The following is a 55334-nucleotide window of genomic DNA, read 5'->3' on the forward strand; positions in this document are numbered from 1 at the left end:
CCTGGTGACGCTCTCCGCCGCCGCGCCGGGCAGCGAACCGGTCACCGTGGAACGGCCGTTGGCCACCCTCAGGCGGCCCGGGATGCGGCTGCTGCCGCTCCCCGCGGCGACACCGCCCGACGGCACCCGCACCCCGGTCGCGCTGGCGCTCGGCACCGACACCCGGCCCGGCACCACCGTCTGGCTGGTGTACGCCGACGGCGGCGAGCCCCGGCAGGTCGCCGAGATCCCCGGCCTGCACGGCGGCGGCGTCTGGCTGGACCGCACCGGAGCCCTGCTGGCGCTCGACCGGGTCGACGCGGGCGTCGTGCGCACCGTCGTCCTGGACCTGCGCACCGGCACGGTCACCCCGCTGCTGGAGATCGGCGAGCGCAGCAACGACCGGCTGGTCCTGTACGACCCGGAGACCCGCTTCGCGATGGTGCGCAGCGACGCCCCCGGCACCGACCGGCTGGGCTGGGGCCTGCTCGGCGGCGGCGAGCCGCTGCGGTTCCCCGAATGCCTCTACGTGGCGGGCATGTTCCTGCGGCCGGTGGCACTGCGCACCACCCCGGACGGGGCCCGGGTGGTCGTCCAGATCGACCACGGCGCCGGCTCCGCGCTGGCCGTGTGGCGGCCCGCCGCCGGGCGGCTGGACCCGCTGCCGGTGCCGCCCGGGCGGCTCGGCGCGGTCGGGCACTGGTCGGACGCGGGGCTGCGCATGCCGTACTCCTCGCCCGAACACCCGGCCGCCCTGGCCACCCTGGACGTGGACACGCTGCTGGCGCACGGTCCGATCGCGGCGGCGCCCGGACCGGTGCCGCTGCCCCTGCAGTTGGCGCCACTCGGCTCCGGTCTGCCCGGCCCCTGGCGGGACGCCGCCCTGCCGTGGCAGCCCGGCGGATCGCGGGCCTCCCGCGGCTCACCCGCCGGCTGGCAGCTGGACGGCAGCACCCCGCCGGGCGACGGCGGGCGCTGGCACTCCGCGCAGAGCATCGAACTGGCCGGACCGGCCGGTCCGCTGGAGGCCGTGGTCTACGGCGGGGACGCCTGGCTGAGCAGCCCGCACCTGGTCCTCGCCCTGCACGGCGGCCCGGCCGACGCCTGGCGGCTGGAGTTCGACCCCGCCCTGCAGCGGATGGCGGCCGGCGGCCTGGCCGTGATCGCGCCGAACCAGCGCGGCTCCACCGGCTACGGGGTGGCGCACGCGCTGGCCATCCGAGGCGCCTGGGGCGGGCCGGACCTCGACGACGTCCTGTACCTGCTGGACGGCATCGCGGGCCAGCGCGCCGCCCTCGGCCTGGAGCCACCGGCCCTGTTCGGCGTCAGCTACGGCGCGTTCCTCGCCCTGCTGGCGGCCGCGCACGCGCCCGCCGAGCAGGTCGCGCGCTGCGCGGTGGTCGCACCGTTCCTGTCCGGCGCCCGACTGCTGGCCGAAGCGGCCACCCCGGTCAGGGCGTTGACCACCCGGCTGGGCGGCGGCGAGTCGATCGCCGACGCCCGCGGCCCGCGCGACGTCCTCCAGCTCGCGCACCGGCTCCGCGCACCCCTGCTGATGGTGCACGGCGACCGGGACGAGGTCGTCCCGGTGAGCCAGTCCCGCGCGCTGCGCCACGAGTTGCTGCGGATCGGACGTACCGAGGGCGCCGACTTCCGGTACGTCGAGGCGGCCGGGGCCGGACACGAGGTGCTGGCCGAGGAGGGCGCGGCCGTGCTGCACGAGCTGCTGGCCGGCTTCCTGCGCACCGGTCGGCCGGGCTAGCCGCCGGATCTCACAGACTCCCGGGCCGATGGCCCGGGGCGGTACCCGGGACGGCGGATGGAGGCCGTTCCGGGAACACACCGAGCGCCCGCGCCGCTCCCCGGGTGCCCCTCGTGATCTCGATAGGATCCCGCCCGTTCCGGCCGTTAGGGTGGCCGGGGCGCGGGCCGTGATCACCGGCCCTGGCGCGGTCCAGGCGCCCGGTCACGCGCCCGACCGCGTCCGCGGTGCCAGCCGGCGCCGAACCACCCGCCCCTCGCACGGAAGACGATTTTGATGTCCGACACCCTCACCGACACCACCGGACCCGCGATCACCGGGACCGACGCCGACGGGACCACGGCCGAGGACAGCGCGTCGCACGGTCGCCACCGGGGCCCCTCCGCCCCCGACGACAGGCCCGAGGCCGATCCGCACGGCCGGCACCGCCTCGGCCTGGGCACCGCGCGGGGCTGACGCAGCCCGCCGTCCTTCGTGACAGGGCCCGCCGCGTGCGCCGGCGGGCCCTGTCGCGTCACGGCGGCCTCCCGGGCGGCCCCGGCTCCACCGCCGACGCCCGCGCCGCTCAGTCCAGCGTGACGACCGTGCGCAGCGCCTCGCCGCCCCGCATCTGCGCGACGGCCTCGTTGACGTCCGCCAGCGGGACCCGGTGCGTGACCATGCCCGCGAGGTCGATCCGCCCGGCCCGCCACAGCTCCACCACCAGCGCCATGGTGCGCGGCACGGAGGCACCGCCGTACAGCGAGGGCAGCAGCCGCTTCTCGTTGAAGAAGAGCTCGCCCATGGTGAACTGCGCGCGGTCGTCCTGCGCGCCGGCGCCGATCACCACGACCGCGCCCCCGCGCCGCGCCGCGTCGTACCCGGCCCGGACGGTGGCCGAGCGGCCGACCGCCTCGAAGACGTAGTCGAACCCGCCGCCCGGCAGGGCCTTCGCGGCGGCCTTCAGCTCGTCGGGTGCCAGCGCCTCCGTGGCGCCGAAGGCCAGTGCCCGCTCCCGGCGCGAGGCGACCGGGTCCACCACGGCGATCCGGCCGGCGCCGCAGACCCGGGCGCCCTGCACGGTGGCGATCCCGACGCCGCCCGCGCCGATCACCGCGACGGAGGCCCCGGGCTCGACCCGGGCGGTGTGCACGGCGGCGCCGATGCCGGTGGTCACCCCGCAGCCGATCAGCGCGGCCAGCTCGTAGGGCAGGTCGGCGGGGACGGTGATGACGGCGTCGCGGTCGACCACCACCTCCTCGGCGAACGCGCCGGTGCCGTAGAAGCCGGAGGCCTCCACCGGCGCCCCCGAGACGCCGTCGCCGCCGAACCGGAAGCCCGGCGCGCCGAGCCGGCGCAGGCTCGCGACGCAGAGGTGGCCCCGCCCGCGCTCGCAGTGGGCGCAGCGGCCGCAGGGCGCCATCCAGCAGAGCACCACGCGGTCGCCGACCCGGACGTCGGCCACGCCCTCGCCGACCTCCACCACGTCGCCGGCGCCCTCGTGGCCGGGAACGAACGGCGCGGGCTGCGGCAGGACGCCGCTCATCGCCGACAGGTCCGAGTGGCAGAGGCTGGCGGCCCGCAGGCGGACCCTCACCTTGCCGGGGCCGAAGCCGGTCGCGACCACGTCGTCGCGGACGTCGAGCGTGTCCTGGCCGGTCTTGTGCAGGATGGCTGCGCGCATGGAGCTTGCTCCCGGTTCGCCTCGGTCGGTGGTCGGGGCCGATTCTGGCACGACGCACCCGGGCGGAGTAGAACACGTTCCATTCGCCCCTGGACTGCCGGCCCGTGACACGGTTGGCCTCCGGCGCCGCACCCCTGGCATGATCACCCGCCGTGTCCACACCCGTCAGACCCACGCCCACCGGGGCCGCGCCCGCCGCCACCGGCGCCGCACCGCAGGACTGCCCGCGCTGCGCCGCCCCCGTCGACGCCGACCCCCGGTTCGCCGTCTGGTGCCCGCAGTGCGAATGGAACCTGTCCCCCGAGCCGGCGGACGCGCCCGCCGCCACCCGCCGGGCCGTCGCGGCCGCCCGGCACGCGGCGGCCGCGACGGCCCGGACCGACCGGCTCTACGAGGACATCGCGGCCGGTCGGCCGGCCGCCGTCGGGCAGCGGGCCTGGCTGGCCGCCTCGGTCATCGCCGGCGTGGTCCACCTGACCACCGCGGCCCTGTGCGGCTGGGGCCTGTGGCTGCTCGTCACCGGCAACACCCCGCTCCGCTGTCTGGGCGCGGCAGTCCTCGCCCTGGCGGTCCTGCTCCGGCCCCGGCTCGGCCGGACCCCGCGCGGCGAAGGCGTACTGGACCGTGCCGAGGCGCCCGCCCTCTAAGGCCTGGCGGACCGCGTCGCCGCCGAGGTGGGCGCCGGGCCGGTCGGCGTGATCCGGGTCGACGGCGCGTTCAACGCGAGCATGGGGGCGGTCGGGCTGCGCCGACGGTCGGTGCTCACCCTGGGTCTGCCGCTCTGGGAGGTGCTCGGCGAGCAGGAGCGGATCGCCCTGCTGGGGCACGAGTTCGGCCACCGGGTCAACGGCGACCACCGGCAGGGCCTCTGGCTCGGTTCGGCGATCGACGCGCTCGCCCACTGGTACGACCTCACCCGTCCGCGCGGCCACTACCGGGACGCGGTGGGGCTGCAGTTGCTGTTCCAGCTCACCGACCTGCTCCTCGTCGTCCTGCTCGGCGGCGTCGCCCGGCTGCTGCTGGCGCTGCTCCGGCTGCTCGACCGGCTGACCTCGCGCGCCGGGCAGCAGGCCGAGTACCACGCGGACACGCTGGCCGCCCGCACCGCGTCCACCGGGGCGGCCCGGCGCCTGCTGCGGACCCTGCTGCTCGGCCAGGCGGTGGAGACGGCGGCGGCCCGGGCACGCGCGGAGCTGCAGAGCCGGCCCCGTGCGTCGCGCCGCGGTCCGCAGCACGCCCCGGCGGCGCCGTCCACGCGGACGGCGGCCGCCCCCGAGGCGTTCTGGGAGCGGCTGCGCGACCAGGCCGCCGACGTCCCTGCGCTGGAGCACGAGCGCCTGCTGCGCCGCTCCGCCCTGGAGCGGGGCGCGGTGGACCCCACCCACCCGCCGACCCACCTGCGGCTCGCCCTCCTCGACCGGGGCCCCGAGCTGCCGGCCGCCGTCACGACGACGCCCGCCGAGACCGCCGCCATCGCCGCCGAGCTGGCGCCGCACCGCGTCCGCATCGCGCGCACCCTGCTGGCCGGCTGAGGATCCGCCCGGGACGGGCGCCGCGGCCTACCGTCCAGTAGGGTCCGACGGCGAGCACGAGCACCGAATCACCCGGCAAGGGAGCTGCACCATGTCCGACCTCCTGGAGAACCCGCGCCCCGCACCCGAGGTGCTGGCGGCCTTCGAGGGCGCGACCGGGTTCATGCCGGTGGACGAGGGCCTCGCCCTGTACGCGGCGGCGCTGACGGCGGCCCGGCGGACCGGGCTGCCGGTGCTGGAGATCGGCACCTACTGCGGGCGGTCGGCGATCCTGCTGGCCGCCGCCGCCCGGGAGGCGGGCACGGTGGCACTGACCGTCGACCACCACCGGGGCTCCGAGGAGCAGCAGCCCGGCTGGGAGTACCACGACCCGACGCTGGTGGACCAGGAGGTGGGCCGGATGGACACGCTCCCCCGGTTCCGCCGCACCCTGCACGCGGCCGGGCTGGAGGACCACGTGGTCGCCCTGGTCGGCCGGTCGCCGCAGATCGCGGCGCTCTGGGGCGGTCGGCTCGGCCTGGTCTTCATCGACGGCGGCCACACCGACGAGCACGCCACCGGCGACTACGAGGGCTGGGCCCGCCACCTGGCCCCCGAGGGCCTGCTGGTGGTGCACGACGTCTTCCCCGACCCGGCGGACGGCGGCCAGGCGCCGTACCGGGTCTACCTGCGGGCGCTCGCCGAGGGCTTCGAGGAGGTCTCGGTGACCGGCTCGCTGCGGGTCCTGCGCCGCTCCCGCGGCTGAGCGACCGGGCCGCGGAGCCCCGCCCGGCCCGGCCCTTCGAGCGCCGCCGTCGAACGCCGCGCTCGAACACCGGGCCGGCCCGACGAGATCGTCGGACCGGCCCCCAGCCGATCACGGATGCTCTAACGTCGTGCCGGGGCTGTCGGGCGGGGGTTCGAACGGTACGGTGTCCGCGCGGCGCACGCGCGCCGACGACAGCGGCACAGCACCAGGCAGAGCGACCGGGCGGACGGTGGGGGCCAGCAATGACGGACCAGCAGAACACCGCTCCGGCGGTCTGGGATCCGACCGCGCGCGGCGGCGCCGGCGGCTGGGTGCGCGGACCGCAGCAGCCCGCCCCCGGCGCGGCCCAGCCCCCGGCCGCTCCGCCCGCCGCCGCCCGGCCGGTTCCTCCCGCGCCCGGCCGCCCCGGCGAGGCGCCGCAGCCGCCCGGCCCGTCGCCCTTCCCGCCGCAGCCGCCCACGGCGGGCGGCGTCGGCGACCAGGGCCCGCCGCTGGCCGCCCGCCCGTACCTGGCCGGTGGCCAGGGCCACCCCGCCCCGCCCACCGGAGCGCAGCCGCCCGCGTCCGGCTTCCCGGGCCACGCGGCCCCCCAGGGCCCCGCCGGCGGCGGCTACGGCTACCCGCCGCCGCCCCCGGCCCAGCCGCAGGCCCAGCCCCCGTACGACGCCGGCCCGTACCCCCAGCAGTACCCCGGGTACCCGGCCCAGCAGTATCCGCCGTACCAGCAGCCGGACTACGCCACGGACTACGAGGACCTCGACGCCGAGGACCGCCCGGCCAACCGGCGCGCCCCGCTGCTGATCGCCTTCGCGCTGCTGTTCGTCCTGGCCCTCGGCGGCGGCATCCTGTGGGCCGCGAAGGGCAAGGACGACCCGGCCGACCGGAGCGCCGCCCCGGCTCCCTCCGCGAGCGCCGGCCAGAGCACGGCCGGGAACCCGCCGCCCGCGCCGGGCCCCGACGGATCGTCCGGCGCGCCGAGCCCCGCCGCCAGCGACACCGCGTCCGCCTCCGCGAGCCCGACCGCCGGCGCCGCCGGGCCGGGCGCGCCGGAGCAGGCCAAGGCCCTGGACGAGCTGCTGACCCAGGGCGAGAGCGCGAAGGCGCCGATCGGCAGCGCGGTCGCCAAGGTGAGCAGCTGCCCCGCCAAGGCCGACATCGACAGTGCCGCGCAGGTCTTCGACAGCGGCGCCAAGCAGCGCGACCAGCTGCTCGCCAAGCTCGCCACGCTGACCGTCACCGACCTGCCCGGCGGCGCGGACGCGGTGCAGTCGCTGAAGTCCGCCTGGCAGCTGTCCGCCGACATCGACCGGGCGTACGCCAGCTGGGCCCGTGCCGTCTCCGCCCAGGGCTGCTCGGGCTCGGCCCCGAACACCGCCGACAAGAAGCACGCGGACGAGCTCAACCCGCAGGCCACCCAGGCGAAGCGGGACTTCGTGACGAAGTGGAAGGCGATCGCCGACCCGTACGGCCTGACCGCGCGCACCCAGGACAGGATCTGAACCACCCGTGACCCGCACCACCGCCGCTCCGCACGACGAACCGCCGCGCCGCTCCCGGCTGCTGCGCACCACGACCGTGGCCGCCGTCCTGGTGCCGCTCTGCCTGGCCGGCTGGCTGGGCTGGCAGGCCGTCGCCGACCGCGGCCGGGACGACACCGGGGCCGCCCACGCCGCCGGGGCCGCCGCCCCGCCGTCGGGGCCGTTCTCCGCGGCGCCGTTCTCCGCACCGGCGGACACCGCCCCGCCGGGGGCCCCCACCGCGTCGGCCGACCCGCCGACGGTCGCCCAGGCCACTCCGACAGCCGACCCGACGACCGCTCCGACGGCCTCGGAGAGCGCCGGGTCCGCCACCGCGCTGGCCGGGCGGACCGTCCTGCTCGATCCCGGTCACAACCCCGGCAACGCCGCGCACACCACCGAGATCAACCGTCAGGTCGACATCGGCAACGCCCGCAAGGAGTGCGACACCACCGGCACCTCCACCAACGCCGGGTACAGCGAGGCCGAGTACACCCTGGACGTCTCCCGCCGGGCCCGCGCGATCCTCACCGCCCGGGGCGCGACGGTCGTCCTGGTGCAGGACGGCGACCAGTCCTGGGGCCCGTGCATCGACGCGCGCGCGAAGGCGGGCGCCACCGCGCACGCCGACGCGGCGGTCTCGGTGCACGGGGACGGCGGCCCGCCCGGCGGCAGCGGGTTCCACGTGATCATGCCCGCCAAGGTGGTCGCGGGCACGGCGGACAACTCCGCGATCGTCGCGCCCTCGCACCGGCTCGGCCTGCTGCTGCGCGACAGCTTCCACGCGGCGACGGGCGAACCGTACGCCGACTACATCGCGAGCCAGGGTCTGGACACCCGCTCCGACCTCGGCGGGCTGAACCTCTCGACCGTGCCCAAGGTGTTCATCGAGTGCGGTAACATGCGCAATTCGACCGACGCCAGAAGGATGACGGACCCTCAGTGGCGCCAGCAGGCCGCCCAGGGGATCGCCGACGCACTGACGGCCTTTCTGACCACGCGGTAGTCGGCCCGGGCGGCCCGGCCCGCGCCGCCGGAAGGTGGACAGCAAGGGACCGGGCGCGCGCAGTTTGCAACGACTTCGCCCCATTCCCGAGCCCGCTGTGCACCCGCGAGGCGGTTGGCCCTAGGCTTCTGGTCCGTTCAGACTTTTCCGGACCGGTCAGCCGACCGCGAGATAACCGCCGTCCACGACACACCAACGAGGGGAACGTTAGTGAATCTGCGCGCTCTCACCAGGGGAGACGCCGCCGTCGCAGGTGCGGCCGTCCTGCTCTTCATCGCCTCCTTCCTGCCGTACTGGACCGTGGACTGCAGTGGCAGGTACTGCGGCGACACGTCGCAGAACGCCTGGGACAGCGTCCTGTTCCCCGTGCTGCCCTCGGTCTTCCTGCTCGGCATCCTCTCCGCCGTGCTGATCCTGGTGCAGCGCTTCCAGGGCGCCGCCGCCGCCACCCGCCAGGTGCTCGGCCTGCGGCTGGACCAGTGGGGCATCGCGTTCGCCGTCGCCGCGCTCTGGACCTCGATCTGGGCCCTGGGCGGTGGCCCGAAGGGTCTGGACCACGGTTTCGGCGCCTGGCTGGCCGTCATCTCGCTCCTGGTCCTCGCCGGTGCCGCCGCGGCCGGTCCGCTGGTGCCCGCGCTGAAGGCCCCGCTGGTCACCGACAAGCCGGCCGTCCCGCAGGGCTACCCCGGCGGCTACCCGGCCCCGCAGCCGGGCCAGCCCGGCCAGTACGGCTACCCGGCCCCGGGCCAGGACCCGCAGCAGGTGCAGTCGCCCGCGTTCGGCGGCCAGCCCGGCGGCTACGGCTACCCGGCCCCGCAGGCCGGCCAGCCGCAGGACGCCGCCCAGCAGCAGGCCGCGCAGCACGCCGCCGCCCAGCAGGCCGCGCACCAGGCCCCGGCGCCCACCCAGGCGCAGCCGGCCCAGGCCCAGCAGGCTCCGGCGCCCGACTTCGCGCCGTTCTGGTTCGCCGTCCCGGCGCCGCGCCAGCTGTCCCCGAAGGACAACCCGGCCGGCGCCCCGGTCGGTGAACTCGTCCCGGGCACCTGGTACCTGGCGGTCGAGCAGCGCGGTGCCGCGCTGGTCGCCCAGCTCCAGGACGGCTCCCAGGGCTTGCTGGCCGACACCACCGGCATCCAGCGCGGCTGACGCACCGCCACGCACGACGAAGGGGCGGGACCGGATCAACTCCGGTCCCGCCCCTTCGCCGTGCCTGTTCGTCGTGCGTGTTCGACGCGCGTGTTCGTCGTGCGTGCGCCGCGGCGTGCGGGCGGGTCAGCGGCGGTCGTTCAGCAGCAGTCCTGGACCACCAGCCCGGTGGGCAGCTGGTCACCGCCGAAGACCGTCACCGTGGCCGGGTCGCCGCCGAGCGCCGCGACGGCCAGCAGCAGCGCCCCCGCCGTCCAGGTGGTGCGCTCCTCGGGCCAGATGGCGTCGTCCTCGAAGACGTAGCCGGTCCAGTACGAGCCGTCGCTGTGCCGCAGGTGCTTCTGGATCCAGCGCAGGATCTCGACCGCGCGGTCGGACTCGCCGACCGCCCAGAGCGCCATGGCCAGTTCCGCGCTCTCCCCGCCGGTCACCCAGGGGCGGTCGCTGACGCAGCGCACCCCGAGGCCGGGGACGACGAAGCGGTCCCAGTCCCGTTCGATCCGCTCCAGCGCGGCCCGGCCGCGCAGCGCGGTGCCGAGCACGGGGTAGTACCAGTCCATCGAGAAGCGGTCCTTGTCCAGGAACCGCTCGGGGTGGTGCGCGATGGCGTGCCGCAGCCGGCCGGCCGCCAGCTCCCAGTCGGGCTGCGGCTCCTCCAGGTAGTCGGCGACGGCCAGACCGCAGCGCAGGGCGTGCAGGATGCTGGAGGAGCCGGTCAGCAGCGCCTCGTCGGGCGCCTCGCCGTGCTCGTCCACCCGCCAGGAGATCGGACCGCCCGGCAGCCGAAGGCCGACGATGAAGTCGAGCGCGCGACGCACGACCGGCCAGATCCAGTCCAGGAACGCGTCGTCCCCGGTGCTCAGGTGGTGGTGCCAGACGCCGACCGCCACGTAGGCGCAGAAGTTGGTCTCCTTGGCCGCGTCCGAGACCGTGCCGTCCGGGACGTCCTGCCCGTACGCGTAGGCGGCGTACCAGGAGCCGTCGGGGTTCTGGTGGGCCGCCAGCCAGCGGTAGGCGGCCTCGGCGGCGGCGTGCTCGCCGGCGGTGTCCAGGGCCATCGCGGCCTCGGTGTGGTCCCACGGGTCCAGGTGGTGGCCGGTGAACCACGGTATCGCGCCGTCGTCCTGCTGCTCGGCGAGGATGCTGCGGACGGTCCGGGCGGCCTGCTCGGCATCGAGCACCCCGTCCAGCAGCAGCGCCTCGGGGACGGCGGCGGTCACTCGCCCGCCCGCCCGGCGTCGGCGCGGTCCGCCGCCTCGTCGGCGCGGCCGGAGGCGGGCTCGACGAGGTCCGCCACGGGCTCGGCGCGGTTCGGCTTGGAGGCGTAGGCGACGAAGCTCTTGCCGATCACCGGGTTGAGGGCCTTCTCGGCGGCCTTGGTGAGCTTGCTGATCACCGGGGTGCCGACGATGTCCCAGACCAGCAGCTGGTGGTAGGCCTTGACGGGCAGCGCCTTGTCGTTGTCCACCCCCACCGCGCACTTGATCCACCAGTAGGGCGAGTGCAGCGCGTGCGCGTGGTGGGTGCCGTACGGCTCCAGACCGGCGTCCTTGAGCTTGTCGAGCAGCTCGTCGCCCCGGTAGATCCGGATGTGGCCCCCCTCCACCTCGTGGTACTCGTCGGAGAGCGCCCAGCAGATCTTCTCGGGCAGCCAGCGCGGCACGGTGACGGCCAGCAGCCCACCGGGCTTGAGCACCCGGAACATCTCGTTGAGCACGCCCTTGTCGTCGGGGATGTGCTCCATCACCTCAGAGATGATGATCTTGTCGAAGTACTCGTCCTCGAACGGCAGGGCCAGCGCGTTGCCCTCCATCGCGACCGCCGACGCGCCCTCCGGAGCCTCGCCGGCCTCCGCCATGGCGGCGAACCACTTCTTGACCTCGGCGATCTCCTCGGCGCTCTGGTCGAGGGCGGTCACCCGGGCCCCGCGCCGGTAGCACTCGAACGCGTGCCGCCCCCCGCCGCAGCCCAGGTCGAGCACCCGGTCGCCGGGGGCGAGCGGGAAGCGCGAGAAATCAACGGTCAGCACTGCGGGCTCCCATTCCTCTGGTACCAAACGTTTGTGACGCCCGGCCGGTCCCGGCCGGGCCGGCCGAGTCCGGCGGAGCGCCGGATCCGCCCGGGGCGGGTCCGACGCGGACGGGTCCGGCGACCCGTCAGGCCACGTACCGCCAACCCGGACCGGACCGGGCCCGCCGCCCGGCACCGGTGGCGATCGCCGCCCGGTAGCTGTCGGCGGTCAGCGCGGCGGCCCGCTCCCAGGTGAACCGGGCGAGCACCCGCTCGCGCCCGGCCTCACCGAGCGTGCGACGCAGCGCCGGATCGTCCAGCAGCCGGCCGAGCGCCGCCGCCAGCGCGCCCGCGTCGCCCGGCGGCACCGCGAGACAGGTCTCGCCGTCCGGCCCGGCCACCTCGGGGATCGCCCCGCCGGTGGTGGCGACCAGCGGCGTACCGGTGGCCATCGCCTCGGCGGCGGGCAGCGAGAAACCCTCGTACAGCGACGGCACGCAGGCCACCTCGGCCGAGCGGTACAGGTCGACCAGCTCCCCGTCGGTCAGGCCGTGCCGGAACTCGATGAACCGCTCCAGCCCGAAGCGGCGCACCGCCTCGGCGACCGGCCCCCGCTCCTTCTGCGGCTTGCCGACCACGACCAGGTGCGCGTCCCGCTCGGTGCGGACCTTGGCCAGCGCCTCGACCAGGTGGACCAGGCCCTTGAGCGGGACGTCGGCGCTGGAGGTGGTGACGATCCGGCCGGGCACCCGGGCGACCCGCTCGGACGGCGACCAGAGCCGGGTGTCGGCGCCGATCGGCACCACCGAGACGGCGCCCGGCGAGGCGCCCAGGTGCTCGGCGATCTCGCGCTTCGAGGTGCCGGAGACGGTGATGATGCTGTCCAGCCGGGCGGCCACCCGGCGCTGCATCCGGGTGAACGCGTACCAGCGGCGCAGCGACAGCCGGCGGGCCAGGCTCGGCGCCGCGTCCAGCTCCAGCTGCCGGTCCACGGTGATCGGGTGATGGATCGTGGTGACCAGTGGGAAGCCGTGCCGCGCGAGGCCGAGCAGCCCATACCCGAGGGTCTGGTTGTCGTGCACCACGTCGTAGCGGCCCTTGTGCAGCGCGAGGTACTGACGGGCGCGCAGCGAGAAGGTCAGCGGCTCGGGAAAGCCGCCGGTGCGCATGGTGGCGAACTCCAGCAGGTCCACCGGGCCCCGGTACTCGGCGAGCCCCGGGGTGCGGAACGGGTCGTCGGCGCGGTAGAGGTCCAGGCTGGGCAGCTCGACCAGGCGGACCGAGCCGGGGCCCTCGACCTCGTCCAGGACGGGGTAGGGCTGGGAGCCGATCACGTCCACGTGGTGGCCGAGGCGCGCCAGCTCGCGGGAGAGGTGCCGTACGTAGACGCCCTGGCCGCCGCAGAACGGGTCGCCGCGGTACGACAGCAGGGCAATCCGCAGCGGCTGCGCGGTCATCGTCGGCTCCCGTCCTTGCTGAAGTCTGTGCTGCCGGTCGCTAAAGTAGATCAGGTTTCAGTGCGGTGTGGAGTTCGCCCGTGACCATGTGAACAATGAGAGACCTCGAAGATACCGGCCCGTAGCTTCTCCTCAGATGCCAGGGCTGGTGATTCACGCCACGCCGGAGCACTGCCGGAGCGTCCGCCGGACCGGCCGGAGCACCCCCCGTCACTCTCGCGCCCCGGGAGCACCCTTGCCACCGCCCGTCACCTCCGTGCCCGCCGCCGCCCCCGGCCCCGCCGGGCCCGCCGGGCAGTCCGCCGACCCGCCGCTGACCGCCCGCCAGGCCGAACGGCGGCGGCGGATCCTGCGGGCCGCGACCGGGCTGGCCGCCCGCGGCGGGTACGAGGCGGTGCAGATGCGGGAGGTCGCGGAGGGCGCGCAGGTGGCGCTCGGCACCCTGTACCGGTACTTCCCGTCCAAGGTCCATCTGCTGGTCGCGGTCATGCTGGAGCAGTTGCAGGGCCTCCAGGAGCAGGTCCGACGGCACCCGCCGGCCGAGCAGGACGCGGCCTCGCGGGTCGCCGAGACGCTCACCCGGGCGTTCCACGCGCTCCAGCGCGAACCCCTGCTGGCCGAGGCGATGGTGCGGGCGCTGTCGTTCGCCGACCGCTCGGTGAGCGCCGAGGTGGACCAGGTGAGCTCGGCCACCGGGCAGCTGATCCTGGACGCGATCGGCCAGTCCGGGCCGCCGACCGAGAGCCAGCGTGCGGCCGTCCGGGTGATCGAGCACACCTGGCACTCGGCCCTGGTCTCCTGGCTCTCCGGGCGGGCCTCGATCGCCGAGGTCCGCGCCGATCTGCACACCGCCGCGCGGCTGCTCACGCTGCCCTGAGCACGCGCCCGCGGGCGGGGCAGCGAAGGGGCGGGGAAGTGGAACCTGTTCTCGGGGCGCGGGCGGGATCGGTCGGGGTGTGTCGGGGTGGGTCGGGGTTGGTGGTTCCGGGGCTCGGGTGGGTTCGGGGCTGGGGTGGCTCCGGGATCCGGGCGCGGTCGGCGCCCCGACTCCTCCGCGCGGCGACCGGAGGCACGGCGGTCACGGTCGCGGCGGCTAAAGTCGACGGGCACGACAACTCCATCCCGCTTCTCCTCCGGGGAAAGCCGGTGCGAATCCGGCACTGACCCGCAACCGTGAGCCCGGCGCTGGACGGCCGGGGCAGTCGGAGTGCCCGGAGAGAGGCGAGCGGCCATGCCGGGCACCCCCGTGCCCGGCACCGTCGAGGTCTACGGAACGGCCCACCCGGGCCACCCCACCGCTCATCGAAAGGCTCAACCCCACCATGCTCACCGCCGCCCGCCTGGGCGCCGCCGCCCTGTCCGCCGCCCTGCTGGCCGGCGCCGCCGCCGCACCGGCCCTCGCCGACAGCCCCTCGGCCGGCGCCACCGCGCCCGTCCCCGAGGGCCTCTACGGCAAGGGCGACCCGACGTACGACGGCGTGTGGCGCCAGTCCCTCGCCCTCACCGCGCTGGCGGGCGCCAAGGTGACCCCGGCCGACTCCGCCGTCTCCTGGCTCACCGGCCAGCAGTGCGCGGACGGCGGCTGGCCGTCCTACCGCGCGGACGCCTCCGCCGCGTGCGACCCCAAGACCGAGGACAGCAACGCCACCGCCGTCGCCGTCCAGGCCCTGGTCGCGCTCGGCGGCCACCAGGACTCCGTCGACAAGGGCGTCCAGTGGTTCAAGGCCAACCAGAACGCGGACGGCAGCTGGCCCTACAACCCCGGCAGCCCCGGTGACGCCAACTCCACCGGCCTGGCCGTGAACGCCCTGCTCGCCGCCAAGCTGGACCCGGCGGCCGTCGCCAAGGCGGGCCGGAGCGCCTACGACGGGCTGGCGCTCTTCCAGCTCGGCTGCGCCGCCCCCGCCGACCAGCACGGGGCCTTCGCCTACCAGCCCGACCCGGCCGGCGCGCTCGCCCCGAACGCCCTGGCCAGTGCCCAGGCCACGCTCGCCGCGGCGGGCGGGAAGCTGCCGGTCACCAACACCAACCGGACGGACGCCGCGCCCAAGGCCCTGTCCTGCGCGAACGGCTCCACGGAACCGCTCGTGGCGCGCGCGGACTCCGCCGAGGCGGCCGGGGCCTACCTCACCGCCCAGCTCGCGGCCGGTGACCAGCACCTGACGCTGACCCTTCCCGGGGCCGCCCCGACCCCCGACTACACCGCCACCGCCTGGGCCGCGCTCGGCCTGATCCAGAGCGGGCACCCGCAGCAGGCGACCGGCGCGGTGGACTGGCTGGCCAAGGAGGGCGGCACCTGGACCAAGGGCGGCAGCGACGCCTCGGCCACCGCCACCCTGCTGCTGGTCGCCCAGGCCGCCCAGCGGGACCCCGCCGCGTTCGGCGGCGACCTGGTCGCGCAGCTGACGGCGCTGGGCCCGGCGCCCAAGGCAACCGGCGCGGCCTCCGCCCCCGCCTCCTCGGCGCCGGCCGAGAAGAAGAAGGACGGCGGCTTCGGCCAGTGGTGGGTGATCGGCGTCGGCCTGCTGATCGGCATCGGCGGCGGGCTGCTGCTGAGCCTGCAGCGCAAGCGGGGCCAGAAGCTGTGACCACCCCCGGCACCCCCCGAGCCACCGCCCATGCCGCCGATGCCGACGATGCCGGTGTCGGTCGTGCCGGTGTCGGTCGTGCCGGTGCGGGTCGCATTGGTGCTGGTCGCGCCGGTGCTGTTCGTGCCGGGCGGGCCTGTGCCGACCCCCAGCGGCGTCGGCGGGTGGTGGCCGCGGTCGTCCGGTTCCTCGCCGGACTGATCGCCGGGGTGCTGATCCTGCTGGTCATCGGCGCGGCGCCCGCGCAGGCCGCCGGGTACCGGTACTGGTCGTTCTGGAAGTGGTCCGACGGCGGCTGGGGCTACCAGCAGCAGGGCCCGGCCGTGTACGTGCCGCAGGACGGGGGCGTGGACGGGTGGCGCTTCGCCGTCAGCCCCGACGGCGGCCGGCAGGCCGGCCGGCCCGGTGCCGCCGGGGACTTCGCCACCACCTGCGGCGGTACCGCCGAACAGCCGGGGCGCAAACGCGTCGCCGTGGTCCTGGACTTCGGCACCGCCGCCGACTCCCCCGGCGAGACCCCGCCCGGACTCCGCACGGCCTGTGCGGTCGTGCCCACCGGTGCCAACTCGGCCGAGGTCCTGGCGGCCGTCGCCCCACCACTGCGGTACGACACCAACGGCCTGCTCTGTGCCATCGCCGGCTATCCGAAGGCCGGCTGCGGCGACCAGCTCGGCGCGGCGAACAAACCGGCCGCGAACGGTGCGGGGGGCGGTTCCGGGGGCGGCTCGGCCGACGGTGACCACGGCAGCGGCCCCGACATCGGCCTGATCGCCGGGGCCGTCCTGGTCGCCGCCCTGGCCGCCGGTGCGGTCTGGCAGGCCCGCCGTCGCCGCTGAGTCGGGTCGAATATGTAGACCGGTCCACCTATGTAGACCGGTCTGCATAGAAGGGGTACCGGGCCGGGCGCGCACCACGCGCCCGGCCCGTCAGCCCAACCCGGCCCCCGGGTTGGGTCCGGGCCTAGCGGGCCCCCAGCCCCACCCCGAGCCGGACCGGGACCTTTATACCGACCGGTCTACATAGAGAACAGCCCATCTCTGTAGACCGGTCTACATATACCGACCGGTCTACAGAAACCCCGGGCCCCAAGCGAAAGCAGGACCCCGCCCGCAGAGACGTGGACAAGGCCGCAGGAAGCCCGCGGAGTAGGAAGTCGGCCCAGCCGACTTCCTACTCCGCCCCCACCCCCGCACCTGCACCCACACCTGCACCCGCACCCCCACCCTCCCCCCAACCGCCCCGACCTGGACCCCACCCCGTGACCACACCCCGCGCCCCCGGCCAGCCCCGCCCCCCGCGCCGCGCCCGCCTCCCCCGGCCTCCCCGCCGCACCCCGCGCGCCGCCCGCACCCCGCTCGGCCCGCGCCAACTGCACCCCGGCGCCTGGTGGCTGTGGGCACTCGGCCTCGGCGCGGCCGCCACCCGCACCACCAACCCGCTGCTGCTCCTCCTGCTCGCCGCCGTCGCCGGCTACGTCGTGGCCGCCCGCCGCGGGGACGCGCCGTGGTCCCGTTCCTACGGCGCGTTCCTCCGCCTCGGCCTGGTGGTCCTCGGCATCCGCCTGGTCTTCGCGGTCCTGCTCGGCTCCCCGATCCCCGGCACCCACGTCCTCCTCACCCTCCCCGAAGTACCGCTGCCCGCCTGGGCGCAGGGCGTCCGGATCGGCGGCCGGGTCACCGTCGAGGGCCTGCTCGCCGCGCTCTACGACGGGCTGCGGCTGGCCACCCTGCTGGTCTGCGTCGGCGCCGCGAACGCCCTCGCCAGTCCGACCCGCCTGCTGCGCACGCTGCCCGGCGCGCTCTACGAGGCGGGCGTGGCCGTCGTGGTCGCGATGACCTTCGCGCCCAACCTGGTCGCCGACGTGCAGCGGCTGCGCGCCGCCCGCCGTCTGCGCGGGCGCACCGACCGGGGCGTGGCCGCCGTGCTGAGCGTCGGACTGCCCGTCCTGGAGGGCGCGTTGGAGCGTTCGGTCGCACTGGCCGCCGCGATGGACACCCGCGGCTTCGGCCGCACCACCGACGTCCCGCCCCGCCTCGCCCGCACCACCGCCGCGCTCACCCTGTCCGGCCTGCTCGGGATCTGCCTCGCCGCCTACGGACTGCTCACCGCCGGCGGCGCCGGCTGGGCGGCGCCCGTCCTGCTGCTCGGCCTGGCCGCGGCCTTCGCCGGTCTGCTGCTCGGCGGCCGTCGCTCCCCCCGGACGCGCTACCGCCCCGACCCGTGGTCCCTCCCCGAGTGGCTGACCGCCGGATCGGGCGCCGCCGTGGCCGCGTTGACGATCTGGCTCTCCGCCCTCGATCCCGCCGCCTTCGCCCCGACCGTCGTCCCGCCGACCGCTCCCGCCCTGCCCCTGACCGCCGTGCTCGCCGTGCTGATCGGCCTGGTACCGGCGTTCGTCACCCCGCACCCGCCCCGGAGGGCCTCGTGATCACCTTCGAGCAGGTCTCCGTCCAGTACGCCGATGCCGAGGCTCCGGCGCTCAGCGGCGTCGACCTGACCGTCCCCGAAGGGGAGCTCTGCCTGCTGGTGGGCCCCTCCGGCTCCGGCAAGTCCACCCTGCTGGGCACCGTCAGCGGCCTCGTCCCGCACTTCACCGGCGGCGTGCTGCACGGCCGGGTGACCGTCGCCGGGCGCGACACCCGGGAGTACCGGCCGCGCGAACTCGCCGACCTGGTCGGCACGGTGGGCCAGGACCCGCTCGCCCACTTCGTCACCGACACGGTCGAGGGCGAACTCGCCTACGGCATGGAGTCGCTGGGCCTGGCGCCGGACGTGATGCGGCGCCGGGTCGAGGAGACGCTCGACCTGCTCGGCCTCGCCGATCTGCGCGACCGCGCACTCGGCTCGCTCTCCGGCGGCCAGCAACAGCGCGTCGCCATCGGCTCGGTGCTCACCGTCCACCCGCGCGTTCTGGTCCTGGACGAGCCCACCTCGGCCCTCGACCCGGGCGCCGCCGAGGAGGTGCTGGCGGTCCTGCAACGCCTGGTCCACGACCTGGGCACCACCGTCCTGATGGCGGAGCACCGGCTGGAGCGGGTCGTCCAGTACGCCGACCAGGTCCTGCTGCTGACCCCCGGCGCCCCGCCCGTCCTCGGCGAACCGGCCGAGGTGATGGCGCACTCCCCCGTCCACCCACCCGTGGTCGGCCTCGGCCGGCTCGCCGGATGGACCCCGCTGCCGCTCACGGTCCGCGACGCCCGCCGCAAGGCCGCCACCCTCCGTACCCGACTGGACGGCCTGCGCCCCGCCGCCGCACCCACCGACCCGGCCACCGCCCCGCTCGCCACCGCCGACCGCCTCGCCGTCAGGCGCGGCCCCGTCCCGGCTCTGCGCGGAGTGGACCTCGCCCTCCACCCCGGGGAGATCACGGCACTCATGGGCCGCAACGGCGCCGGCAAGTCCACCCTGCTCGGCGCCCTGGTCGGCCTGCACGCCCCCGCCGCCGGCAGCGTCCGGGTCGGCGGCCGGACCCCGCACCGCACCCGGCCCGCCGAGCTGATCCGCCAGGTCGGCCTCGTCCCGCAGGACCCGCGCGACCTGCTGTACGGGGAGAGCGTCGCCGCTGAGTGCGCCGCGGCGGACGGCGACGCGGGCGCCGACCCGGGCACCTGCCGCGCCCTAGTGGAGCGGCTACTGCCCGGCATCGCCGACGCCACCCACCCGCGCGACCTCTCCGAGGGCCAACGGCTCACTCTGGCACTGGCCGTGGTGCTCACCGCCCGGCCGCCGCTGATCCTGCTCGACGAGCCCACCCGGGGTCTCGACTACGCCGCCAAGGCCCGCCTGGTGGAGATCCTGCGGACGCTCGCCGCCGAGGGCCACGCCGTCCTGCTCGCCACCCACGACGTCGAACTCGCCGCCGAACTCGCCCACCGCACGGTGATCCTGGCCGACGGAGAGATCGTCGCGGACGGCCCGACCCCGGAGGTGGTGGTCTCCTCCCCCACCTTCGCCCCGCAGGTCTCCAAGATCCTCGCGCCCGGTCCCTGGCTCACCGTCCACCAGGTCGAACGGGCCCTCGCCGGGAGCGCCGAATGAACCGAAGCCGAATGCCCCGAAGCCGAACGAACCCAAGCCGGACGAACCCAAGCCGGACGAACCGCACCCCGCGCGCGGGTAACCGCCCCGTCCCCCTCGGCCACCGCTCGATCGCCACCCTGCTGCTCACCTCCTCGGTCGGCGTGGCCGCCTTCGGCTGGCCGCTGCTCGCCGCCACCGACTCCGCCCTGGTCGGCCACTCCACCGACGCCCCCTGGCTGTTCGCCCTCCTCCTGCCGCTCCTCCTCGCGGTGGTGATCGCCCAGATCTCCGAGGGCCGCGCGGCCGGCGGCGGCGCGCCGGGCCTGGACGCCAAGTCGGTCGCCCTGCTCGGTGTCCTGGCCGCGGCGGGCGCCGCGCTGCGCCCGCTCGGCGCGGGCACCGCCGGCCTGGAGCCGATGTTCTTCCTGATGGTGCTCGCCGGGCGGGTCCTCGGTCCCGGCTTCGGCTTCGTCCTCGGCTCGCTCTCGATGTTCGCCTCCGCGCTGCTGACCGGCGGCGTCGGCCCCTGGCTGCCGTTCCAGATGCTCGCCATGGGCTGGGTCTGTCTGGGCGCCGGCCTGCTCCCGGGCGCCGCCACCCTGCGCGGCCGCCGCGAACTCGCCCTGCTCGCCGGCTACGGCGCCGTCGCCTCACTGCTCTACGGCACGGTGATGAACCTCCAGGGCTGGCCTTATATCGCCGGCCTGTCCGGCTCGATCTCCTTCGTCCCGGGGGACGACGTGAGCGCCAACCTGGTCCGCTTCGCCGCCTACTGCCTCACCACCTCCCTCGGCTGGGACCTCCCCCGCGCCGTCCTCACCGTCGTCCTCTGCCTCACCCTCGGCACCACCGTCCTCCGCGCCCTCCGCCGAGCCACCCGCCGCGCCGCCTTCGCCGCCCCGGTCGAGTTCCGCCCACCGCCCACCCCCTGAACGGTGGTGCGCCCCGGCCGAATCCGGGGCGCACCACCTCGATGGGCAGGACGGCCGAGACCCGCGAGAAGCACCCGGGCGACTCGGCCGAGCTGTGGCCAGGTCCTGGTGGCCTGGAACGTGCCCCCCACGGCCCCGACGGCGGCCGGCTGTTGACCCGCTGTGGCCCACGGCCACCGGCTGATCATCGTTGTCGACGACAACTCATGACGCTCACCGGTGGCCGCCCTCGGAGGAGACTCGGCACGGTCGAGGCCGGCGCCGGGCCGGCCGTCCGCTGTCAGAGCGTGGCGGCGCGCAGCACGACCAGGGCGACGGAGGCGATGGTGAGGACCGCCGCCGGAAACGCGCCCCTGCGGTCGCCGACGCGCAGGTGGAAGGCGACCGCCCCGGCGAAGTAGAGCGAAAGGCCTATCGCGGCGGCGATCCCGACGGGTCCCCACCGGAGTCCGGCGATCGCACCGGCCGCGCCCGCGATCTGAGCGCCGATCAGGAAGGCCATCATGCTCTGCGACAGTCCGAGTGTGGACATCTGCTCGGTGATGTGCCGCGTCCGCAGAGCCTTGGCCCCGGCCGATGCCAGGAGAAGCGCCGACATGACCACGGTGACGACGGCGAGTGAGACGAACATGGCTGAACCTCAATCATGCGATGCGAGTGAGAGGCGTGCGCACCTCCACGACGATAGGCGGCCATCAGGTACCTCCAGGTAACCTTCGGGTCATGAGCCTGCGACCGGGAATCGCCTTCCTCGCCGACTGTCCCGCTCTCCTGGCCATGGAGATCATCGCCAGCAAGTGGTCCATGGTCACGCTCTTCGCGCTGACCGACGGCCCGTTGCGTCACGGCGAGTTGGTCGAGCTGAGCGGCGGCGTCTCGCGCAAGGTGCTGACCCAGACGTTGCGCCGGCTCCAGGCCAACGGGCTGGTCGAGCGGCACGCGTACGCCGAGGCGCCGCCGCGCGTGGAGTACTGCCTGACCGATCTCGGGCGAACCCTGGAGGAGCCCATCAGGATGCTCACCGCATGGGCGCGGGAGAACGGCGAGGCGGTCGTCACCTTCCGGGAAGCAGCCGAGGCGGCCGGGGCCATCCAGGCGGATCGGGCAACCCCGACGCAGACTCCTCCCGCTGATGAGGAGCCGAACCGCTTCTGATCAAGAGAACAAGAGAAGAGGCCGGACCTGGAGACCCTGGCGTCGCCTCGGGCAGCCTTCTCTCGGAACGGCGGCGAACGGCAAGGCGCTCCTCGACAGCCCGTCCCGGTCGGCCGCCGCCCACCTCGCGGCCATCGCGGGCGGCCGAGAACGCGGTTCGGGCCCTCCCCCGCGAAACCCGTGCGGGGAGAGGGCCCGAGGGAAGCGATCAGCCCTTCGGGCCGGCCGACTGGACGACCTCGAAGGACCAGAGGGTCGAGCCGGAGGCCGCCGGGCGCTGCGGCGCCTCGCCCTCGGCGGGCGGCGGGCCCTGGCGGTGGGCAGCCTGCATGGGGCCCTCCATCCAGGCCTTGAAGGACTCCTCGTCGGCCCATCGGGTGTAGACGAGGTAGCTGTCGGTGCCCTCGACCGGGCGGAGCAGTTCGAACCACTCGAAGCCGTCGGAGTTCTCCACGGAGCCCGCGCGGGAGGCGAAGCGCTTCTCCAGCACCTCGCGCTGCTCGGTGGGGACGGTCAGTACGTTGATCTTGACTACGCTCATGGCTCCATCCTGCCCCCACAAGCGGGTGGCGGCAGGCGCGGAACGTCTCCCCGACCGAGCGGTGGCGCGTCCCGAAGTCGCGGCAGCCTGACCCGGACCCGCGCAACGACGAGGCCTCCTGGGCATGGTCGACCAGCTGAACCGCGGCGGCCACCTCCGCCCGGCCCGGCCCCCGGCGGCCGCCGAACCTCCACCGGCCCCCGCACCGCTCCATCCGGAGCGGTGCGGGGGCCGATGCCCGTGGATCAGGCGATCCAGCCGGGGACGAAGGGCTCCTCCTCCGGCCGGCCGGCGACGGACACCCGGGCCCCGCCCGGCGCGGCGACCAGCGCGGTGACGGCTTCCCCGGCGGAGATCCGGCGCGCCACACCGGCGGGCAGCACGGCCGTGTCGCCGGCCGCCAGCGCGAAGGCGTCCTCGCCCAGTTCGACGGACAGGGCGCCGGTCAGGACGGTCCAGACCTGCTCGACGTCGAAGACGTGCAGCGGGCCCTGGCCTCCGGCGGCCATCTCCACGCGCCACATCGCGAGCGCGCTGCCGCCCTGGGTGGGCGAGGCGAGGGTGGTCATGGCGGCGTTGGGCGTCTCGGTACGACGGGCTTCGGTACGGCGGATGACGGACATGGGTGCGGCCCCCTAGAATGGTCAATAACGTTGTCTATATGGTCAATGAGGTTGTCTATCGTGTCAAGCGACTCCGCTCCCCCCGGCTTCGAGCTGCCGCTGCGGCTGCTGCTCGCCTTCCGCTTGATCATCGACGAGCTGCACGAGCGGATCGCCCGCGAGGGCCACCCCGACCTGCGGCCGATGCACGGCTTCGTGTTCCAGGCGATCGGGCCGGACGGCACCACCGCCGTCGAACTCGGCCGCCGCCTCGGCGTCTCCAAGCAGGCCGCCGGCAAGACCGTCGAACAGCTCGAACAGCTCGGCTACGTCGAGCGCGGCAGCGACCCCGCCGACGCCCGCCGCAAGGTGGTCCGGCTCACCGCCCGGGGCGTGGACTGCCTGGTCCGGTCCGCCCGGATCTTCGACGAACTGCGCGCCCAGTGGTCCGACACCCTCGGTGAGGAGCGACTGCGCGCCCTGGAGACGGACCTGCGCACCCTCGCCCCCGGCGACCCGTTCCGGCTCGACACGCCCCGGTGGTTCGGGACCCCCTGACGCACCACCCGGCACCGACGCCCCCGGCACGCCCGACCCACCACCAAGGCACCCGCCCCCTACCCCGACCGCCGCTCCGCGGGCTCCGCCCCGGCCCGGTCCGGCCGGTCACGCTCGTCCGCGCAGAGCGCGGCGGAGAGCTTGGTCAGCAGCGCCGCCAGGTCCGCGTACTGCTTCTCGTCCCAGTCCCCGAGCAGTTCGGAGAGCTGCTCACGGCGGGCCGCCACCAGCCGGACCGCCGCCGCCTCCCCCGGCTCGGTGAGCCGCAGCGGCAGGCCGCCGGTGCGCGCGGCCAGCCCCCTGTCCTCGACCTCCCGGGCGGCCTCCTCGACGACCGCGAGCGGCACGATCCGGCGCTCCGCCAGTTCGGCGGGCTCGGCCGACCCGTGGTGGTGCATCTGCAGCAGCAGCCAGCTGGAGGCCGGCTTGAGGTCGAGCCCGGCGCCCTCCGTGATCCGCCGGAACAGGTCGCGCCGGGCCTCCCGGGTGCTCAGCACCGACAGGGAGCGGGCGATCTCGTCCAGCGAGGAGCGCTCCACCGGATTGAGGCCGATCGACTCGCTCAGGTCGGGCGCGGTCACCGTCGAGCGCAGCTTCTGCTCGCGCAGGAAGAGCGACAGCACGAAGGCGACCAGCGCCACCGGTACCGCGTACAGGAAGACCCGGGTGATCGACTCGGAGTACGCGTGGTAGATCGCGTCCTGCGTGGCGGCCGGCAGGGCGGCGATCACCCGGGGGTCGGAGGTGATCGCGCCGGGGTCGAAGCCGGCCGGCACCGGGACCCCGGAGGCGAGCGCGTCGGAGAGCCGGCTGTTGAGCCCGGAGGCGAACACGGTGCCGAAGATGGAGACGCCGAACGACGCCCCGATGGACCGGAAGAAGGTGGCGCCGGCGGTGGCCACGCCCAGGTCCTGGTAGCCGACTGAGTTCTGCACGATCAGCACCAGCACCTGCATCACCAGGCCCAGGCCCAGGCCGAAGACCAGGAAGTAGCAGCTCATCTCGAAGGTGCTGCTGTGCTCGTCCAGGCCGGAGAGCAGTAACAGGCCCACCGTGGTGACGGCCGTTCCGGCGATCGGGAAGGCCCGGTAGTGGCCGGTCCGGGCGACGATCTGGCCGGAGCCGATCGAGGTGAACAGCATCCCCAGCACCATCGGCAGCATGTGGATGCCGGACATGGTCGGCGAGACCTGCATGACCACCTGGAGGAACGTCGGCAGGTAGGTGAGCGCGCCGAACATCGCGAAACCGACCACGAAGGAGATCACCGCGACCAGGCTGAACGTCCGGGAGCGGAACAGCCGCAGCGGCAGCACCGGCTCGGCCGCGGTCCGCTCGACCAGGACGAAGGCGACCAGCAGGACGACGCCCAGCACGCCGAGCCCGACGATCTGCCAGGAGCTCCAGGCCCAGGTCGTCCCGCCGAGCGAGGTCATCAGCACCAGGCAGGTGGCCACCGAGGCGATCAGGACCGTGCCCAGGTAGTCGATCCGGTGCCGGCGCTTCACCTCCGTCCCGTGCAGGACGGCGGCGATCACCACCAGGGCGACCACCCCGACCGGCAGGTTGATGTAGAAGACCCAGCGCCAGCTGAGGTTGTCCACGAAGAGTCCGCCGAGCAGCGGTCCGAGCACGCTGGTGACGCCGAAGACCGCGCCGAACAGGCCCTGGTACTTGCCGCGGTCCCGGGGTGAGACCAGGTCACCGACGATCGCCTGGGAGAGCACCATCAACCCGCCCCCGCCGAGGCCCTGGAGGGCCCGGAAGGCGATCAGCTCGCCCATGTTCTGGGCGATGCCGCAGAGCACCGAGCCCACCAGGAAGATCACGATCGAGGCCTGGAAGAAGCGCTTCCGGCCGTACATGTCGCCGAGCTTGCCCCAGAGCGGGGTGGCCGCCGTGGAGGCCAGCATGTAGGCGGTGACCACCCAGGAGAGGTGTTCCAGGCCGCCGAGGTCGCTGACGATGGTCGGCAGTGCGGTGGAGACGATGGTCTGGTCGAGCGCGGCCAGCAGCATCGCCAGCAGCAGCGCGCCGATCGGCACCCAGAGGTTGGGGGCGGTGACCTCCGGCGGCCCGGGCTCGCCGGCCGGGCTGCGGTCGGACGCGGCGATCGGATCCGTCATGGAGACTCCAGGGGTCGCGGATCCCGGTCGGCGGGGTCCGTGCGGATGATCACTCCCAGCCACCATGCTGTCAGAAATGCCCCGGTCTGCGCCGTTCAGTTGAGCCGAACGTAAGAACGGCGGCCATTCGGGGGACGTCGCCGACCGGCCGGCCGTTCATCGGGTCACAACCACCACCAACCGTCACAACACCCCCGCGGTGGCCCGGACGCCCCTGTCCACCCCTGGGACCGTCCTGCATAATCAGGCGCGTTCGCCCCCGGGGACACCCCTCCCGGGGCGGGCGGAAGACGATTCGAGACCGAGGAGGACCGGCGATGCCGGACCAGCACTGCCCGACGTGCGGCACCGCACGCTCCGCCGGGTGCCGGTGCCTCCCGGATCCGGGCCTGACCGAGACCGCCGTCCTCCCGCACCTCGAAGGCCCGCCGCTGGTCCGCCCGTACGTGCCGCAGGCCCTCGGCCCGATCGTGGACGCCCCGCCGGCCGGCGCCCCAGCGGACCCGTTCGCCACCACCGTGCTGCCGCCCGCCCAGGCCGCTGACGGCCCGCCGGCGCGACCGGCCGGACCGGACGCGGACGCCTACGCGACGACCGTGCTCCCGCCGGTGATGTCGGTGCCGCCGCCGGGCCCCGGGCCGACGGTGGGACAGCCCCCGGCCGACGGCGCCGAGATCGGCTACTTCCCGTTCCACCCGGCGGCGCCCGACGCCCCGGGGCCGACCGGCGGCCGGGCCGCCCGGCGCACGGCGGAGCAGGCCGAGGAGGGCATGCCCGCCCGGCGCAAGGGCCTGCTGGCCGCGGCCGGCGCCGGGCTGCTGGTGCTCACCGTCGGCCTGGCGTACGCGGTGACGCCCTCCGCCGAGCCGGGCGACCGGGCGCAGCCCGCCCCCTCCACGACGCTGGCGCCCGTCCCGGTCGACCCGACCACCCCGGCGCCGAGCCCGAGCGCGCCGCCGTCCACCAGCGAGGCCCCGAGCCCGTCCCCGAGCAGGACGGCCAGACCGACCACGAGCCGGCCGGCGGCGCCGAGCGCCACGGCCGTGACGAGCACTCCGGTCCCGGCGGCTCCCCCGGCGCCGGCCCCCACCTCCACCGCGCCGACCCCGACGGCCACCGCCACGCCGACTCCGACGGCGACCACTCCGGCCCCGACACCGACGGTGCGGGTGCTGGAGCGCGGGATGACCGGGGCGGACGTCAAGGACATGCAGCTGCGGCTCGCGGCCACCTCGTGCGGATTCGTCGACAAGTCGATCGCCACCAGCACCTTCGACTGGTGGACGGCGACGGTGCTCGGCGACTACCAGCGCAGCTTCAAGATCAAGGGCGAGACGGGGCCGAACGGCGCCTTCTACGGGCCGAAGACCCGGGCCGCCCTGGAGAGCGACCCGGGTACCTGCTGACCCCCGGTCAGCCGGTGATCGCCTGGAAGATGCTGAACCCGGCCATCAGCACCATGATCCCGGCCGCCACCCGGATGATCATCTTCATCGGGACGTGCTTCAGCAGCTTCTGACCGCCGAGGATGGCGATCCCGGCGACGGCGCAGAGCGCCAGCCAGGCGCCGAGGCCGACGGCGAGCGGGTCGGCGTACTTGGCCGCGAGGTTGGCGGTCATGATCTGGGTGAGGTCGCCGAACTCGGCGATCGCCACGACCACGAAGCTGGCCCCGGCGACCTTCCAGAAGCTGTTGGCGGACGGCTCCTTGGCGGCGTGGCCGTCCTCGTCGTCACCGCCGCCGTGGAAGAGCAGCATCGCGGCCCCGGCCAGGAACAGCAGGCCGGTGACGCCCTCCACCCAGCGGTGCGGGAGCAGCGCGAGCAGGTGCCCGGCGACCAGGGCGATGCCGACCTGGAGGGCGAAGGCGGCGGCGATGCCCGCGAAGACATAGCTCGCCCGGTACTTGGCGCCGAGCATCAGGCTGGCCAGGGCGGTCTTGTCCGGCAGTTCGGACAGGAAGACGATGCCGAAGGTGATCGCGGCTACGGTCAGGCTCATCGGGGGTTCGGTATCCCTCAGGGTCGGGCTGCCCGGCCTCGGCAGCTCCGTGAGGGGTCGCTCCGGCCCGACAGCGCTGGTCAGAACATCACAGCACTGCGGCCGAAGGTCTCGCCGGCATCCAGCTGACAGATGCCCCGGGCGCCGGGCCCCGAGGGGCCAGTATGTCGACGGTCCGGTGGAGGGCTACTCCCCTTCAACGCGCCAAGCCTACCCGACGGCGCCGGGCGGCGAGGCGCCCAGCAGCCCGCGGGCGACCAGCTCCAGCACCACGACGACCGCCACCGACTCCACCGCCAGCAGAGCGACCAGCACGAACAGCTGCACCGCGCCGGCCTGTACCGGGGAGGCGCCGCCGAGCAGCATGCCGACGAACGCCCCGGGCAGCGTGACCAGGCCCACCGTCCTGGTCTGGTCGAGGGCCGGGACGAGCGAGGTCGCGGCGGCCGTCCGGCAGATCTCCAGCCGGGCGTCGCGCTCCTCGAAGCCCAGCGCGAACGCCGCCTCCACCTCGCTGTGCCGCTGGCGCAGCTCGTCCAGGGCGCGCCGGCCGGCCAGCGAGGTCGCGGTGAGCGCTCCGCCGATCAGGATGCCCGCCACCGGGATGACCGAGAGGCCCTTCGGCGGCAGCAACCCGACCCCCAGCAGCAGCCCGAGCACCGGCAGCACCCCGGCGCCGATCGGCACGGCCGCCCGGACCCACTGCGGGCCGGCGGTCAGCCGCCGCCCGGCGGTGCGCACCGCGACCGCGAACATCAGCAGCACGAACAGCGCCGACCACCAGAGCGAGCCGACCACCCAGGTGATCACCAGCGCGACGGCGGCCAGCTGCGCCGCCGCGCGCAGCCCGGCCCGCAGCACCGCGTGGCCGTGCCCGAGCAGGCCCCACCCGGCCACCGCCACGGCGGCGGCCAGCAGCACGGCGGCGACCACCCCCAGCAGGGGGGTGACCGGCAGCAGCCGGTTCCCCGCGGCCGCCGCGAGCGCCATGCCTCAGATCCAGCTGGTGAACCACATCCGGTCCTGCCAGGACGTCATGGGGATCACCTCCGCCGTGTAGAGCGGATAGAAGAAGGCGAAGCAGGCCACGATCGCCAGCACGATCAGCCCGGCCCCGGCCGCACCCACCCGGCGCCGCTCGGGCGAGCACCCGGCCGGGCCGAGCATCGCCCCGAGCATCTGCGCCACGGCCAGGCAGAGGAAGGGCACCAGCACCACCATGTAGAACGAGAAGACCGTCCGCTCCTGGTACTGGAACCACGGCAGGTAGACGCCGGCGACGCCGCAGAGCACCGCGCCCGAGCGCCAGTCCCGGCGGAAGAACCAGCGCCAGAGCAGGTAGGCCAGGGCGAAGCAGGCCGTCCACCAGAGCAGCGGGGTGCCGAGGCCGAGGATCTGCGCGGCGCAGCCGCCGGAGGCCGTGCAGCCCTGCTGCCCGTTCGGCACCTGCTCCCAGTACATGGAGACCGGGCGGCCCTGGACCAGCCAGCTGAACGGGTTCGACTGGTAGGTGTGCGGGGTGCTCAGGCCGGTGTTGAAGTCGTACATCTGGGCGTGGTAGTGCCAGAGGCTGCGCAGCGGCGCCGGCACCCAGCTCAGCGGGACCTGCGGCAGCGGGACGCCGAGGAAGCTGTCGGCGGAGAGGCCGGCCCGGTCGTCGGCCCAGTGCCGGTCGTACCCGCCGCCGGTGCGGCCGCCGGCGGCGAGCCAGCCGGCCCAGGAGCCGACGTACACCACGAGGGCCGAGCCGACCATCGCGAGCAGGGCGGGCAGCGCGTCCCGGCGCAGCATCGAGCGCCAGGGGCGGCGGGCGCCGGCCCAGCGGCGGCCGGACTGGTCCCAGAGCACGGTGAGCAGGCCGAACGCGGCGAGCACCATGACGCCGTTCCACTTGACCGCGCAGGCGGCGCCGAGCGCGACCCCGGCGGCGATCCGCCAGGGGCGCGGGCCCAGGCGGATCCGGTCGCCGTCCGGCTGCGCGCCGTCGCGGGCGGACGCCAGCCGGGCCCGGGTGCGGTCGCGGTCGACCAGCAGGGAGCCGAAGGCGGCGAGCACGAAGAACATCTGGACGCCGTCCAGCAGGCCGACCCGGCTCATCACCAGCTGGAGCCCGTCGACGGCCATCAGCAGGGCGGCGGTGCAGCCGATCAGGGTGGAGCCGAACAGCCGGCGGCCGATCCGGGCCAGCATCAGCACGGTCACGGTGCCGAGCAGCGCGGTCATGAAACGCCAGCCGAAGGGGTGCAGGCCGAAGCCCCATTCGCCGAGCGAGATGACCCATTTGCCGAGCGGCGGGTGGGCGATGAACTCCGGCGCGGAGGTGAGCGGGATGCGCTGCGGCACCCCCAGGATGTCGGCGTTGGCGCTGTCCGGCCAGGTGCCCTCGTAGCCCTGTCGCAGCAGCGACCAGGCGTCCTTGGGGTAGTACGTCTCGTCGAAGACGAAGGCGTTGGGGTAGCCGAGGTTCCAGAACCTCAGCAGTCCGGCGAAGAGCGCCACGCCGATCGGCCCGAGCCAGCCGGCCCGTTCGGCCGCCCAGCGCGGCAGCCCCCGACGGGCCGGTACGGGGGCTGCGGGGGCCGCTGGTGCGGGTGGGTGCGTGAGCGCCGCTTGCGTCATAGCCTCGCCGATTTCGCCTGTCTCGCCTGTGCCGGTCGGAGCCGGACGGTCAACAGCCACTGACACTATGTGCCGGTGGTCACGAATCCAAGCGCGACGAGCGCCGTCCAGGTGACCCGGACGGCGCAGTCGTGGCATGTCAGGCCGGGCGTCACGCCGCGGTCTGGAGCTCCCGGACCGGGAGGGTCGTCCGGACGACGGCCGGGGCCGCGTTGTCCTGGACGGCGGTGAGGTACGGGCGCAGCCGCAGCGCCAGGACCACGATGAGCACGGTGGAGCCGGCCATCGCCGCCAGGTAGAGCGGCCAGGTGCCGGAGCCGACCAGCAGCACGCCGACGGCCGGGCCGACCGCGATCGCGACCTGCTTCACCAGGGCGTATCCGGAGTTGTAGGTGCCGAGCAGCCGGGCCGGGGCGAGATCGGCGACGATCGGGCCCAGGGTGGGGGCGAGCAGCGACTCGCCCACCCCGAACAGGGCGTAGATCGAGACGATCGCGACCGTGGCGGCCATGGTCTCGGTCCGGATCAGGCCGGCCACCATGGCCATCGCCCAGGCACCCAGCCAGACCACGCCGGCCGCGGCCATCGCGGTGGTGCGCCGGCGGCGGGCGGTGATCCGCACCACGAACATCTGCAGCACGACGATGGTCAGCGCGTTGGCGCCGATGGCGATGCCCAGGGTGGAGGGCGCGGTGCCGACGGTGTCGGTGGCGAACGCCGCGACACCGGACTCGAACTGGCCGTAGCAGGTGAAGAAGATCAGCCCGGCGAGCACGCAGAGCCGCAGCATCGCCTTGTCGGCGACCAGCGCGCGCAGGCCCTGGGGGCCCTTGGCCGCGCCCGGGACCAGGACCGGGGCCGCGTTCGGGATCCGGGCGCCGCCGGTGACCAGGGCCAGGCCCAGGAAGGTGACGGCCTCGATGGTGAACAGCCGGGTCAGGCTGGCCGGGTCGGCGACGTCCACGATCTGGCCGCCGACCAGCGCGCCGATGCCCATGCCCAGGTTGATCAGGGTGAACTGCAGCGCGAAGGCGTGCGACCTGGTCGCGGCGGTCGAGCAGCGGACGATCATGGTGGCGAGCGCCGGCTGGCAGGTGGTGACACCCGCGCCGAACAGGAAGGACGAGACCAGGAGGGCCGGGGTGCCGGCGGCGTGGCCGAAGGCGAACGCGCCGGTGGCGGCGAGCGCGGCACCGGCGAGCAGCACCGGGCGCGGGCCGTACCGGTCGATGCCGCGGCCGGTGAACGGGAGCACCGCGAGCGCGGCCAGCGCGAAGACGGTGAACACCATCCCGGCGGCCAGCGAGCCCAGCCCCCGCACCTGGTCCACGTACACGAACATGTACGGCATCGTGAATCCGCTGCCGAACGCACTGAGCGCGTTGCCGATCTGGACGCGGCGCAGCGGGCCGCCCGCCCCATGACGCCGCTGCCTCCGCTGCTTCACCGTGCCGGTCACCGTGCACACCCCTTCGCTGGTTTCAATGAATACTCTTAAGGGCAGAAGATTTAAGAGCTAAAGTCTGCCGAGATAAAGTCTTAGCACCGGAAGACTGCGGAGTCAAAGGCTTAAGGTCTGCACCCCCACGTGCGACACTGGTCCGCATGACAGCAGACAAGCCCGCGCCGGCCGCCCCCGACGAGCTGGGCATCGCCGAGCAGGTGGCCGTCTACCAGCGGGAATTCCCCACCGTGGACCCGCAGGTGGAGACCATCGTGCAGACCCTCTCCCGGGTCGCCCGGCGGATGGGCGTCTCCTACAGCCGGCAGCTGACTGTGCTGGGAATCACCTCCGCCGAGTGGGAGGTGCTCAAGGCCCTGGTGGTCGCCGGGAACCCGTACCGGCTGGGGCCGGGCGAGCTGGCCAAGCGGCTCGGGCTCACCCCGGCCGCGATGACCCACCGGATCGACCGGATGGTCGCCGAGGACCTCGTCACCCGGGAGCGGGACGAGACCAACCGGGTCCGGGTGATCATCGAGCTGACCGAGAACGGCCGCGACAAGTGGCTGGAGTCGATGCGGATGGCGGCCGTCTTCGAGGAGGAGCTGCTCCAGGACGTCGTCGGCGAGGACCGCACCGTGCTGTCCGCGATGCTGGCCCGGATGCTGCGCCGGATCGAGGAGAGCCAGCCCGACGCCCTCGGGCGCACCGACGACCTGGCCTGAGCCCGACGGGCCGGTGTCCCGGTGGCCCGGCCCGGCCCGAGCCCAGTGGGCCGGGCGGCCGGGTGCCGGGCGCCCGCCCCGGGCCCGGGAACGTGGAAAGTCCGGCCCGCCGGGGTGTCGTCCCCCGGCGGGCCGGACTCGTGGTGCGAGGGTCCGTCAGGGCCCTCAGATCTTCAGGTGCTGCTCAGGTGCGCGGGCCCGCGGACGGCCGGGCACCTGAACGGTGGAGCGGTACGGCCTCAGCAGGGGCCGTTGTCGGTCCAGACGCCCCACTGACCGGTGGTGGCGGGGTCCTCGCCCTTGGTCCACCACTTGTTGGTGTAGTAGTGGCCCTTCCAGGAGACCTTGGTCGAGGTGGCGTAGGTGGCCGCCGCGTCCCAGCTCGGGGCGGCGGAGCAGCCGGCCGGAGAGGTCGGGGTGGTGGTCGGCGTCGGGGTCGCGGTGGGGGTGGCCGTCGCGGTCGGGGTGGCCGTCGCGGTCGGGGTCGGCGTGGGGGTCACCGTCTTGGTCGGGGTCGGGGTGGGGCTCGGCGCGGCCGGGCAGGCGGCGGCGGACCCGTTGGTGGCCTCGACCATCTTGTCGAACAGCGCGGTCTTGGTCCCCAGGTCGTACAGCGAGAAGGCGAAGGAGCCGCCGAGGCCGTTGCAGTGGGCGTAGTCGACCTTGGCCTGGATCGACCGGGTGTCCTCACCGCTCCAGAACGTGGAGCCGTCGTAGAAGTACGTGGTCTTCGCCGTGTCGTCCCAGAAGGTCCGGGCCGGGTTGTCGACGAAGCCCGCGAGCTCCTTGTACATCTGGATGCCGGGGACGTTGCCGGACATCGCCGCGCCGGCGGCCGGGCCGGTGGCGGGCTGGAAGAGACCGTTCTTGCCGTTGTTCTGGACGCCGGTCCAGCCGCGGTAGTAGAACGGCACACCCACGTTGATCTTCTTGGCGGGGAAGCCGCCCGGGATGCCGTAGTCGGTGTCACCGGCGGTGTACGCCTTGATCGCGGCATCGACCGAGTACTTGCCGTTGCCCGGCGCGGCCGGGGTCATCGGGTCGTCCGGGCCGGAGTAGATCGGGGCCTGGTGGTTGGTCGGGCCCTTGGCGTCCCAGGCACCGTGCATGTCGTAGGTCATGATGTCCAGGAACGTGAGGTACTGACCGATCTTGTCGGTCTCCACGTTCCGGATCTTGTCCTGGCCGGCGCCGACCGCCGCCGCCGTGGCGTAGGTCTTGCCGTCGGTCTTGCCCTGGGCGTCCAGTTGCTCGCGCAGCTCCTTCAGCAGCAGGGTGAAGTTCTGCTTGTCGCTCGGGCTGGAGATGTTGCCGGTGTGGCCGCCACCGCCCGGGTACTCCCAGTCGATGTCGATGCCGTCGAAGATGCCGGCCGCCGAGCCCGGGCCGCCGTAGCCGGCGTCCGTCGGCAGGTTGCCCTTGATGAACATGTCGATGCAGGACGAGACCAGCTTCTTGCGGGAGGCGTCCGTGGCGGCCGCCGCCGAGAAGTACTTGGAGTACGTCCAACCGCCCAGCGAGATCAGGACCTTGAGGTTGGGGTTCTTCGCCTTCAGCTTCTTCAGCTGGTTGAAGTTGCCCGCGATCGGCTGGCCCCAGGCGTCGCCGACGCCGTCGACCGAGATGTCCGGGCCGAAGCTCTTCTGGTAGTCGGCGAACGCGTCGCCCGCACCGTCACCCGCGTTGGGGTTGTTGTCGTCCTGGCTCGCGGCCTTGGTGGCCTCGAAACAGTTCAGGTTGGTGGGGTGGATGTTCGCGAACGAGTAGATCAGGTAGTCCAGCTTCCCGGCGACGCCGGTGTCCTGGATCGTCTTCGGGTAGTACGCGTTCGCGTAGATCGACCACTGGTCGAAGTAGGCGACCTTGATGCCACCGCTGGTGGCGGGCGCGCCGGTGGAGTTGGTGACGGCCGCGCTGGCCGAGGCACCACCGGTGAGGGCGAGGCCCGCGCCGAGCAGCAGGGAGGCGGTCGTGCCGACCGCGAGGGCGGCCAGGCTCTTCGGGCGCCGCCGGCGGCCGCCCTCCTGAGCCGGGGTCCCGGCCCTTTCGATACGTGAACGGAGCATGGGTGCGTGACTCCTGGTTGTGGGGGATCCGCCGCGCCTGGCGGGCTCGTACGGGGTGGGGCCGTACGACCAGGGCATGACAGAACGGGGGAAAGGGAATCGAGCGGGTACATGCCTGACGGACACCGGGATATGCCGAACCGGCGCCCGCGGCCACAGACCGCTGACGCCGGTTCAGGGGCTCCCTGCACCTGTGGATTAAAATGGACTAGACCAACTCGCCCGTCAAGGGGTGATGTTGAGGCTTGAGTCGCGCTTAAGGTTGGCCCCCGCCGGGCCGGCCCCGCTGACCTGCGGATCAGTACCGGACGGCGTTGGCCACCACGACCTTCACCGAGCCGGAGAGGTCGCGGTTGCTCCGGGCGGTGGCCTGGGCGGTCTGCCCGGCGGCCACGTCCGGAACGGTCACCGCCGTCGCGTCCAGGACATTGCCGGAGTCGTCGGTGAAGTTGACCTGAATCACGTACCGGTTGGACTGCTGCTCGTGGTTGGCGACGGAGAGCGTCGCCTCGGCCTTGCCGTCCGAGCCGATCGTCACCCCGCTCACCGTGACGTCCCCCTTGGCGTCCAGCCCGCCCTTGACGTTCGAGACCGCCGAGGAGGCCGCCGCCTGCGCCGAGGCGGCCACCGACGCCACCGCGGAGGAGGCCGCCGAGGAGAGCCCGCTCGCGGCCGACTCCACCGCCGAGGCGGCGGCGGAGGCGGCGGCCGAGAGGCCCGACTGGACCGCGCCGGCGGCCGAGGAGACGGCCTTGCTCGGCTCGCTGTCCGAGGAGCAGCCGGCCAGCGCCGCCGTGCCCAGGGCGGCCGCGGCCAGGACACCGGCCACCGCCCGGCGGGGACGGCGCACCACCGCGGCGGTGACGTCCTGGGCGGTGGTGCGGGTCGGGTGGGTCGGGCCGGTCGGGCGGTTCGCCCGGGTCGGCGACTGGCGGTCCATGGGTCCTCGATTCTGCGCGTCGTCGTCCGCGCTGCTTCGTCTCCGCGCTGCGGCGGCTCTGCTCCGGCTCGGCGCCGGGCTGCCCGGCACACCTCACGCCCACCCTCCGAGGGCGCGACCGCGCCCGCCAACAGGGGTGGGCATCCGGGTGAGGGTCGCGGCGGGCCGCGACCGCGGGGTTCCGCGCACCGCCCCGGCGCGCGGAACTCCGGTGGGGCGGTTTCAGGACAGCCCCGAGCCCTCCTGCGTCTGCGCCTCCACGGCGGCCCGCTCCTCGCGCAGCCGCACCACGTGCCGGCGGCGGGCCACCACGCCGTACGCCGAGGCGGCGCTCGCGGCGAACGCCACCAGGCCCACCCAGGGCCGGTCGAAGGCGTGGCCGGTCAGGTGGTCGAGCGAGTACCGCCCCGGTCCCGCCAGGCCCAGCGCGAGCCCGGTCGCCCCCAGGAACGCCGGGTACTCGTAGCCGCCCGACATCACGAAGAAGCCGGACGGGGCGTGCACCGCGACCGCGCCCGCCATGGTGCCGGCCACCACCGCGCCGGCCGCCGGGGTGGCCAGCCCGGCCACCAGCAGCGCGCCGCCGCCGGCCTCGCCGAGGCCGGCCGCCAGGGCGCTCTGCCGGGCCGGGTGGAAGCCCATGTGCTCCATCGCCTGGGTGGTGCCCTCCAGGCCGCCGCCACCGAACCAGCCGAACAGCTTCTGGGTGCCGTGCGCGATCAGCACTCCGCCGACGGCGCCGCGCAGGGCCAGCAGGCCGAGATCCTTACGGTTCAGACACATGTCGAGTCCTCGTTCCAGCGGAGGTGATCCCCTCGTTCCAGCGGAGGTGATCCGGCTTCCATAGGAGCCGAAAGGGCGGGCCGGCTCGACCCGGGACCGCCATCCGGGCGAACATCGGAGCACCGAGGAATGGAGGAACGATGGCCACCGACCCGCCCGCGCCGCCGCCCGCCTACCAGCTGGACGGCGACGCGATCACCGACCGCGTCGCGTTCTACACCGCCCTGGGCGCCGCCCTGAACGGCCCCGGCGGCTACTACGGCAGCAACCTCGACGCACTGGCCGACTGCCTGCACGGCGGCTTCGGGCCCGCTCCCCCGTTCACCCTGGTCTGGCGGGACGCCGGCACCGCCCGGCGGCACCTCACGGGCACCGTGGTCATCGGCGGGCGGCGGCTGAGCTACTTCGACGCGATCCTCGACACCCTGCGCACCGAGGGCGTGGCGGTCGAACTGCGCTGAGCGTCCCGATCATGCTTGGCCCATGTTCGTCTTCAACCTGAGCAGCGCGTTCATCGCCTTCTTCGCCGTCGTGGGCCCGCCGAAGGTCCTGCTGTCCTTCGCCCGGCTGGCCGCCACCCGCAGCACCCACGAACTGCGGCGGCTGGCGGCCTGGAGTTCCCTGATCACCGCCCTGATCGGCCTGGTGCTCGCCTACAGCGCGGACTTCGTGACCTCGCTGTTCCACATCAGCGACCAGTCGCTGCAACTGGCCGGCGGGACGATCTTCTTCGTCTACGCCGTCGCCCTGGTCCTCGGCATCCACCTCGGCGCCGGCACCGGCGAGGACGACGACCACCTGCCGAACCCGATGGTGGACGGCATCCGCGAACTGATGCTCCCGTACGTGGCCAGCCCGCTGGCGGTCACCGCGGTGCTGGTGGGCTCGCTCAGCAAGGACGACTGGGGCTGGCGGACCACCGTCGTCGGTGCCTACCTCGCCGTGGTGGCGATCAACTACATCTGCGTGGCGGCGCTCGCCCCGCTGATGCGGCGCACCCACCGGACGTCGCTGGAGGTGCTCTCCCGGCTGCTCGGCCTGCTGCTGGCGGCGGTCGGCGTGGAGCTGTTCCTGAACGGCCTGGCGGGGCTGGGACTGCACCTGCCCGAGGCGCACTGAGGGCGGCGCGGCGCCGGCGCGGGCGTCAGGGCGCGACCACCGGCCGCCAGGGCACCGGGCTGGAGAGGATCATCGAGCTGGCCGGCTGCCCATAGCCGCCGAGGCGGTCGATCAGTGCCTCGAAGGCGGCCATCGCGGGGACCGCCACCAGCAGCACGCAGCAGGCCCCGCCGGTCACCCGGTGCAGTTGGAGGACCTCCGGCCACCGCGGCACCTCCGGGTCGCGCAGCACGCAGCGCGGGCCGTAGCACTGGAGCTGGACCAGCGCGGTGATCGGCAGCCCGGCCCGGGCGGGGTCGACGTGGGCGTGGTACCCGCTGATCACCCCCTCGGCCTCCAACCGGCGCACCCGTTCGGCGACGGCGGGTGCGGAGAGGCTCACCCGGCGGGAGAGTTCGTTGTACGAGAGCCGGGCATCGGCCTGCAGCTCGGCCAGCAGGCGGCGGTCGACGGCGTCCATGGCGGCTCCCGGAGAGGTTGATCGACTGGCTGGATCCCGCTCTTTTGCGATCGTAAAGGGAATCGGTGCGAAGACCTCTCGATCGGCAGGTCCGGCTGCGGTTGCCGTGCCCGGTGCCCATTCAAGTGGGGGCAGTGACCGCCGCACAATGGGGCCCCGGCCACTACGGACCAGCAGGCGGCCGCGTCACCGGTAGGGCGGCATCCGCCGGCCGGGTCATCAGGAGGGATCGGGATGGGGCACGACACGGTGGAGACACCCAACCTGTCGTTCGGTCGGGGCGGTGAGCCGGGTCGGGGCACCCCCTACGCCCGGTACGCGCGCCTGGAGGAGCTGCACAGCCTGCAGCAGCCGCGCAGCAAGGTCCCGGCCGAGCTGTCGTTCATCGTCACCACCCAGGTGATGGAGCTGCTCTTCGGCCTGCTCCGGCACGAGTGGACGCTGGCCCAGCAGGCCATGCGCGAGGACGACCTGCCGGCCGCGCTGGCCGCGCTGCGGCGCGGCACCCATGTGCAGGACGTCCTGGTGGAGTCCTGGGACCTGCTGGCGACCATGACCCCGCAGGAGTTCAACGCCTTCCGCTCGGTGTTCGGCGAGGCCTCCGGGTTCCAGTCCTCGGCCTTCCTGCACCTGGAGTTCCTGCTGGGCAACAAGAACGCCGGCCTGCTGCGGATGTACGACGAGATACCCGAGACGCGGGCCGAGCTGAGCGAGGCGCTGCGCGCCCCCGGTCTGTACGACGACGCCCTGGCGCTGCTCGCCCGGCGCGGACTGGCGGTGCCGCACGAGCCCTCCGAGCAGCGGCACCGGGCCGATCCGGCCGTGGAGGCCGCCTGGCGGCAGGTCTACGCCGACCCCGCGCACGCGGCGCTGCAGCCGCTCGCCGAAGCGCTGCTGGATGTCGCCGAGCGGGTCACCCGCTGGCGCCAGCGGCACCTGGCCGCGGTGAAGCGCGCGATGGGCGCCAAGCCCGGCTCGGGCGGCTCCAGCGGCCTCACCTGGCTGCGCAAGGCCGCCGAGCAGGACGTGTTCCCCGAGCTGTGGACCGTACGGGACGAGCTGTGAGCGAGAGAGTGGGCAGGACGTTGGGCATCATGACGCGCGAGGAGTGCGCGGCGCTGGACGCCGTCGACCCGCTGGCGGCGTTCCGCAAGGAGTTCGCCCTGCCCGAGGGCGTCGTCTACCTGGACGGGAACTCGCTCGGAGCGCTGCCGGCCCGCACCCCGGAGCGGGTGCGGCAGGTCGTCGAGGAGGAGTGGGGCCGCGAGCTGATCCGCAGCTGGAACGAGGCCGGCTGGTTCGAGCAGCCCTACCGGCTCGGCCGACGGATCGCGCCGCTGATCGGGGCCGGCCCCGAGGAGGTCGTGGTCTGCGACACCACCTCGGTCAACCTGTTCAAGGTGCTGACGGCCGCGCTGCGGCTGCGCCCCGGCCGGCACACGGTGCTCGGCGACGGCGCGGCCTTCCCCACCGACCTCTACATCGCCGAGGGCGTGACCGGGCTGTTCGAGGGCGCGCGCAGCGTGCTGACCACCCCCGGGGAGCTCGACCGGCAGCTGGACGCGGACGTCGCCGTCGTCGTCCTCTCGCATGTGGACTACCGCACCGGCGAGCTGCTGGACATGCCCGGGATCACCGCCCGGGTGCAGGCCGCGGGCGCCCTGATGATCTGGGACGTCTGCCACTCGGTGGGCGCCCTGCCGATCGAACTCGACGCGAGCAACGCGGACTTCGCGGTCGGCTGCACCTACAAGTACCTGAACGCCGGCCCCGGCGCGCCGGCCTTCCTGTACGTGGCCCGGCGCCACCTCGCGGCCGGCCCGCGGCAGCCGCTGAGCGGCTGGTTCGGCCACGCCCGCCCGTTCGCCTTCGAGCCCGGGTACGACCCGAGGGAGGGCATCGGGCGCTTCCTGACCAGCTCGCCCTCGCTGCTCGGCCAGGCCGCGCTGGGCACCAGCCTGGACATCTGGGAGCGCGCCGACCTGGACGCGGTACGGGCGAAGAGCCTGGCCCTGACCGACCTCTTCATCGCGCTGGTGGAGGGGCTGGAGGGGATCGAGGTGGCCACCCCGCGCGAGCACGCCCGGCGCGGCAGCCAGGTCGCCCTGCGGCACGCCGACGGCTACCCGGTGGTGCAGGCGCTGATCGAGCGCGGGGTGATCGGGGACTTCCGCGCACCTGACCTCATGCGCTTCGGCTTCACCCCGCTGTACCTGTCGTACGTGGACGTCTGGGACGCCGCGCGGCAGCTGGCCGAGGTGCTGGAGACCGGCGAGTGGCGGGCGGAGCGGTTCGGCCGGCGCGGCGAGGTGACCTGACCTGACCGGAGCGGACCGGGGCCGGCGCCGGAGCCGGGTCGGCGGTTCGGCCGCGGTTCGGCCGCGGTTCGGCGCCAACCAGGGCGGGCAGCACCTTCTATGACGGGACATCAGGTCGTAGGGGGAGCAGATGAACTTCGAGCTCGGTCCGCTGAAGCCCGAACCCGGCCAACTGATCGTCGGCCTGATCTGCTTCCTCCTGATGGTCCGGGTGCTGGGCCGCCGGGTGCTCCCGCGGATCGAGCGGCTCCAGGCCGATCGCCGGGACGCCACCGAGGGCGGCGTGGAGCGGGCGGAGGCGCTCCACGCCGAGGCGGACCGCGTCTACGAGGCCTACCGGAACGAACTGGCGGACGCGCGGCACGAGGCGGCGCGGATCCGGCAGGAGGCCGCCGAACAGGGCGCGGCCGCCATCGCGGCGGCCCGCGAGGAGGGGGTCCGGGAGCGCGACCGGCTGGTCGCCGAGGCCCACGCCCGGATCACCGTCGACCAGGCACTCGCGGCCGTCGCCCTCCGGCAGGACGTCGGCGAACTGGCGGTCGACCTGGCCGGCCGGATCGTCGGCGAGTCGCTGGCGGCCGTCGCCGCCGAGCGCGACACGGTGGAGCGCTTCTTCGCCGAGCACTGAGCCGGTGCGGCGCACGCCCGTTCGCACCGGCCGAACGGCCCCGCACCCGCCAGGGCGGGCCTGCCCGGGGCCGGTCGATCCGGTGGCCAGCTCAGATCACCGCAGGTCACCGCGGGGCAGCTCCCGGACCGGGGCCCCGGCCGACGGGGCCGGTCGCGGGTCGGGTCGCCCGGTCGGCCGACCGGGCGACCCGACGGAGCTCCGGCGCCTCGGCGGTCAGGCGCGTCGGTCCGGTGGGGCCTGCGGGTCTGGTGAGGCCTGCAGGCCCTGCGGGCTAGCTGTGGCGTCCGCGTCGGCGGGCGACCAGGACGGCGAGGCCGCCGAGGCCGAGCACGGCGACACCGGCCAGGCCGAGCACGACCGGGCCGTCACCCGCGCCGGTCGACGGCAGCTGCCCGCCCCCGCCGGTCGACGAGCCGGGAGCCGGCAGATGGCTGGTCGGCCGGTGGCTACTGGGCCGGTGGCTGGTCGGGTGCTCGCTCGGACCGGTCGGAGCGGGGCTGGACGACGTGGGGGCCGGGGTGCTGGAGGTGGAGGTCGGCGACGTCGGGGAGGGTGAGGTCGGGGACGGCGAGGTGGAGGTCGGCGTGGGGCTGGGGGAGGTCGGCGACGGGCTCGGCGAGGTCGGCGAGGGGCTGGGCGTCACGGCGCAGTCCGGCAGGTCCCCGTCGAACGGGTAACCGTGGATCTCGTAGCCGCCGTTGCCGGTCTGGATCAGATTGCCCGCCAGGTAGACCCGGCCGTTCATGCCGGGCTGGGCGAGGGTCGTGGTGCCCCCCGCGTTGCCCGCCATGACCGAGCCCTGGAACTGGGCGCCGCCGAGGATCCGCGCGTCGGTGGCCGTGGGGAAGTTCCACATGAGCCTGGAACGCATCTCGGTGGTCTGGTCCCCCGGGAGGCCGGTACCGGTGTAGGTGTTGATCACCGGGTCGGCCGCCAGCATGTTGACGACCACGGTGGCGCCGGCCGGGACGCCGGTGAAGACCAGGCCGATCTGCCGGGTGGTCGAGCCCAGGTTCCCGGTGACGTTGAAGACCTGCTTCATGCTGGTCCCGTCCCCCGCGAAGGTGGCCTCGCTGCCGGTCACCGTGACCGTGCCGGTGGCGGTCGCCCTGGCGACGCAGGCGGAGACCTCCTCGATCTGGTTCAGCACCGAACGGTAGGGCGCGGCGGCGTCCGGATCCGCGATCGACCGGCCGGTGGGGTCGATGTCGACGGTGCCGGTGACCGTGCCCGCGTGACGGAGGTTGCCGAAGGCCGCGCCCTTGGAGTCGCTGCCGCCGATGAGGATCCGGTTGCCGGCCTTGACGTCCACGGCGCCGCCGACGGTCACGAAGTCGCTGCCGTTGGGCGGCACCACCCGCGAACCGACCCCGACCACCCCCATGTTGAAGGCTCCGCCGCCCTGGCTCTTGTCGACGGTGAGGTCCCCCAGGGTGACGATCTTGCCCTCGACCTCGGCCGCCCGGCCGTTCACGGTGTAGTCGCCGCCGGTGAAGACGTTGATCGTGGCGTCCCGCCCGGCGAAGTCCCCGTTGTGCGGCGGCGTCGGCCAGACCGCCGGGCAGTCGGGCCCGGAGCACGCCCCCAGCGGCGGGGCCAGTGGTGCGGCCGAGCCCACCGTCAGCACCGCGGCCATCGGGAGCGCGGCGACGGCGGTCGCCACCGCCAGTCGGACCGCCCCGCGTCCGCGGACGGCCGACGGCCTCCGGTCGGCGGCCGTCCTGCGCTCCGGTGAACCCATGCCCTGATCCATCGACACATTCCTCCGCACAGAGAGAGCGGCGGGTCGCACAACCCACCACGTTTCAGTTGATCCCATCTGATACACGACAGATCCGGTACATCCAACACCAAATAGGACGAACCACACCCTACAGACCGTCAGGATCGATCCCAAGCAGTCCGGGCGGGCGCCGATCGCGCCCGCGGGCGGCCACGACCACGGGCGGCCCCGCTAGGTTGGGACCATGACTTCCGAGGACCAGGACCCGCAGGCTCCGCTCGCCGCCGTCTCGGCCAGCGCGGACGTCCTGCGGCACCCCGAAGCCGGCGACCACCTGCTCACCGCCCTCGAACACGAACGCGCCGCGCGCTTCCGGCACGAGTCGGGGCGGGTCGACTTCACCGCCGCGCACATCCTGGTCCGGCTCTGCGCCGCCCGGCTGCTCGGCGTACCGGCGACCGGGCTGACGCTGGCCCAGAACTGCCCCGACTGCGGCAAGGGCGACCACGGCCGGCCCTACCTGCCGGACCACCCGGACGTCCAGGTGAGCCTCTCGCACACCCGCGGCGTCGTCGCGGCCGCCGCCGGGTACCAGCCGGTCGGCGTCGACGTCGAGCTGACGGCACGGAGCGGCTCGCTCCTCGACGTCGCCGCACGGGTGCTCAGCCCGGCCGAACTGCGGCAGGTCGAGGCGCACCCGGAGCCCGGGCGGGCGTTCCTGCGCCTGTGGGTGCGCAAGGAGTCGCTGATCAAGCTCGGCCGGGCCAGCCTGGACACCCTGGCCGGCGTCGACCTCTCCGCACTGCCGCTCGACGTGCCGGCGGGCGAGCCGCTGCACAGCCGCTACCAGGACCTCCACCTGCTCGACTGGGCGGACGTCCGACAGGGAGCGGCCGTCTCGGTCGCCAGCACCGCCGCCCCCCGGGTCGTGGTGCTGACGCCGCCGGCCGGCTGACCCACGGGCCCGCCCGCCCCTGGAACCGTGGTCCCACCTGCGCGGCCGGGGCCCGGATAAGCGGTGTTAGCGTGCCTGCTCAGGGCTCGGAAACCGGACGCCCCGGCTGCCCGCGCCGCGTCCCCGGCGCGCAGCCCCCGTTGGATCAAAGGGTGTTCCCGCCATGGCCAAGTTCCTGCTGAGCCTGCACGTCCTCGCCTCGGTGCTGTTCATCGGCCCGGTGGCGGTGGCCGTCAGCATGTTCCCGCGCCGGGCCGCTGCCGCACTGGCCGGCGGACCGGAGCGGGCCGCCGAGGCCGGCACCCTGCGACTGCTGCACCGGATCACCCAGGTCTACGCGCTGCTGGGGATAGCCGTCCCGATCCTGGGCATCGGCGTCGCCCAGGTGATGGACGTGCTCGGGCAGTCCTGGCTGATCGTCTCCATGGTGCTCACCGCGCTTTCGGCGCTCGCGCTGCTGCTGTTCGTACTGCCCGCGCAGCAGGCCGCGGTGGACGCGCTCGACCTCGACGCCGGGGCACCGGAGCACGGCAAGGCCGTCCAGGGCCTGCGGCTGCTGCCGATGACCGCCGGGGTGTTCAACCTGCTCTGGGCCGTGGTCGTCGTCCTGATGGTCATCCGGCCCGGTTCGACCACCGGCGCCTGACCTGCGGCCGCCCCGCCGGGGGGATACCGGCGCGGGGGATACCGGCGCGGGGGGATACCGGCGCGGGGGATACCGGTGCGGGGGCGCTGCCGCGCGCCCGGTGCCGCGAGCCGGTTCAGGGCCGTGGTCGCGGACGCCGCACCGGGACGCCCGCCCGCTTCACCGCGCGGGCGACGATCGCCGTCTCGGCCCGGTCGACGCCGAGTGGGCCGAGCGTTCCGGTGAGGAAGCGGTAGAGACCGCCGTGGTCCGCGCAGAACAGGGTGGCCACCAGGTTCGCCGGACCGCTGGTCGCGAACACCCCGTGCACCTGGGGGTGGCGGGCCAGCGCCGTACCGACCTCGGCGAGCCGGCCCGGAGGCACGTCCAGCCAGAGGTTGGCGTCCACGGCCATGCCCAGCAGCCGTGGATCGACGGTGGCGTGGGTGCGCAGCAGACCGGCGCCGGCGAGCCGGTGCAGCCGGCGGCGGACGGTCGACTCGGGAGCGCCGACGGCCGCCGCCAGGGCGGCGTGGGACTGCCGGGCGTCCACGCCGAGGTGGGCGAGCAGCGCGTGGTCCAACGCGTCGAGCGGAGGCTTCTCCGGGGCGGTCGCGACGGGCGGCGGGGTCAGGGCGGCCACCTCGGCCTCGTCCAGGTAGCCGGCCCGCCACTGCCCCGCGTCGGAGAAGGCGTGCAGCACCGCGTGCGCGGTGGTCTCGGTGACCGCCGCGGTGGCGGGCAACCGCCCGTACAGCAGCCGGTCCCGCCCACCGGCGTCGCCCAGCATCACCGCACCGATCTCCTGGCCGCCGAGCACGACGTCGACGAAGGGAACGTCCGGGCGGTCGGCCAGGGCCTGGGCGATGGTGTCGGCCTTGCCGCGCAGCACCCGGACGCGCAGCAGCAGCGCACCGACGGCGGCGTCCTCGACGTCGGGCATCCGGACCACCCGCAGCAGCCCGGTCTGCTGCAGCCGGGCCAGCCGGCGGGTGACCGTCCGCGCGGAGACGCCGAGCACCTCGGCGATCCGGCCGGTCTCGGCCCGGCCGTCGACCTGCAGCGCGCAGACCAGGCGGCGGTCCAGCGCGTCCAGCACGCTGTCCGGATCAGCAGTCGAGAGGTCCATGAAGTCCGATCTCCGCCGGAACCACCCGGCCGTCCGTCCTGTTCGGCAGCACCGACGGTACCCCTGGTACCCGACGGCCGGGGGTTTTTCCTCCCGGCCCGCGACGGATCGGAGGACGGCCATGGACGAGGTACGGGCGCTCAGGGAGCTGCTGCCCGGGGTCGAGGCGGCGGTGCGCGAGGTCGGCGCGGAGCTGGCGGCGGCGCGGCCGGGCCCACCCCCGGGCGGACGCTCGGGGAACTGACCGCGCGCTTCGCCGAGTTGGACGACCCGGCCGCCGCCCGCCTGCGGGCCCGGCTGGGCGCGCTGCGTCCGCAGGCCGGCTGGGTGAGCGACGAACCGGCGGGCACGCTACCGGCCGAGGGTGAGTGGTGGCTCTGCGACGCGACCGACGGCGCCGTGCAGTACCTGCTCGGCCAGCAGCAGTGGGCGGTCACCGCCACGCTGGTCCGGGACGGCGTCGCGGTGCTGGCCGTGGTGCACACCCCCGAGCTCGGCGGGCGGACGTACCGCGCGGTCCGCGGCGGCGGCGCCGAACTGGACGGGCGGCCCGTCGCACCGCTGGAGCGCGACCCGGCGGTGGCCGTCGCCGGGACGGCGCAGCCGCCGCCGGTGGCCGCGGACCCGGTGGCGCTGCGCCGCGCGGGCGAGTCGCTCACGGCGGTGCTGGGCTCGGTCCTGGCGGTCCGCTGCCTCGGCCCGACCTCCTTGCAGGTCGCCCAGGTCGGCTCCGGACACCTGACGCTGTTCTGGGAGTACGGGGCGGACGCGGGCAACCTGCTGCCGGGCGCCCTGATCGCGGCCGAGGCGGGCGCGACGGTGACGGACGCCGCCGGGGCGGCCTGGACGCCCGGCGCGGACAGCTTCCTCGCCGCCGCGCCCGGGCTGCACCCGGCCCTGGTGGAGGTGCTGCGGACCGTGCGGTGACCGGGGCGTGGTGGGTGCCCGGCCGGGCCGGCCGGGCACCGGGCGGGGTGGGCCAGGGCCGGCCTGCCGCCAGTCAGCCCGCCACCGGTCGGCCCGCCGGGGTCAGCCCTTCGGGGTGAGCCCTTCGGGGTGAGCCCGAAGAGTGCGGCCGCGTTGTCGTGGCAGACCGCCCGCAGCCACTCCTCCCCCAGTCCCAGCCCGGCCAGCGCCTCCAGCTGGTGGACGTACCGGTACGGGATGTTGGGGAAGTCGCTGCCGAGCAGGACGCGGTCCTGGAGCGCGCGCAGGCGGGGCAGTTCGCTGCGCGGGAACGGGTCGTCGGCCTCGACGAAGTCGGTGAACGCCATGGTGGTGTCCAGCCGGACGGACGGGTGGCGCTCGGCGAGGTCGAGGAAGTCCCGGTACTCGGACATGCCGAGGTGGGCGACCACCAGGACCAGCCCCGGGTGCCGGTCCAGGACCTCGCCGATCGGGCCGGGGCCGGTGAACTTGCCCGCCACCGGCCCGGATCCGCAGTGGGTGACCACCGGCGTACCGGTCTCGGCCAGCAGCCCCCAGACCGCGTCCAGCCGGCGGTCCGTCGGGTCGTAGCCGCCGACCTGGAGGTGCGCCTTGAACACCCGGGCGCCGTCCTCGACCGCCCGCGCCACGTAGCCGGGCGCCTCGGGTTCGGCGAAGAAGGTCGCGGTGTGCAGGCAGTCCGGGGTGCGGGCGGCGAAGTCGGCGGCCCAGGCGTTCAGCCAGGCCGCCATCCCGGGCTTGTGCGGGTACAGCATGGAGGTGAACGCCCGGACGCCGAACTCCCGCAGCCGCTCGACCCGTTCGGCCTCGGCGACGCGGTAGGTGATCGGCCAGGGCCGGTTGACGAGCGGGCCTGCCAGGTCGAAGTACGCCCACACCTTGTCGAGGACGTTCTTCGGCATGAAGTGGGTGTGCACGTCGATCAGGCCGGGGAGGCCGAGCGCCTGCCAGAAGCCGCGGACCGCAGCGGCCTCGTCCGCTTTGGTTGCCTTGTCTACCTCGTTCGCCTCGATTACCTCGTTCGCCTCGATTACCTCGTTCGCCTCGATTACCTCGTTCGCCTCGATTACCTCGTTCGCCTCGTTCACCTCGTTTACCTCGTTCGCCTCGATTGCCTGGATGGCCTCGGTCGCCGTGTCCGCCTCGGCCACCTCGGCGGTCTCGGCGGTCTCAGCCGCGTCGTCCGCGCTCATGCGGGCACCGGGCGGGCGCGGTCGATGATCGCCCCGGCGTCGAGGCCGGCGGGCAGGGTGCCGAAGGCCGCGCCGTGGTCGCCGCCGAGGCGGGAGGCGCAGAAGGCGTCGGCCACCGCCGGGTCGCCGTGGCGGACCAGCAGCGCTCCCTGGAAGGCCAGCGCCATCGCCTCGACCAGTCGGCGCGTCCGGTACTCCAGATCGCTCGGATCGGTGAGCTGCTTGCGGAGTTCGGCGACGGCGGCGTCCAGCCGGCGGTCCGCGCCGGCGGCGGCGTCCAGCTCGCCGAGGAAGGCCTCGACGGTCTCCGGGTGCTTGGCCATGGCGCGCAGCGCGTCCAGGGCGGCGACGTTGCCGGAGCCCTCCCAGATCGAGACCAGCGGCGCCTCGCGATAGAGCCGGGGCATCCCGGACTCCTCGACGTAGCCGTTGCCGCCCAGGCACTCCAGTGCCTCGGCGGCGTGCGCCGGGCCGCGCTTGCAGACCCAGTACTTGGCGACGGCCAGCCCCAGCCGGCGCACCAGCGCCTCGGTCCCGTCCCCCGCCAGCGCCCGGTCGGTGGTCTCGGCGAGGCGCATCGCCACGACGGTGGCCGCCTCGGACTCCACCACCAGGTCGGCGAGCACGTTGCGCATCAGCGGCTGGTCGACCAGCGCCTTGCCGAACGCCCGCCGGTGCAGGGCGTGCTGGACCGCCCGGGTGGCCCCCAGACGCATGCCGGAGGCGGCGCCTACGGTGCAGTCGAGACGGGTCATGTTGACCATCTCGATGATGGTCCGGACCCCCCGGCCCTCCTCTCCCACCAGCCAGCCGACCGCGCCGTCGTACTCGAGCTCGGCGGAGGCGTTGGACTTGTTGCCCAGCTTGTCCTTGAGCCGCTGGAGGTGGAGGCGGTTGCGGGTGCCGTCCGGCAGGACACGGGGCAGCATGAAGCAGCTCAGCCCGCCCGGAGCCTGGGCGAGCGTCAGGAAGAGGTCCGACATCGGCGCCGAGGTGAACCACTTGTGGCCGGTCAGCCGGTAGGTGCCGTCCGCCTGCGGAGCGGCGGTGGTGGTGTTGGTGCGGACGTCCGAGCCGCCCTGCTTCTCGGTCATCGACATGCCGGCGATCAGTCCCCGTTTGCCGTGCGGCTCGCGCAGCCCGAAGTCGTACTCGGTCGCGGCCAGCAGCGGCTCCAACTCGGCAGCCAGCGCCGGGTTCGCGCGCAGGGCGGGGACGGCGGCGTAGGTCATCGAGATCGGGCAGGTGTGACCGGCCTCGACCTGGCCCCAGACGAAGAACTTGGCGGCGCGGGCGGAGTGCGCGCCCGGCCGGCCGTCCCGCCAGGGCGTGGCGTGCAGACCGTGGCCGACGGCGGTGCGCATCAGCTCGTGCCAGTACGGGTGGAACTCGACCTCGTCGATCCGGTGACCGAACCGGTCGTGGGTGCGCAGCACGGGCGGGTGCTCATTGGCCAACCGCCCCCATTCGGCGGCCTGTTCGGAGCCGGCCAGCCGGCCGAGCTCGTGCAGCTCGGCCTCGGCCCAGCCCGCGCCGGCCCGGTGCAGGCCTGCGAGCAGGGTCGGGTCGGCGGCGGTGTCGTGCCCGTACGGCAGCGGCACCTGGTTGGTGACCTCGTGCGTCCGGGAGGGCGCGTACACCGGAGCGGGGGCCACCGGAGTGGGTGCGGTCACGTCGGGTGCGGTCGTGTCGGGCGTGGTCGTGTCAGGCGTGGTCGTGTCGGGCGTGGTCGTGTCGGGCGTGGTCGTGTCAGGCGTCGCTGTCATCGCGTCCTCCCAGGGCACGCAGGGTGAAGGAGACCAGGGCGGGGACCACCTCGGGCGGGGTGTCCCCGGAAACGGGTGCGTGGGCAGCGGCGAGCGGACCGGCCAGCGCCTCGCCCACGGCGCCGACCAGGGCGGCCGCGGTCAGCTCCGGGTCCTGCCGGGGCAGTTGGCCGGCCGCCACGGCGGCGGCGATCTCGGTGGCGATCACATCGCGGAACGCACGCCGGAACACCAGCCGTTCGGCGTCCACGACGGCGTCGGCCGGCTCGACCAGCAGTACGTGGGCGAGCCTCGGCGCCCGAAGGGCGCGGGCGGCGAAGGTCTCGACCACGGCGGCGATCCGCCGCTTCGGGGTCTCGTGGCGGGCTACGGCCGAGGCCACCGCGGCGATCTCGCGGTTGACCACCCGGCGGAACAGCTCGACCGAAAGCTCGGCCTTGTTGGCGAAGTGCTGGTAGAGGCTGCCGGTGGCGATCCCGGCACGGTCCGCGACGGCGGCCATCGAGCAGCCGCCGTAGCCGCGCTCGGCGAGCAACCCGACCGCAGCCTGCAGGACCGCCTCGCGCTGGGCGTCCAGTCGGGCTTGTACGGCGGGGGTGCGTCGATAGGCCATGAAAGTATTGAAGCACCGATTCATTGCTTCGGGGAGGGGGCGCGCGGCGTTCTTCGCGTCCGGCGGGGGGCCTGCGTCCGGCGGAGGTTCCGGGCCGGGCAGACGTTCCGCAGCGGCGGGGACGCCGAAGGGCCACCCGTCGCGATGGCGACGGGTGGCCCCGGTGGGTCGGTCGGCTCACGCGTGACACTCGGTGATGCGTGACGGCCGGCGACGCGTGACGGCCGGCGACGCGTGACAGCCGTGGCGCGTGACAGCCGTGGCGCGTTACAGCCGAGGCGCGTTACAGCCGGTGGTGCTCCAGCTTGAGGCCTTCCTCGTCCAGCGGCCCGAACGGCGGGATCTGGTGGGACTGCGCGAGGGACTTGGCGGCGGCCGGGTCGGCCAGGCCAGCCCACTCCAGCACCTTGGCGGTGGCCTGGACCGACTCGTCGGCCTTCAGCTTGCCGATGTTGGACCCGTGGTTGCCGCCGGCCACGGTGTAGACGTAGCTGTCCTCACTGCCCCGGCCCAGCCGGAACGGCTCGGCGCCCCACGGGTCGTTCTGGCCGTAGACGAAGATCATCCGCTCGGCGGAGTGCTTCACCCAGCGGTCGATGTCGCGCATCGCGGACGCGTCGAAGCGCATCGGGATGTTCTTCGGCACGTACGTGCGTGGCGAGTACAGCTCCTTGTAGTCGTAGTGCTGCAGGCCCTTCAGGTGCGAGACGTCGAAGGACGGCGAACCCAGCTGGGTGCCCGCCTGGTAGTAGTACGCGGTGTACTGGGCGAGCGACTGGTCGCTGTTGCCGGTGATGCCGGACTGGGTGTCGAACCACGCGTACAGCTCGTCGTCCGTGGCGGTGGCCGCCACCGGGACGGCGGCGCAGTCCGCCTCGGTGCTGTACTGCCAGAACGCCCAGACGACGTCGAGCACGCCCGCCTCGTAGGCCCGGTCGGCGCTGCCCGTGGTGGCGAAGGTGGAGCCGGCCGCCGCGTTGTCGGCCGCGTACCGGGCCTCCAGGCGGTCGCGGCGGACGAGCAGCTCGCGCTGCGCGGCGGCGAGCGTGGCCCGGCACTCCGGGGTGCCCACGGTCCGGAAGAACTCGGTGTAGGCGGAGTCCTCGCGGTTGTCGACGTCGTTCGGCGCGACGTACGCGATGGTGCCGTCCACGTCGTCCGGGAAGAAGCGGCGGTGGTAGGTCGAGGACATACCGCCCTTGCTGGCCCCGGTCGACAGCCACGCGCGGTGGTAGACGCGCTTCAGCGCGGTGATGATCCGGTGCGAGTCGGTGGCGGCCTGCTCGATGCCGGCCTTGGTCCAGTCGGCCGGCTCCGGGCGGGACGGCGAGAAGTAGCGGTACTCGATCGAGACCTGGTTGCCGTCGGTCAGCCGGGTCGGCTCGGTGCGCGAGGGGTTGGTGCCGAGCGTGTAGCCGTTGGTGTAGAAGACGGTCGGGCGGTCGTACCCCCGGTGCAGCACGCTCAGCCGCTGCTGGAAGGTGCCCAGCCAGGGGCGGAGGTGGTCGATCGGCTGGGTGTAGGTGAGCAGGAAGTAGCGGTGACCGGTGGTGGTCGGCTTCTCCTCGGTGACCGTCATCCCCGGGATCGCGGCCAGGCGGTCCTTGATGTCGGCCGCGGGGTTGTCCGCGGCCGACACCGGGCCGGCCGACGCGTCGGCGCCGGCCGCCAGGGCGGGCGTCGCCAGACCGAGGCCGAGCAGCGGCATCAGCAGAACGGCGACCAGCAGCCTTCTGAGCTTGGTGGACATCAACTCTCCATCGGGTCAACGGAACTGTTCGACACTCTCCGGCAATCGGCGCCCGACTGCCGGACGATCGGCCGTCCGGTAGACGGCCGAGTGGGCCACCCGCGGGATCGCGGATGGCCCACCGGGGAAAGATGTGCTGATCAGGGGCGCGGCAGGGTGCAGCCGGCCCGGGTGAGGTCGAGGCGGTTCCCGGCGGCGAAGCAGGCCGGGATGCCGTAGGTCTCCTGGGCGTAGTTGATGCCCTGGCGGACGGTCACCACACCGTTCTGGTCGACCTCGCACGGGTTGTTGTCCGTGCAGCGCTCGCCGTCCTCGTTACCCGTGTTGTTCACGGCGACGACCTGGCCGGTGCTGGTGTCGATCACCGGGGAGCCGGAGGTACCGCCGATCGTGTTGCAGCTGGAGGTGTAACGGACCGAGTCCTTCCAGGTCCAGGAGCCCTCCTTGAGCCGGTAGACGAAGCCGTCGACCGAGCACGAGTAGGTCTTCTTCCAGTACCCGGAGACGACCTTGATGGAGGTGCCCTGCACCGGGTGGCTCGCGGAGATGGTCAGCGGGGCGATGCCGTAGCTCGACTGGATCGCGGCATAGGTGGTGTTCAGCTGGTAGATCGACACGTCGGTGTCGGTCATCGTGCCGTAGACCACCTTGTTCGCGCGCAGCGTGGCGACCTTGGAGCCGGTGCCGTTGAGCAGCGAGAACGTGCGGCTGGAGGACTGGTTGACGACCACCTGGCCGGGGCCGGGGAACCCGGTCTCCAGGCAGTGGCCGTTGGAGAGGATGAGCGCCGGATCCGTCGCGGCGGAGGCCGGGAGCCGGACGAGCGAACCGGAACAGTTGCTGAGCGCCACCGTCCCGGCGAAGTTCACGGCAGCCCGGGCCTGCTGGTCCTGGGACGAGGCCTGGAGCTGGGGGTCGGCCAGGGTCTGGGCCGCGACCTGTGCCTCGGTCGCGGCCGCGGGGGCGGTCCGCGCGTCCGCGGGCGACGAGGCGACGGCGGCGGGGGCGCCGGCCAGGGCGGTCGCCCCGGCGAACAGGAGCACGGCGAACGTGCCTATGAGCGGCTTCTTCATGAGAGACCTCTCGTTGTGGGGGTGCACCAAAACTGGCGCGGACATGACGAGTTGTCAAGGGTCCACGACGAGGGGAGGTCAGACGGAGGAAGGCCTCGGGAGCTGGGGAGCGGGGCGGGGACCGGGGCGCGGAGCGGGGCGCGGAGCGGCGGAAGTGGGGCGCGGCAGTGGGGCGCGGCAGTGGGGCGCGGCAGTGGGGCGCGGCAGTGGGGCGCGGGACCGAGCCCGGCGCGCGGGCGGTGCCCGGCGGCGCCCCCGGGTGGGGCCGGCACCGCCGGGCAGGGCTACCGTCAGCCGCCCTGCCAGTGGCGGCGACCGAGGCTGATCAGGCGCAGCTGCAGTCGGGCGGTGGCGGCGATGTGCCGTTCGCGCGCCGGGTCGCCCTCCTGCGCCTCCAGGAGGGCGGCAGCCGTGGAGACCATGTGGTCGACGTACAGCTCGGCGAGCATCCGCAGATCCTCCTCACTCCACCCCTGCGACACCGGTTGGAGCGCGAGCGCCGCACCCACCTCCATGGCGAAGCGCCCGAGTTCGACGTCGATCGCCTCCCGTACCTGCCGCACTCCCCCGTGCCGCTCGCGTGCCAGGAAGCGGACGTGCGGCCGGTGGTCCCGCACATGCTGCTCGATGACGTCCACCGTCCGGTCGATCAGCTCGTCGGACCCACCCGCACCGGCGAGTACGGAACGGATCATCACATGGAGGCTGGCGAGCGACTCCTCGACCAGGGCCACCCCGAGGGCGGCGAGGTCCGGGAAGTGCCGGTAGAAGGCGGCCGGCGAGAGCCCCGCCTCCCGGGTGACCTCGCGGACGCCGACGCTCGCGAGGTTCTGATCGGCCAGCAGGTGCAGCCCCGCGTCCAGCAACGCGCGCCGACTCTGCTGCTTCTGGGCCTGTCTGGCCCCAACGGTGTGACTCACGCCATTCAGTAAACAATCGTTTGCCGAAAATGGCCAGCCCGCGTAGAGTGACAGAGGATTCAGCGAACACTTGTAAACCCAAGGCGGTGGAAGCCGCCGGAAGGGACCGCCATGATCCTGCTCACCGCCCTGGTCGCCATGGGCGTCCTCATCGGCGCCGCCGCGCACACCACGCTCCCGGTCTTCCTCACCGCCGCCGCTGCCATCGCCGCCTGGCTGCTCGCGTTCGGCGCCCGCGAGGGCATCGCCCGCCTGCGTCAGCGCTGACCCTCTCGCCACACCACCGTCCCGGAAGGACACCCGCCGTCATGAACACCGCCACCGCCACCAGCACCGGCGCCGCTGTTCGGCGCCACCGCACCGCCGAGGCCGACAACCTGGCCGTCGCCTCCTTCCTGCTCGGCCTGCCGGGCCTGCTGCTCTTCAACATCGTTCTCGGTCCCCTGGCCATCACCCTTGGCACGCTCGCCCTCGTCCGGGGCACCCACCGCCGCGGGCGCGCCCTGCTCGGCATCGTCCTCGGCGTCGCCGCGCTGGTCGTCCTCGCCGTCACCACCGCCACCAGCCACGGCGTGCTCTGGCAGATCGGCGACTGACCTCAGCGCCGGTCACGCCGCCCTGACGGCCCAGCGGCTCCGGCGCCCTGGCGGCCCCCTCGGCCCTCGAACGCCCTGGACGCCCTGGACGCCCTGGACGCCCTGGACGCCCTGGTCGCCCTGGACGCCCTGGTCGCCCTGGCCGCTCCGGTCACCCTGGTCGCCCTGGTCACCCTCGTCCCAACGGCGGAACCGAGCCGCTCGAACGACTGATCCAGCCAACCTGCGGCGCGAAGCCCGTCCGTCCCCGTACTGTGGCGGTATCGGCCGGGTGACGACATGGGGGCTGGAGTGACGACCGAGTACCAGAGTGACGCGCAGTCGGGGCGGACGGGAGGCCCCGGACGGGCCGGCCGGCTGCTCGCCGTCAGCGATCTGCACGTCTCCTACCAGGAGAACCGCGACCTGGTGGCGAAGCTGCAACCCGACTCGCCCGACGACTGGCTGATCGTCGCCGGTGACATCGCCGAGATCAGCACCACCATCGAGTGGTCCCTGAGCCTGCTCGCCGAGCGCTTCGCCCGGGTCATCTGGGCCCCCGGCAACCATGAGCTCTGGACCCACCCCGACGACCCGGTGCAGTTGCGGGGTGTCGCCCGCTACGAGTACCTGGTGGACCTCTGCCGCCGACTCGGTGTCGTCACTCCCGAGGACCCGTACCCGGTCTGGGAGGGCGCCGGCGGACCGGTCGCCATCGCGCCGCTGTTCCTGCTGTACGACTACACCTTCCGGGCTCCCGGTACGACCACCAAGAAGGAGTCCCTGGAAGCCGCGTACAACAGCGGTGTGGTCTGCTCGGACGAGCGGATGCTCCACCCGGACCCGTTCCCCGACCGCGACTCCTGGTGCCGTGAGCGCGTCCGGCTCACCGAGAAGCGCCTGGCGGCCTGCGACCCGGAGCTGCCGCTGGTCCTGGTCAACCACTACCCGCTGGTCCGCCAGCCCACCGAGATCCTCTGGTACCCGGAGTTCGCCCAGTGGTGCGGCACCGAGCTGACGGCGGACTGGCACCGGCGCTTCAACACCGCCGCGATGATCTACGGGCACCTGCACATCCCTCGGGTGACCAACTACGACGGCGTCCGCTTCGAGGAGGTCTCGCTGGGCTACCCCCGCGAGTGGCGCCGCCGCGGCCTGCCGGACCCGCTGCTGCGTCAGGTGTTCCCCTAGCTCGATCGAGCGCCGGACCCGGCCGGGTTGGATCCGCCCGGCCGGGCACCGGGGCGACCCCGGTGCCCGGCTGGACGGAACGTCGGTCGGGCCGAGGTGACCGAGCCGGCGCCGGCTCGGACCAGTGGCCGGGGGCCAGGTGGGCCGAGTGGGCCAGGTGGGCCCACGGCGCGTGACGGCCCGCCGGCTCACCCACCCTGCGCTCACCCGGCCGCCGCCCCGACGGCCGTCACCTCGTCGTCCTGTCACCCCGCGCCTCCTCATGCCGCACCTCCTCATTCCGTCGCGATCGCCCTGAGGATGTCGAGCCGCGCCGCCCGGCCTGCCGGGCGCAGGCCCGCGACCGCGCCCGCCGCCAGTCCGGCCACCAGCACCACCGTGAGCTGTCCCGGCGGGATCGCGAACGAGGCCGTCCCGGCACTGTCCGA

General features: G+C 74.2%; 53 protein-coding genes and 1 pseudogene (2 of these 54 cut by a window edge). 29 read left to right on the forward strand and 25 right to left on the reverse strand.

The annotated features are described in order from the left end of the window. Both ACZ34W_RS01500 and ACZ34W_RS01505 read left to right on the forward strand, forming a co-directional pair. On the forward strand, positions 1-1741 hold the 3' portion of the coding sequence (locus ACZ34W_RS01500) for a S9 family peptidase (protein WP_465600638.1). It extends 263 nt beyond the left edge of the window; the window shows 1741 of its 2004 coding nt (coding positions 264-2004); its start codon lies off the left edge, out of view; its stop codon occupies positions 1739-1741. Between the two features lie 276 nt (positions 1742-2017). Continuing rightward, positions 2018-2197, forward strand: a complete 180-nt coding sequence (locus tag ACZ34W_RS01505) for a hypothetical protein (protein ID WP_465600641.1) — start codon at positions 2018-2020, stop codon at positions 2195-2197. A gap of 109 nt (positions 2198-2306) precedes the next feature. Here the strand turns inward: ACZ34W_RS01505 and ACZ34W_RS01510 are convergent, their stop codons facing one another. After that, positions 2307-3404, reverse strand: a complete 1098-nt coding sequence (locus tag ACZ34W_RS01510) for an alcohol dehydrogenase catalytic domain-containing protein (RefSeq protein ID WP_329487408.1) — start codon at positions 3402-3404, stop codon at positions 2307-2309. 152 nt (positions 3405-3556) lie between these two features. Between ACZ34W_RS01510 and ACZ34W_RS01515 the strand changes: the two genes are divergently transcribed. The 6 genes from ACZ34W_RS01515 (at position 3557) to ACZ34W_RS01540 (ending at position 9353) form a co-directional block, all read left to right on the forward strand. Next, positions 3557-4051 carry a hypothetical protein gene (locus tag ACZ34W_RS01515; protein ID WP_465600645.1) on the forward strand — a complete coding sequence of 165 codons (495 nt, stop codon included), beginning with the start codon at positions 3557-3559 and terminating at the stop codon, positions 4049-4051. 27 nt (positions 4052-4078) lie between these two features. Beyond that, positions 4079-4936 (forward strand): M48 family metallopeptidase, encoded by an 858-nt coding sequence (locus ACZ34W_RS01520; RefSeq protein ID WP_465600648.1) that lies wholly within the window; start codon positions 4079-4081, stop codon positions 4934-4936. A gap of 91 nt (positions 4937-5027) precedes the next feature. After that, complete coding sequence (locus ACZ34W_RS01525) at positions 5028-5681, forward strand: class I SAM-dependent methyltransferase (protein ID WP_329487410.1); 654 nt, start codon at positions 5028-5030, stop codon at positions 5679-5681. Between the two features lie 245 nt (positions 5682-5926). Beyond that, positions 5927-7183 (forward strand): hypothetical protein, encoded by a 1257-nt coding sequence (locus ACZ34W_RS01530; protein ID WP_465600652.1) that lies wholly within the window; start codon positions 5927-5929, stop codon positions 7181-7183. 7 nt (positions 7184-7190) lie between these two features. Then, positions 7191-8207: an N-acetylmuramoyl-L-alanine amidase gene (locus tag ACZ34W_RS01535; RefSeq protein ID WP_465600655.1), complete on the forward strand. Its 1017-nt coding sequence runs from the start codon at positions 7191-7193 to the stop codon at positions 8205-8207. Positions 8208-8417: 210 nt separating this feature from the next. After that, positions 8418-9353, forward strand: a complete 936-nt coding sequence (locus tag ACZ34W_RS01540; protein ID WP_329487413.1) for a hypothetical protein — start codon at positions 8418-8420, stop codon at positions 9351-9353. 140 nt (positions 9354-9493) lie between these two features. Here ACZ34W_RS01540 and ACZ34W_RS01545 read toward each other — a convergent pair whose 3' ends face one another. The 3 genes from ACZ34W_RS01545 to ACZ34W_RS01555 form a co-directional block, all read right to left on the reverse strand. Then, positions 9494-10573: a prenyltransferase gene (locus tag ACZ34W_RS01545; RefSeq protein WP_329487414.1), complete on the reverse strand. Its 1080-nt coding sequence runs from the start codon at positions 10571-10573 to the stop codon at positions 9494-9496. After that, a complete protein-coding gene (locus ACZ34W_RS01550) occupies positions 10570-11382 on the reverse strand; it encodes a class I SAM-dependent methyltransferase (RefSeq protein ID WP_465600659.1) in 813 nt (270 codons plus the stop codon). Before ACZ34W_RS01550 ends, ACZ34W_RS01545 begins: the two co-directional genes overlap by 4 nt. A gap of 127 nt (positions 11383-11509) precedes the next feature. Further along, positions 11510-12820, reverse strand: coding sequence for a glycosyltransferase family 4 protein (locus tag ACZ34W_RS01555; protein ID WP_352289552.1), 1311 nt, complete (start codon positions 12818-12820; stop codon positions 11510-11512). A gap of 235 nt (positions 12821-13055) precedes the next feature. Between ACZ34W_RS01555 and ACZ34W_RS01560 the strand changes: the two genes are divergently transcribed. The 6 genes from ACZ34W_RS01560 to ACZ34W_RS01585 all read left to right on the forward strand — a co-directional run bounded on the left by ACZ34W_RS01560 (position 13056) and on the right by ACZ34W_RS01585 (position 20360). Next, on the forward strand, positions 13056-13697 hold the full coding sequence (locus ACZ34W_RS01560) for a TetR family transcriptional regulator (protein ID WP_396486952.1): 642 nt from the start codon (positions 13056-13058) through the stop codon (positions 13695-13697). 445 nt (positions 13698-14142) lie between these two features. Next, the gene (locus tag ACZ34W_RS01565; protein WP_465600664.1) at positions 14143-15408 is read left to right on the forward strand and encodes a prenyltransferase/squalene oxidase repeat-containing protein; all 1266 of its coding nucleotides are present in this window, start codon (positions 14143-14145) and stop codon (positions 15406-15408) included. 164 nt (positions 15409-15572) lie between these two features. After that, on the forward strand, positions 15573-16244 hold the full coding sequence (locus ACZ34W_RS01570; RefSeq protein WP_465600667.1) for an SCO2322 family protein: 672 nt from the start codon (positions 15573-15575) through the stop codon (positions 16242-16244). A 422-nt stretch (positions 16245-16666) separates the two neighbouring features. Then, entirely contained in the window at positions 16667-17836 is a 1170-nt protein-coding gene (locus ACZ34W_RS01575) for a CbiQ family ECF transporter T component (protein ID WP_442906787.1), read from the forward strand. After that, entirely contained in the window at positions 17833-19446 is a 1614-nt protein-coding gene (locus ACZ34W_RS01580; protein ID WP_465600671.1) for an ABC transporter ATP-binding protein, read from the forward strand. The genes ACZ34W_RS01575 and ACZ34W_RS01580 overlap by 4 nt, the downstream gene beginning before the upstream one ends. Positions 19447-19457: 11 nt before the next feature. Beyond that, positions 19458-20360 carry an ECF transporter S component gene (locus tag ACZ34W_RS01585; RefSeq protein ID WP_465600674.1) on the forward strand — a complete coding sequence of 301 codons (903 nt, stop codon included), beginning with the start codon at positions 19458-19460 and terminating at the stop codon, positions 20358-20360. A 280-nt stretch (positions 20361-20640) separates the two neighbouring features. On the opposite strand, the gene ACZ34W_RS01590 is transcribed toward ACZ34W_RS01585, so the two are convergent. Beyond that, positions 20641-20991, reverse strand: coding sequence for a DoxX family protein (locus tag ACZ34W_RS01590; RefSeq protein WP_465600677.1), 351 nt, complete (start codon positions 20989-20991; stop codon positions 20641-20643). A gap of 92 nt (positions 20992-21083) precedes the next feature. On the opposite strand from ACZ34W_RS01590, the gene ACZ34W_RS01595 reads away from it, so the two are divergent. Further along, a complete protein-coding gene (locus ACZ34W_RS01595; RefSeq protein WP_465600680.1) occupies positions 21084-21515 on the forward strand; it encodes a winged helix-turn-helix transcriptional regulator in 432 nt (143 codons plus the stop codon). A gap of 208 nt (positions 21516-21723) precedes the next feature. On the opposite strand, the gene ACZ34W_RS01600 is transcribed toward ACZ34W_RS01595, so the two are convergent. Beyond that, a complete protein-coding gene (locus ACZ34W_RS01600; protein ID WP_465600683.1) occupies positions 21724-22056 on the reverse strand; it encodes an antibiotic biosynthesis monooxygenase family protein in 333 nt (110 codons plus the stop codon). A 245-nt stretch (positions 22057-22301) separates the two neighbouring features. Beyond that, complete coding sequence (locus ACZ34W_RS01605) at positions 22302-22679, reverse strand: cupin domain-containing protein (protein ID WP_359839469.1); 378 nt, start codon at positions 22677-22679, stop codon at positions 22302-22304. Positions 22680-22739: 60 nt separating this feature from the next. Between ACZ34W_RS01605 and ACZ34W_RS01610 the strand changes: the two genes are divergently transcribed. Further along, positions 22740-23216, forward strand: a complete 477-nt coding sequence (locus ACZ34W_RS01610) for a MarR family winged helix-turn-helix transcriptional regulator (protein ID WP_396486959.1) — start codon at positions 22740-22742, stop codon at positions 23214-23216. Positions 23217-23275: 59 nt separating this feature from the next. Here the strand turns inward: ACZ34W_RS01610 and ACZ34W_RS01615 are convergent, their stop codons facing one another. Then, positions 23276-25342, reverse strand: a complete 2067-nt coding sequence (locus ACZ34W_RS01615) for an MDR family MFS transporter (protein ID WP_329487426.1) — start codon at positions 25340-25342, stop codon at positions 23276-23278. Between the two features lie 317 nt (positions 25343-25659). On the opposite strand from ACZ34W_RS01615, the gene ACZ34W_RS01620 reads away from it, so the two are divergent. Next, entirely contained in the window at positions 25660-26748 is a 1089-nt protein-coding gene (locus tag ACZ34W_RS01620; protein ID WP_465600688.1) for a hypothetical protein, read from the forward strand. A gap of 7 nt (positions 26749-26755) precedes the next feature. On the opposite strand, the gene ACZ34W_RS01625 is transcribed toward ACZ34W_RS01620, so the two are convergent. From ACZ34W_RS01625 to ACZ34W_RS01640, 4 genes are all read right to left on the reverse strand, one after another. Beyond that, positions 26756-27343 (reverse strand): TMEM165/GDT1 family protein, encoded by a 588-nt coding sequence (locus tag ACZ34W_RS01625; RefSeq protein WP_329487428.1) that lies wholly within the window; start codon positions 27341-27343, stop codon positions 26756-26758. Positions 27344-27553: 210 nt separating this feature from the next. Continuing rightward, positions 27554-28333: an ABC transporter permease gene (locus ACZ34W_RS01630; RefSeq protein WP_465600691.1), complete on the reverse strand. Its 780-nt coding sequence runs from the start codon at positions 28331-28333 to the stop codon at positions 27554-27556. 3 nt (positions 28334-28336) lie between these two features. After that, a complete protein-coding gene (locus tag ACZ34W_RS01635) occupies positions 28337-29962 on the reverse strand; it encodes a dolichyl-phosphate-mannose--protein mannosyltransferase (protein ID WP_329487430.1) in 1626 nt (541 codons plus the stop codon). A 151-nt stretch (positions 29963-30113) separates the two neighbouring features. Further along, positions 30114-31421: an MFS transporter gene (locus tag ACZ34W_RS01640; RefSeq protein ID WP_465600694.1), complete on the reverse strand. Its 1308-nt coding sequence runs from the start codon at positions 31419-31421 to the stop codon at positions 30114-30116. Positions 31422-31567: 146 nt separating this feature from the next. Between ACZ34W_RS01640 and ACZ34W_RS01645 the strand changes: the two genes are divergently transcribed. Beyond that, a complete protein-coding gene (locus ACZ34W_RS01645) occupies positions 31568-32128 on the forward strand; it encodes a MarR family winged helix-turn-helix transcriptional regulator (protein WP_329487432.1) in 561 nt (186 codons plus the stop codon). Between the two features lie 239 nt (positions 32129-32367). Here ACZ34W_RS01645 and ACZ34W_RS01650 read toward each other — a convergent pair whose 3' ends face one another. The 3 genes from ACZ34W_RS01650 to ACZ34W_RS01660 all read right to left on the reverse strand — a co-directional run bounded on the left by ACZ34W_RS01650 (position 32368) and on the right by ACZ34W_RS01660 (position 35917). Beyond that, entirely contained in the window at positions 32368-34194 is a 1827-nt protein-coding gene (locus ACZ34W_RS01650) for a glycosyl hydrolase family 18 protein (RefSeq protein WP_465600698.1), read from the reverse strand. A gap of 298 nt (positions 34195-34492) precedes the next feature. After that, positions 34493-35134 carry a hypothetical protein gene (locus tag ACZ34W_RS01655; RefSeq protein WP_329487435.1) on the reverse strand — a complete coding sequence of 214 codons (642 nt, stop codon included), beginning with the start codon at positions 35132-35134 and terminating at the stop codon, positions 34493-34495. Between the two features lie 222 nt (positions 35135-35356). Next, positions 35357-35917: a DoxX family protein gene (locus ACZ34W_RS01660; protein WP_329487436.1), complete on the reverse strand. Its 561-nt coding sequence runs from the start codon at positions 35915-35917 to the stop codon at positions 35357-35359. 140 nt (positions 35918-36057) lie between these two features. Here ACZ34W_RS01660 and ACZ34W_RS01665 point away from each other — a divergent pair, with 140 nt between their 5' ends. Together ACZ34W_RS01665 and ACZ34W_RS01670 are read left to right on the forward strand one after the other, a co-directional pair. Continuing rightward, positions 36058-36378, forward strand: coding sequence for a barstar family protein (locus ACZ34W_RS01665; RefSeq protein ID WP_465600703.1), 321 nt, complete (start codon positions 36058-36060; stop codon positions 36376-36378). A gap of 22 nt (positions 36379-36400) precedes the next feature. Beyond that, positions 36401-37036 carry a MarC family protein gene (locus ACZ34W_RS01670; RefSeq protein ID WP_329487438.1) on the forward strand — a complete coding sequence of 212 codons (636 nt, stop codon included), beginning with the start codon at positions 36401-36403 and terminating at the stop codon, positions 37034-37036. 25 nt (positions 37037-37061) lie between these two features. Here the strand turns inward: ACZ34W_RS01670 and ACZ34W_RS01675 are convergent, their stop codons facing one another. Continuing rightward, the gene (locus ACZ34W_RS01675; protein WP_329487439.1) at positions 37062-37496 is read right to left on the reverse strand and encodes an Lrp/AsnC family transcriptional regulator; all 435 of its coding nucleotides are present in this window, start codon (positions 37494-37496) and stop codon (positions 37062-37064) included. A 234-nt stretch (positions 37497-37730) separates the two neighbouring features. Between ACZ34W_RS01675 and ACZ34W_RS01680 the strand changes: the two genes are divergently transcribed. From ACZ34W_RS01680 to ACZ34W_RS01690, 3 genes are all read left to right on the forward strand, one after another. Next, complete coding sequence (locus ACZ34W_RS01680) at positions 37731-38561, forward strand: tryptophan 2,3-dioxygenase (protein ID WP_329487440.1); 831 nt, start codon at positions 37731-37733, stop codon at positions 38559-38561. Between the two features lie 29 nt (positions 38562-38590). After that, positions 38591-39814: a kynureninase gene (gene kynU / locus ACZ34W_RS01685; RefSeq protein WP_465600708.1), complete on the forward strand. Its 1224-nt coding sequence runs from the start codon at positions 38591-38593 to the stop codon at positions 39812-39814. Between the two features lie 130 nt (positions 39815-39944). After that, entirely contained in the window at positions 39945-40442 is a 498-nt protein-coding gene (locus tag ACZ34W_RS01690) for a F0F1 ATP synthase subunit B family protein (RefSeq protein WP_465600711.1), read from the forward strand. Positions 40443-40716: 274 nt separating this feature from the next. Here the strand turns inward: ACZ34W_RS01690 and ACZ34W_RS01695 are convergent, their stop codons facing one another. Further along, positions 40717-42186 carry a choice-of-anchor A family protein gene (locus ACZ34W_RS01695; RefSeq protein WP_465600714.1) on the reverse strand — a complete coding sequence of 490 codons (1470 nt, stop codon included), beginning with the start codon at positions 42184-42186 and terminating at the stop codon, positions 40717-40719. 226 nt (positions 42187-42412) lie between these two features. Between ACZ34W_RS01695 and ACZ34W_RS01700 the strand changes: the two genes are divergently transcribed. Together ACZ34W_RS01700 and ACZ34W_RS01705 are read left to right on the forward strand one after the other, a co-directional pair. Then, positions 42413-43123, forward strand: a complete 711-nt coding sequence (locus ACZ34W_RS01700; protein WP_329487444.1) for a 4'-phosphopantetheinyl transferase family protein — start codon at positions 42413-42415, stop codon at positions 43121-43123. A 163-nt stretch (positions 43124-43286) separates the two neighbouring features. Beyond that, a complete protein-coding gene (locus tag ACZ34W_RS01705; protein WP_329487445.1) occupies positions 43287-43769 on the forward strand; it encodes a DUF2269 family protein in 483 nt (160 codons plus the stop codon). Positions 43770-43884: 115 nt separating this feature from the next. Here ACZ34W_RS01705 and ACZ34W_RS01710 read toward each other — a convergent pair whose 3' ends face one another. Then, the gene (locus ACZ34W_RS01710) at positions 43885-44877 is read right to left on the reverse strand and encodes an Lrp/AsnC family transcriptional regulator (protein ID WP_465600719.1); all 993 of its coding nucleotides are present in this window, start codon (positions 44875-44877) and stop codon (positions 43885-43887) included. A 261-nt stretch (positions 44878-45138) separates the two neighbouring features. Between ACZ34W_RS01710 and ACZ34W_RS01715 the strand changes: the two genes are divergently transcribed. Then, positions 45139-45804, forward strand: a complete 666-nt coding sequence (locus tag ACZ34W_RS01715) for an inositol monophosphatase family protein (protein WP_465601160.1) — start codon at positions 45139-45141, stop codon at positions 45802-45804. Between the two features lie 131 nt (positions 45805-45935). Here the strand turns inward: ACZ34W_RS01715 and ACZ34W_RS01720 are convergent. From ACZ34W_RS01720 to ACZ34W_RS01745, 6 genes and pseudogenes are all read right to left on the reverse strand, one after another. Continuing rightward, a pseudogene (locus tag ACZ34W_RS01720) lies at positions 45936-46838 on the reverse strand (amidohydrolase family protein); the annotation flags it as partial. Positions 46839-47014: 176 nt separating this feature from the next. Continuing rightward, positions 47015-48784, reverse strand: a complete 1770-nt coding sequence (locus ACZ34W_RS01725) for an acyl-CoA dehydrogenase family protein (protein ID WP_465600722.1) — start codon at positions 48782-48784, stop codon at positions 47015-47017. Beyond that, positions 48768-49397 carry a TetR/AcrR family transcriptional regulator gene (locus tag ACZ34W_RS01730; RefSeq protein ID WP_465600725.1) on the reverse strand — a complete coding sequence of 210 codons (630 nt, stop codon included), beginning with the start codon at positions 49395-49397 and terminating at the stop codon, positions 48768-48770. Before ACZ34W_RS01730 ends, ACZ34W_RS01725 begins: the two co-directional genes overlap by 17 nt. Before the next feature lie 283 nt (positions 49398-49680). Further along, positions 49681-51147: a S28 family serine protease gene (locus ACZ34W_RS01735; protein WP_465600728.1), complete on the reverse strand. Its 1467-nt coding sequence runs from the start codon at positions 51145-51147 to the stop codon at positions 49681-49683. A 140-nt stretch (positions 51148-51287) separates the two neighbouring features. Continuing rightward, on the reverse strand, positions 51288-52220 hold the full coding sequence (locus ACZ34W_RS01740; protein WP_465600731.1) for a S1 family peptidase: 933 nt from the start codon (positions 52218-52220) through the stop codon (positions 51288-51290). 290 nt (positions 52221-52510) lie between these two features. Then, the gene (locus ACZ34W_RS01745) at positions 52511-53140 is read right to left on the reverse strand and encodes a TetR family transcriptional regulator (protein ID WP_465600734.1); all 630 of its coding nucleotides are present in this window, start codon (positions 53138-53140) and stop codon (positions 52511-52513) included. A 111-nt stretch (positions 53141-53251) separates the two neighbouring features. Between ACZ34W_RS01745 and ACZ34W_RS01750 the strand changes: the two genes are divergently transcribed. The 3 genes from ACZ34W_RS01750 to ACZ34W_RS01760 all read left to right on the forward strand — a co-directional run bounded on the left by ACZ34W_RS01750 (position 53252) and on the right by ACZ34W_RS01760 (position 54906). Further along, positions 53252-53407 (forward strand): hypothetical protein, encoded by a 156-nt coding sequence (locus tag ACZ34W_RS01750; protein WP_329487454.1) that lies wholly within the window; start codon positions 53252-53254, stop codon positions 53405-53407. Between the two features lie 41 nt (positions 53408-53448). Further along, on the forward strand, positions 53449-53736 hold the full coding sequence (locus ACZ34W_RS01755) for a DUF4190 domain-containing protein (RefSeq protein ID WP_329487455.1): 288 nt from the start codon (positions 53449-53451) through the stop codon (positions 53734-53736). A 291-nt stretch (positions 53737-54027) separates the two neighbouring features. After that, the gene (locus tag ACZ34W_RS01760) at positions 54028-54906 is read left to right on the forward strand and encodes a metallophosphoesterase family protein (RefSeq protein WP_329487456.1); all 879 of its coding nucleotides are present in this window, start codon (positions 54028-54030) and stop codon (positions 54904-54906) included. Between the two features lie 275 nt (positions 54907-55181). On the opposite strand, the gene ACZ34W_RS01765 is transcribed toward ACZ34W_RS01760, so the two are convergent. Next, positions 55182-55334 carry the 3' portion of an ABC transporter permease gene (locus tag ACZ34W_RS01765; RefSeq protein WP_465600739.1) on the reverse strand. 2439 nt of this gene lie beyond the right edge of the window, so only the last 153 of its 2592 coding nucleotides appear in the window; its start codon lies beyond the right edge, outside the window; the stop codon is at positions 55182-55184.

The organism is Kitasatospora sp. NPDC022856 (genome assembly GCF_055561235.1).

Excerpts from the sequence above, each read along its gene's own strand:
- ACZ34W_RS01635 (WP_329487430.1), bottom strand. The coding sequence starts at position 29,962 with ATGACGCAAGCGGCGCTCACGCACCCACCCGCACCAGCGGCCCCCGCA.
- ACZ34W_RS01710 (WP_465600719.1), bottom strand. The coding sequence starts at position 44,877 with ATGGACCTCTCGACTGCTGATCCGGACAGCGTGCTGGACGCGCTGGAC.
- ACZ34W_RS01530 (WP_465600652.1), top strand. The coding sequence starts at position 5,927 with ATGACGGACCAGCAGAACACCGCTCCGGCGGTCTGGGATCCGACCGCG.
- ACZ34W_RS01525 (WP_329487410.1), top strand. The coding sequence starts at position 5,028 with ATGTCCGACCTCCTGGAGAACCCGCGCCCCGCACCCGAGGTGCTGGCG.
- ACZ34W_RS01645 (WP_329487432.1), top strand. The coding sequence starts at position 31,568 with ATGACAGCAGACAAGCCCGCGCCGGCCGCCCCCGACGAGCTGGGCATC.
- ACZ34W_RS01590 (WP_465600677.1), bottom strand. The coding sequence starts at position 20,991 with ATGTTCGTCTCACTCGCCGTCGTCACCGTGGTCATGTCGGCGCTTCTC.
- ACZ34W_RS01660 (WP_329487436.1), bottom strand. The coding sequence starts at position 35,917 with ATGTGTCTGAACCGTAAGGATCTCGGCCTGCTGGCCCTGCGCGGCGCC.
- ACZ34W_RS01555 (WP_352289552.1), bottom strand. The coding sequence starts at position 12,820 with ATGACCGCGCAGCCGCTGCGGATTGCCCTGCTGTCGTACCGCGGCGAC.
- ACZ34W_RS01650 (WP_465600698.1), bottom strand. The coding sequence starts at position 34,194 with ATGCTCCGTTCACGTATCGAAAGGGCCGGGACCCCGGCTCAGGAGGGC.
- ACZ34W_RS01680 (WP_329487440.1), top strand. The coding sequence starts at position 37,731 with ATGGGGCACGACACGGTGGAGACACCCAACCTGTCGTTCGGTCGGGGC.
- kynU (WP_465600708.1), top strand. The coding sequence starts at position 38,591 with ATGACGCGCGAGGAGTGCGCGGCGCTGGACGCCGTCGACCCGCTGGCG.
- ACZ34W_RS01695 (WP_465600714.1), bottom strand. The coding sequence starts at position 42,186 with ATGGGTTCACCGGAGCGCAGGACGGCCGCCGACCGGAGGCCGTCGGCC.
- ACZ34W_RS01670 (WP_329487438.1), top strand. The coding sequence starts at position 36,401 with ATGTTCGTCTTCAACCTGAGCAGCGCGTTCATCGCCTTCTTCGCCGTC.
- ACZ34W_RS01605 (WP_359839469.1), bottom strand. The coding sequence starts at position 22,679 with ATGTCCGTCATCCGCCGTACCGAAGCCCGTCGTACCGAGACGCCCAAC.
- ACZ34W_RS01615 (WP_329487426.1), bottom strand. The coding sequence starts at position 25,342 with ATGACGGATCCGATCGCCGCGTCCGACCGCAGCCCGGCCGGCGAGCCC.
- ACZ34W_RS01655 (WP_329487435.1), bottom strand. The coding sequence starts at position 35,134 with ATGGACCGCCAGTCGCCGACCCGGGCGAACCGCCCGACCGGCCCGACC.
- ACZ34W_RS01725 (WP_465600722.1), bottom strand. The coding sequence starts at position 48,784 with ATGACAGCGACGCCTGACACGACCACGCCCGACACGACCACGCCCGAC.
- ACZ34W_RS01505 (WP_465600641.1), top strand. The coding sequence starts at position 2,018 with ATGTCCGACACCCTCACCGACACCACCGGACCCGCGATCACCGGGACC.
- ACZ34W_RS01705 (WP_329487445.1), top strand. The coding sequence starts at position 43,287 with ATGGCCAAGTTCCTGCTGAGCCTGCACGTCCTCGCCTCGGTGCTGTTC.
- ACZ34W_RS01620 (WP_465600688.1), top strand. The coding sequence starts at position 25,660 with ATGCCGGACCAGCACTGCCCGACGTGCGGCACCGCACGCTCCGCCGGG.
- ACZ34W_RS01735 (WP_465600728.1), bottom strand. The coding sequence starts at position 51,147 with ATGTCCACCAAGCTCAGAAGGCTGCTGGTCGCCGTTCTGCTGATGCCG.
- ACZ34W_RS01755 (WP_329487455.1), top strand. The coding sequence starts at position 53,449 with ATGAACACCGCCACCGCCACCAGCACCGGCGCCGCTGTTCGGCGCCAC.
- ACZ34W_RS01690 (WP_465600711.1), top strand. The coding sequence starts at position 39,945 with ATGAACTTCGAGCTCGGTCCGCTGAAGCCCGAACCCGGCCAACTGATC.
- ACZ34W_RS01730 (WP_465600725.1), bottom strand. The coding sequence starts at position 49,397 with ATGGCCTATCGACGCACCCCCGCCGTACAAGCCCGACTGGACGCCCAG.
- ACZ34W_RS01625 (WP_329487428.1), bottom strand. The coding sequence starts at position 27,343 with ATGAGCCTGACCGTAGCCGCGATCACCTTCGGCATCGTCTTCCTGTCC.
- ACZ34W_RS01595 (WP_465600680.1), top strand. The coding sequence starts at position 21,084 with ATGAGCCTGCGACCGGGAATCGCCTTCCTCGCCGACTGTCCCGCTCTC.
- ACZ34W_RS01630 (WP_465600691.1), bottom strand. The coding sequence starts at position 28,333 with ATGGCGCTCGCGGCGGCCGCGGGGAACCGGCTGCTGCCGGTCACCCCC.
- ACZ34W_RS01665 (WP_465600703.1), top strand. The coding sequence starts at position 36,058 with ATGGCCACCGACCCGCCCGCGCCGCCGCCCGCCTACCAGCTGGACGGC.
- ACZ34W_RS01750 (WP_329487454.1), top strand. The coding sequence starts at position 53,252 with ATGATCCTGCTCACCGCCCTGGTCGCCATGGGCGTCCTCATCGGCGCC.
- ACZ34W_RS01675 (WP_329487439.1), bottom strand. The coding sequence starts at position 37,496 with ATGGACGCCGTCGACCGCCGCCTGCTGGCCGAGCTGCAGGCCGATGCC.
- ACZ34W_RS01700 (WP_329487444.1), top strand. The coding sequence starts at position 42,413 with ATGACTTCCGAGGACCAGGACCCGCAGGCTCCGCTCGCCGCCGTCTCG.
- ACZ34W_RS01600 (WP_465600683.1), bottom strand. The coding sequence starts at position 22,056 with ATGAGCGTAGTCAAGATCAACGTACTGACCGTCCCCACCGAGCAGCGC.
- ACZ34W_RS01565 (WP_465600664.1), top strand. The coding sequence starts at position 14,143 with ATGCTCACCGCCGCCCGCCTGGGCGCCGCCGCCCTGTCCGCCGCCCTG.
- ACZ34W_RS01510 (WP_329487408.1), bottom strand. The coding sequence starts at position 3,404 with ATGCGCGCAGCCATCCTGCACAAGACCGGCCAGGACACGCTCGACGTC.
- ACZ34W_RS01585 (WP_465600674.1), top strand. The coding sequence starts at position 19,458 with ATGCCCCGAAGCCGAACGAACCCAAGCCGGACGAACCCAAGCCGGACG.
- ACZ34W_RS01740 (WP_465600731.1), bottom strand. The coding sequence starts at position 52,220 with ATGAAGAAGCCGCTCATAGGCACGTTCGCCGTGCTCCTGTTCGCCGGG.